At 70.3% G+C, this 56209-nt stretch carries 56 protein-coding genes and 2 tRNA genes (1 of these 58 only partly in view); 38 read left to right on the top strand and 20 right to left on the bottom strand.

The annotated features are described in order from the left end of the window. Positions 1–638: 638 nt before the first annotated feature. Together Q7L65_RS26050 and Q7L65_RS26045 are read left to right on the top strand one after the other, a co-directional pair. Positions 639–3884, top strand: a complete 3246-nt coding sequence (locus Q7L65_RS26050; protein ID WP_304726152.1) for a DUF6531 domain-containing protein — start codon at positions 639–641, stop codon at positions 3882–3884. Positions 3885–4006: 122 nt separating this feature from the next. After that, positions 4007–4510 carry a hypothetical protein gene (locus Q7L65_RS26045; protein WP_304726151.1) on the top strand — a complete coding sequence of 168 codons (504 nt, stop codon included), beginning with the start codon at positions 4007–4009 and terminating at the stop codon, positions 4508–4510. A 284-nt stretch (positions 4511–4794) separates the two neighbouring features. Here Q7L65_RS26045 and Q7L65_RS26040 read toward each other — a convergent pair whose 3' ends face one another. Next, positions 4795–5184, bottom strand: a complete 390-nt coding sequence (locus Q7L65_RS26040) for a hypothetical protein (protein WP_304726150.1) — start codon at positions 5182–5184, stop codon at positions 4795–4797. 351 nt (positions 5185–5535) lie between these two features. On the opposite strand from Q7L65_RS26040, the gene Q7L65_RS26035 reads away from it, so the two are divergent. The 16 genes from Q7L65_RS26035 (at position 5536) to Q7L65_RS25960 (ending at position 23366) form a co-directional block, all read left to right on the top strand. Further along, positions 5536–5856: a metalloregulator ArsR/SmtB family transcription factor gene (locus Q7L65_RS26035; protein WP_304726149.1), complete on the top strand. Its 321-nt coding sequence runs from the start codon at positions 5536–5538 to the stop codon at positions 5854–5856. Positions 5857–6152: 296 nt separating this feature from the next. Further along, positions 6153–6935: a conjugal transfer protein gene (locus Q7L65_RS26030; protein ID WP_304726164.1), complete on the top strand. Its 783-nt coding sequence runs from the start codon at positions 6153–6155 to the stop codon at positions 6933–6935. Next, positions 6932–7273: a hypothetical protein gene (locus Q7L65_RS26025; RefSeq protein WP_304726147.1), complete on the top strand. Its 342-nt coding sequence runs from the start codon at positions 6932–6934 to the stop codon at positions 7271–7273. The genes Q7L65_RS26030 and Q7L65_RS26025 overlap by 4 nt, the downstream gene beginning before the upstream one ends. Further along, on the top strand, positions 7270–7977 hold the full coding sequence (locus Q7L65_RS26020) for a hypothetical protein (protein WP_304726145.1): 708 nt from the start codon (positions 7270–7272) through the stop codon (positions 7975–7977). The genes Q7L65_RS26025 and Q7L65_RS26020 overlap by 4 nt, the downstream gene beginning before the upstream one ends. Continuing rightward, a complete protein-coding gene (locus tag Q7L65_RS26015) occupies positions 7974–10412 on the top strand; it encodes an ATP-binding protein (RefSeq protein ID WP_304726143.1) in 2439 nt (812 codons plus the stop codon). Before Q7L65_RS26020 ends, Q7L65_RS26015 begins: the two co-directional genes overlap by 4 nt. Next, positions 10409–12724, top strand: a complete 2316-nt coding sequence (locus Q7L65_RS26010; RefSeq protein WP_304726141.1) for a type IV secretion system protein — start codon at positions 10409–10411, stop codon at positions 12722–12724. The genes Q7L65_RS26015 and Q7L65_RS26010 overlap by 4 nt, the downstream gene beginning before the upstream one ends. Next, positions 12721–13281, top strand: coding sequence for a hypothetical protein (locus Q7L65_RS26005; protein WP_304726140.1), 561 nt, complete (start codon positions 12721–12723; stop codon positions 13279–13281). Before Q7L65_RS26010 ends, Q7L65_RS26005 begins: the two co-directional genes overlap by 4 nt. Then, on the top strand, positions 13278–14540 hold the full coding sequence (locus tag Q7L65_RS26000; protein ID WP_304726138.1) for a hypothetical protein: 1263 nt from the start codon (positions 13278–13280) through the stop codon (positions 14538–14540). The genes Q7L65_RS26005 and Q7L65_RS26000 overlap by 4 nt, the downstream gene beginning before the upstream one ends. A 240-nt stretch (positions 14541–14780) precedes the next feature. Continuing rightward, a complete protein-coding gene (locus tag Q7L65_RS25995) occupies positions 14781–17378 on the top strand; it encodes a hypothetical protein (protein ID WP_304726136.1) in 2598 nt (865 codons plus the stop codon). Then, on the top strand, positions 17375–18292 hold the full coding sequence (locus Q7L65_RS25990) for a replication-relaxation family protein (protein WP_304726135.1): 918 nt from the start codon (positions 17375–17377) through the stop codon (positions 18290–18292). The genes Q7L65_RS25995 and Q7L65_RS25990 overlap by 4 nt, the downstream gene beginning before the upstream one ends. Positions 18293–18390: 98 nt before the next feature. Then, entirely contained in the window at positions 18391–19341 is a 951-nt protein-coding gene (locus Q7L65_RS25985) for a site-specific DNA-methyltransferase (RefSeq protein WP_304726133.1), read from the top strand. Next, the gene (locus tag Q7L65_RS25980) at positions 19338–19661 is read left to right on the top strand and encodes a hypothetical protein (protein WP_304726131.1); all 324 of its coding nucleotides are present in this window, start codon (positions 19338–19340) and stop codon (positions 19659–19661) included. The genes Q7L65_RS25985 and Q7L65_RS25980 overlap by 4 nt, the downstream gene beginning before the upstream one ends. A 285-nt stretch (positions 19662–19946) precedes the next feature. After that, positions 19947–21254 carry a tyrosine-type recombinase/integrase gene (locus tag Q7L65_RS25975; RefSeq protein WP_304726128.1) on the top strand — a complete coding sequence of 436 codons (1308 nt, stop codon included), beginning with the start codon at positions 19947–19949 and terminating at the stop codon, positions 21252–21254. A gap of 66 nt (positions 21255–21320) precedes the next feature. Continuing rightward, complete coding sequence (locus Q7L65_RS25970) at positions 21321–21701, top strand: helix-turn-helix domain-containing protein (RefSeq protein WP_304726125.1); 381 nt, start codon at positions 21321–21323, stop codon at positions 21699–21701. Between the two features lie 104 nt (positions 21702–21805). Continuing rightward, positions 21806–21961, top strand: coding sequence for a hypothetical protein (locus Q7L65_RS25965; RefSeq protein WP_304726123.1), 156 nt, complete (start codon positions 21806–21808; stop codon positions 21959–21961). Between the two features lie 313 nt (positions 21962–22274). Next, positions 22275–23366: a DUF4365 domain-containing protein gene (locus Q7L65_RS25960; RefSeq protein ID WP_304726122.1), complete on the top strand. Its 1092-nt coding sequence runs from the start codon at positions 22275–22277 to the stop codon at positions 23364–23366. A 166-nt stretch (positions 23367–23532) separates the two neighbouring features. On the opposite strand, the gene Q7L65_RS25955 is transcribed toward Q7L65_RS25960, so the two are convergent. From Q7L65_RS25955 to Q7L65_RS25910, 10 genes are all read right to left on the bottom strand, one after another. Beyond that, positions 23533–25506, bottom strand: coding sequence for a hypothetical protein (locus Q7L65_RS25955; RefSeq protein WP_304726120.1), 1974 nt, complete (start codon positions 25504–25506; stop codon positions 23533–23535). 16 nt (positions 25507–25522) lie between these two features. Next, the gene (locus tag Q7L65_RS25950; RefSeq protein WP_304726117.1) at positions 25523–25666 is read right to left on the bottom strand and encodes a hypothetical protein; all 144 of its coding nucleotides are present in this window, start codon (positions 25664–25666) and stop codon (positions 25523–25525) included. 542 nt (positions 25667–26208) lie between these two features. Next, a complete protein-coding gene (locus Q7L65_RS25945) occupies positions 26209–26469 on the bottom strand; it encodes a hypothetical protein (RefSeq protein ID WP_304726114.1) in 261 nt (86 codons plus the stop codon). Beyond that, on the bottom strand, positions 26466–26894 hold the full coding sequence (locus tag Q7L65_RS25940; RefSeq protein WP_304726110.1) for a hypothetical protein: 429 nt from the start codon (positions 26892–26894) through the stop codon (positions 26466–26468). The genes Q7L65_RS25945 and Q7L65_RS25940 overlap by 4 nt, the downstream gene beginning before the upstream one ends. 46 nt (positions 26895–26940) lie before the next feature. Further along, on the bottom strand, positions 26941–27231 hold the full coding sequence (locus Q7L65_RS25935) for a helix-turn-helix domain-containing protein (protein WP_304726109.1): 291 nt from the start codon (positions 27229–27231) through the stop codon (positions 26941–26943). 5 nt (positions 27232–27236) lie between these two features. Further along, positions 27237–27644: a hypothetical protein gene (locus Q7L65_RS25930; RefSeq protein WP_304726107.1), complete on the bottom strand. Its 408-nt coding sequence runs from the start codon at positions 27642–27644 to the stop codon at positions 27237–27239. Positions 27645–27647: 3 nt separating this feature from the next. Next, positions 27648–28832 (bottom strand): winged helix-turn-helix domain-containing protein, encoded by a 1185-nt coding sequence (locus tag Q7L65_RS25925; RefSeq protein WP_304726105.1) that lies wholly within the window; start codon positions 28830–28832, stop codon positions 27648–27650. 5 nt (positions 28833–28837) lie between these two features. Next, complete coding sequence (locus tag Q7L65_RS25920; protein ID WP_304726103.1) at positions 28838–28990, bottom strand: hypothetical protein; 153 nt, start codon at positions 28988–28990, stop codon at positions 28838–28840. A 12-nt stretch (positions 28991–29002) separates the two neighbouring features. Beyond that, complete coding sequence (locus Q7L65_RS25915; protein ID WP_304726101.1) at positions 29003–29299, bottom strand: hypothetical protein; 297 nt, start codon at positions 29297–29299, stop codon at positions 29003–29005. 361 nt (positions 29300–29660) lie between these two features. Beyond that, positions 29661–29733: transfer RNA gene (locus tag Q7L65_RS25910), tRNA-Ala, on the bottom strand. 187 nt (positions 29734–29920) lie between these two features. On the opposite strand from Q7L65_RS25910, the gene Q7L65_RS25905 reads away from it, so the two are divergent. Beyond that, positions 29921–30679, top strand: coding sequence for a hypothetical protein (locus Q7L65_RS25905; protein WP_304726099.1), 759 nt, complete (start codon positions 29921–29923; stop codon positions 30677–30679). Between the two features lie 139 nt (positions 30680–30818). Here Q7L65_RS25905 and Q7L65_RS25900 read toward each other — a convergent pair whose 3' ends face one another. Then, complete coding sequence (locus Q7L65_RS25900; RefSeq protein WP_304726097.1) at positions 30819–32084, bottom strand: Glu/Leu/Phe/Val dehydrogenase; 1266 nt, start codon at positions 32082–32084, stop codon at positions 30819–30821. A gap of 51 nt (positions 32085–32135) precedes the next feature. Further along, entirely contained in the window at positions 32136–33530 is a 1395-nt protein-coding gene (locus Q7L65_RS25895; protein ID WP_304726096.1) for a glycosyltransferase family A protein, read from the bottom strand. Between the two features lie 87 nt (positions 33531–33617). Here Q7L65_RS25895 and Q7L65_RS25890 point away from each other — a divergent pair, with 87 nt between their 5' ends. Beyond that, a complete protein-coding gene (locus Q7L65_RS25890; protein ID WP_304726094.1) occupies positions 33618–34454 on the top strand; it encodes an isocitrate lyase/phosphoenolpyruvate mutase family protein in 837 nt (278 codons plus the stop codon). Between the two features lie 43 nt (positions 34455–34497). On the opposite strand, the gene Q7L65_RS25885 is transcribed toward Q7L65_RS25890, so the two are convergent. Next, a complete protein-coding gene (locus Q7L65_RS25885) occupies positions 34498–35145 on the bottom strand; it encodes a GntR family transcriptional regulator (RefSeq protein WP_304726092.1) in 648 nt (215 codons plus the stop codon). 80 nt (positions 35146–35225) lie between these two features. Here Q7L65_RS25885 and Q7L65_RS25880 point away from each other — a divergent pair, with 80 nt between their 5' ends. The 4 genes from Q7L65_RS25880 to metW all read left to right on the top strand — a co-directional run bounded on the left by Q7L65_RS25880 (position 35226) and on the right by metW (position 39196). Further along, positions 35226–36017: an ABC transporter permease gene (locus Q7L65_RS25880; RefSeq protein ID WP_304726091.1), complete on the top strand. Its 792-nt coding sequence runs from the start codon at positions 35226–35228 to the stop codon at positions 36015–36017. A gap of 81 nt (positions 36018–36098) precedes the next feature. Then, a complete protein-coding gene (locus tag Q7L65_RS25875; protein WP_304726089.1) occupies positions 36099–37409 on the top strand; it encodes an O-acetylhomoserine aminocarboxypropyltransferase/cysteine synthase family protein in 1311 nt (436 codons plus the stop codon). Positions 37410–37419: 10 nt separating this feature from the next. Next, entirely contained in the window at positions 37420–38613 is a 1194-nt protein-coding gene (locus Q7L65_RS25870) for a homoserine O-acetyltransferase (RefSeq protein WP_304726086.1), read from the top strand. After that, positions 38603–39196 carry a methionine biosynthesis protein MetW gene (metW, locus tag Q7L65_RS25865; RefSeq protein WP_304726085.1) on the top strand — a complete coding sequence of 198 codons (594 nt, stop codon included), beginning with the start codon at positions 38603–38605 and terminating at the stop codon, positions 39194–39196. The genes Q7L65_RS25870 and metW overlap by 11 nt, the downstream gene beginning before the upstream one ends. 63 nt (positions 39197–39259) lie before the next feature. Here metW and Q7L65_RS25860 read toward each other — a convergent pair whose 3' ends face one another. From Q7L65_RS25860 to Q7L65_RS25850, 3 genes are all read right to left on the bottom strand, one after another. Further along, entirely contained in the window at positions 39260–40366 is a 1107-nt protein-coding gene (locus Q7L65_RS25860; protein ID WP_304726083.1) for a quinone-dependent dihydroorotate dehydrogenase, read from the bottom strand. A gap of 57 nt (positions 40367–40423) precedes the next feature. After that, complete coding sequence (locus Q7L65_RS25855) at positions 40424–41311, bottom strand: hypothetical protein (protein ID WP_304726081.1); 888 nt, start codon at positions 41309–41311, stop codon at positions 40424–40426. 131 nt (positions 41312–41442) lie between these two features. Next, positions 41443–41820 (bottom strand): PIN domain-containing protein, encoded by a 378-nt coding sequence (locus Q7L65_RS25850; protein ID WP_304726079.1) that lies wholly within the window; start codon positions 41818–41820, stop codon positions 41443–41445. A gap of 92 nt (positions 41821–41912) precedes the next feature. Here Q7L65_RS25850 and Q7L65_RS25845 point away from each other — a divergent pair, with 92 nt between their 5' ends. Then, positions 41913–42224 carry a hypothetical protein gene (locus Q7L65_RS25845; protein WP_304726078.1) on the top strand — a complete coding sequence of 104 codons (312 nt, stop codon included), beginning with the start codon at positions 41913–41915 and terminating at the stop codon, positions 42222–42224. Between the two features lie 18 nt (positions 42225–42242). Here the strand turns inward: Q7L65_RS25845 and Q7L65_RS25840 are convergent, their stop codons facing one another. Beyond that, positions 42243–42386, bottom strand: coding sequence for a hypothetical protein (locus Q7L65_RS25840; RefSeq protein WP_304726076.1), 144 nt, complete (start codon positions 42384–42386; stop codon positions 42243–42245). Positions 42387–42578: 192 nt separating this feature from the next. On the opposite strand from Q7L65_RS25840, the gene Q7L65_RS25835 reads away from it, so the two are divergent. From Q7L65_RS25835 to Q7L65_RS25825, 3 genes are all read left to right on the top strand, one after another. Beyond that, the gene (locus Q7L65_RS25835) at positions 42579–43064 is read left to right on the top strand and encodes a DUF6174 domain-containing protein (protein ID WP_304726075.1); all 486 of its coding nucleotides are present in this window, start codon (positions 42579–42581) and stop codon (positions 43062–43064) included. 511 nt (positions 43065–43575) lie between these two features. Further along, a complete protein-coding gene (locus tag Q7L65_RS25830) occupies positions 43576–43824 on the top strand; it encodes a hypothetical protein (RefSeq protein WP_304726073.1) in 249 nt (82 codons plus the stop codon). After that, entirely contained in the window at positions 43821–44240 is a 420-nt protein-coding gene (locus Q7L65_RS25825; protein ID WP_304726071.1) for a putative toxin-antitoxin system toxin component, PIN family, read from the top strand. The genes Q7L65_RS25830 and Q7L65_RS25825 overlap by 4 nt, the downstream gene beginning before the upstream one ends. 594 nt (positions 44241–44834) lie before the next feature. Here the strand turns inward: Q7L65_RS25825 and Q7L65_RS25820 are convergent. Both Q7L65_RS25820 and Q7L65_RS25815 read right to left on the bottom strand, forming a co-directional pair. Then, positions 44835–44906, bottom strand: a tRNA-Ala gene (locus tag Q7L65_RS25820). A gap of 48 nt (positions 44907–44954) precedes the next feature. Continuing rightward, positions 44955–45896, bottom strand: coding sequence for an AEC family transporter (locus Q7L65_RS25815; RefSeq protein WP_304726070.1), 942 nt, complete (start codon positions 45894–45896; stop codon positions 44955–44957). 68 nt (positions 45897–45964) lie between these two features. On the opposite strand from Q7L65_RS25815, the gene Q7L65_RS25810 reads away from it, so the two are divergent. From Q7L65_RS25810 to Q7L65_RS25765, 10 genes are all read left to right on the top strand, one after another. Continuing rightward, a complete protein-coding gene (locus Q7L65_RS25810; protein WP_304726068.1) occupies positions 45965–47503 on the top strand; it encodes an ATP-binding protein in 1539 nt (512 codons plus the stop codon). Next, positions 47500–48177: a response regulator transcription factor gene (locus Q7L65_RS25805; RefSeq protein ID WP_304726065.1), complete on the top strand. Its 678-nt coding sequence runs from the start codon at positions 47500–47502 to the stop codon at positions 48175–48177. Before Q7L65_RS25810 ends, Q7L65_RS25805 begins: the two co-directional genes overlap by 4 nt. Positions 48178–48249: 72 nt before the next feature. Continuing rightward, entirely contained in the window at positions 48250–49143 is an 894-nt protein-coding gene (locus tag Q7L65_RS25800) for a MauE/DoxX family redox-associated membrane protein (protein WP_304726063.1), read from the top strand. After that, positions 49136–49717: a hypothetical protein gene (locus tag Q7L65_RS25795; protein WP_304726061.1), complete on the top strand. Its 582-nt coding sequence runs from the start codon at positions 49136–49138 to the stop codon at positions 49715–49717. The genes Q7L65_RS25800 and Q7L65_RS25795 overlap by 8 nt, the downstream gene beginning before the upstream one ends. After that, the gene (locus Q7L65_RS25790; RefSeq protein WP_304726059.1) at positions 49711–51345 is read left to right on the top strand and encodes a hypothetical protein; all 1635 of its coding nucleotides are present in this window, start codon (positions 49711–49713) and stop codon (positions 51343–51345) included. The genes Q7L65_RS25795 and Q7L65_RS25790 overlap by 7 nt, the downstream gene beginning before the upstream one ends. Before the next feature lie 221 nt (positions 51346–51566). Beyond that, positions 51567–51656, top strand: a complete 90-nt coding sequence (locus tag Q7L65_RS25785) for a potassium-transporting ATPase subunit F (RefSeq protein WP_304726057.1) — start codon at positions 51567–51569, stop codon at positions 51654–51656. Between the two features lie 3 nt (positions 51657–51659). Next, a complete protein-coding gene (gene kdpA, locus Q7L65_RS25780) occupies positions 51660–53390 on the top strand; it encodes a potassium-transporting ATPase subunit KdpA (RefSeq protein WP_304726056.1) in 1731 nt (576 codons plus the stop codon). Next, positions 53390–53974, top strand: a complete 585-nt coding sequence (kdpC, locus tag Q7L65_RS25775) for a potassium-transporting ATPase subunit KdpC (RefSeq protein ID WP_304726050.1) — start codon at positions 53390–53392, stop codon at positions 53972–53974. Before kdpA ends, kdpC begins: the two co-directional genes overlap by 1 nt. After that, on the top strand, positions 53971–56097 hold the full coding sequence (kdpB, locus tag Q7L65_RS25770) for a potassium-transporting ATPase subunit KdpB (protein WP_304726048.1): 2127 nt from the start codon (positions 53971–53973) through the stop codon (positions 56095–56097). Before kdpC ends, kdpB begins: the two co-directional genes overlap by 4 nt. Next, positions 56097–56209, top strand: partial view of a histidine kinase gene (locus tag Q7L65_RS25765; RefSeq protein WP_304726046.1) — the start only. Its footprint extends 1006 nt past the window's final position; the window shows 113 of its 1119 coding nt (coding positions 1–113); its start codon is at positions 56097–56099; the stop codon falls past the right edge of the window. The genes kdpB and Q7L65_RS25765 overlap by 1 nt, the downstream gene beginning before the upstream one ends.

Below are 56209 nucleotides of genomic sequence, written 5' to 3'. Positions count from 1 at the left end.
GCCAGACGCCTGAACAGAGGCAGCAACAGACGCGCGAGAGGCAGACGCGGAAGAGCGGGAGCGAGCTCCGACGATGAGACCGACGCCCGCCCCAGCCAGACCGGGCGTGCGGTCCGCCGGTTAGTCGCCAGCGCCCGACGCTGCCTGAGTGAGGCGCTCGCGCCTGCCATGACGAGACCGTGGCCCGTCCAGCAAAGGGATCGATCCAGGCACGCCGGATGATACGCGCGCGGTGGCCGCTAGCGGCCCGCGATCTGAAGCGGCACGACGCCAGCGCCCGACGTGTTGGCGCCCGCTGTCAGGTGCCTCAGTTGGTGATGGCGCGTCTGGCGGTTCGGGATGCGAGAGAGCAGGATGTCGAAGTGGGGCGGAGGATCGCGGCGAACTGTACGGGGGCGGTCTCCGACGCGGAGGGGGTCTCAGGGCATCGCGTCCATCTATATATGGGATTCGAATCCGCGTAGGTCGGTCGCCTGACATACGGACTCGAGAAACGTGGGTGCGCTGACCGTGTTGAAAACTAGTTATCAACGCTGATTTAGCCTGGCGCGACGACGCTCGTCAATAAGGGGCTGGAATTGAGTTTTATTGTGGGGATGAATGGCGACCCATTGGGTCGCGGGTTGCGCAGTGTTCAGATGTCACAGAGGGTTGCCCTTCAACGTGTGCTGTGCGGTCTGCTCACGGTGGTCGTGCTGCTTGCGCATCCGATTGCCGCCGCCCACGCCGAAAGCGTCGAGACGACGACGTACAACGCCTGTCGGCTCAGAAACGGCTTTTATAGTGGTTCTTCTTCGTGCGGAACGTCCGTCTTCTCTATCGGACCGTCCCGAAACCAATCGGGGCAGATCGCAAGTGTGGAGCGAGCGGTGATGCTGCCGAACATCGGCGGCATCCCGCGAGGAGCGCAGGCGATCGACGGAACGTTCTCTTTCGGCGTGCTCGACAACATGGACGCCGTCGTGCAAGTGGGTCTCTTCTCGCTGACGCGCACCCTGGGCAGCAGACCGAGTTGGGCTACCTCGGACGGCACGACGCCTTGGACGACTCCGGGAGGCGACTACGAGACCGCTCCCGAGGTGACCCGCTCCATCTACGTCACAGGCGGCGTGGGGACGACGGCGACCATCAACTACCCGATCGGCCGCCTCGCAGCAGGGTGGCTCGACGGCGGTCGCCAGAATCAGGGGCTGCTTCTCAAGGTCACAGACGAAGCGTATAGAGGGGTCGCGATATCGCCGAGAACGGTGAGCATCCGGTACCGCATGCGCACGGGCCTAGACGAGGCGGCCTACTCATACGAGCGCCGAAGCCTGTCGGACGGGTCCGAGCTGAGCGTCAATCTTGGTAACGGCAACGTCGTGTTGACCAACGACGACTTCGGAGACGGCGGCACGGGGGACGCGCTGGCCGTGACGCGCGCCTACAACAGCCTCGACGACGCGAGTGCGCCGGGCACGTTCGGAAGAGGATGGCGCGGCGACTTTGGAACGGTCACGCTCGAGCACAACGCGGCCGAGAGTTCCGTCATCCTGAACGGGCCGACAGGTGTTGACTCTGTCTTCCGGCGGCCGTACGGGAGCTTCGGAGCATGGCGCTCTGACGACGCGACCCTCACCGAGCAGGTGTCGGCGAGAACGATGACGCTCTCGTTTGACGACTCGGACGAGCAGTGGCTCTTCGAGCACGTCACCGACACCAGACTGCGGCTTGTCAGACGCTGGTATCCCTCAGATGACGGCGTCTCGGCGACGTACGACTCGGCCGGGCGATTGAGCGCGCTCAACGACTCGGCGGACGACGCAGCGACGTTCAGCTGGGATGGCAGCGGCCAGATGCGAACCGTCACCGATCAATTCGGCGACCAGCGCCACTACGACTACGACGCGAACGGCCATCTGTTCAGATACACCGATGCCGCTGGTGCACTCACCACGTACAGATACGACGCCAACGGGCGCCTTGCCAGCATCACGCTGCCCGACAGAAGTGGCATGACGCTCAGCTACTACTCCAACGGAGCCCTTCAGACCCTCGCCCCGCTCGCTGCCGACGGCACACCAGGTACTGCCACGACGTACACCTGGGATCCAGGTTCGACCACGATCGCGACACCGGGTCAGAAGACGGCGGTCCATCAGTTCGACCGCGCGCTGTTCGGCCACGGCGCGCAGATCGGGGCCGTCCCGCCGTCGCTCATGCTCGCCGGCGACCTCCTCGATGCCGGCACCACGTCGTTGCCGCAGAGAGCGCTGCCCGACGGCCCGTCGACGCTGAGCTACTCCGCGACCTCCCCCGACGGGATCGAGCGGGTGCGGGTCACGCTCGACGGCGAGGAGGACGACGGCGTGGTGGCGAACTGCGCGAGCGGCTGCCCGACTTCCTTCTCGGACACGTACACGCTCGACACGAACGATGTCGGACCGGGTGTGCACGTCGTTCGCGTGATTGCGACGACCACGGCCGGCAACCGCCGGGAGCAGGCTTTCCGGGTCCTCGTACCCGAGAACGGCTGGACGTCGGACGGTGAGATCCCGGAGGACCTCACCGAGACAGATCCCGATCCAACCCACGTCATGTCGACGGCCCCGTGCGAAGCGGTCTACGGCGTCGAGGCTCCGATCTACTGCGACACCGAAGGCGGTGACGACGCGCTGTCGGAGCCGGTGACGCCGCTCGCATTGAGCGCCCTCGCCGCAGCGCCGCACACAGTGCGCTTCGGGATCGCGCAGGACTTCAGCTCACCGGACTGGCTGGACACGAGATACGCCATCGATCTGAGAACGAAGTACTACCGCCGCATCTTGCCATACAACCTGATGGAGACCGTCGATGGCAGACACTTCACCGGTGACAGGAGACAGCTGAAGTTTCCCGGCGAGTACGACGACTTCAGCGCGCTCTACGAGGCAGTCGTACGCGGGACCAGAGACCGCGATCCGGCGGAGCTCATGGTCTCCTTCGAGCTCGCAACCTGTCCCGCCTGCACCGGACCGGACCGTCCGTCGGTGCGGATTCCATCGTTGGCCCGTTACAAGCAGTACATCGGAGACTTCTTGGAGCGGTTCTCTGCCGTGCACGTCATATCGTCGTGGAACGAGCCCAACGCCAAGCGACAGCCGCTCCATACGCCCCTCGTAACCAGAGGCGGCAGAGGCGCGACCCCTGATGACGCCGTACTGCTGACCAAACACGGCGGCGCCGCTCGCGCGGCGTACTACACCTTGGCCGCTACCCAGGTCTGCGCAAACTGGATCAGAGCTCGCGCGGCTGCGGGCAGAAGAACGCAGTGCACCGTTCTGGCGGCAGAGCTGGCGCAGAGCAGACCGCCCGTCTCGACGGGCGCTCCGAGCCACCGGTATCTGCTGGCCTACAGAAGAGCGCTCCTCACGCTCTTCAGTCGAAGAGAGAACGAAGGCCTCAGATTCCCCGGCATTTGGGCGTTTCACCCGTACACCGACGTGCAGAACGACACGCGCGACTCCCGGAAGGCCACTGGTACAGATCTCTTCGGCCGTGCACTCGTCCAGGGCCGCCAGATTTGGCTGACGGAGGTCGGCAGCCGCGTTGACAGAGGCGACACCAGAGCCGGCAACTTCCGCAACACGTTGCCCAGCCAGGCCGCCGAGGTGCAGTATCTCTTCGGGAGACTCGTGCAGCGCCGCAGAAACATCACACGTATGTACTATTACTCGCTCTGCGCGCCGCCGATCGATCCGACGACGAGAGACGATCCGCCGCAGACCGAGAAGTTCGACAGCGGCCTCGTCGGGGGAAGACCGGACGAGGGGGGCGTGCATGGCACGTGCCAAGATTTCGACCGTCCCGGCTACGTCGCGAAGCGGGACGCCTATGACACCGCGATGAGATACATGAACCCATGATGAGTCGCCGTAACCTGTTTCTCTCCGTGGCTGCTTGCGTAGCCGCCGCAGCGCCTTGCTCGGCGTTCGTTTCGTCCGCGCCGGCGAGGACGAAGGTCGTCAGATGTGCAGGCAACGATCATGTGCTGCTCGCCGACGCGTACGTGAAGGTGGTCAAGGGGCCGGCCGTCGACAACGACGGTGCTGGCTACTACGCATGCGCGCGCGGAAATCAGCGCGGGGTCTACCTGTTCAGCCAGGACTTCACGCCGTTCGCTTCGCAGCTTTCCGGGCGGTTCGTCGCCGACGAGACCGTCACGTGCGACACGCGGATGCCCGACAACCCGTACTGCGTCGGGTATGTGATCGTCTACGACAGCCGGACGAGAAGAATCCGGCGAACCACATTGAGAAAGTCCCCGGTCGGTTACGTCCGCCGTGCAGAGGGATTCGCGGTAAACGCACGAGGCTGGGCGTCGTGGCTGCGATCGACGCCCGACGGGTACAACATGTGGGTGTGGGCACCCGGCGCTCAGCCCCAAGTCGTCGCCTCGAGCCAAACGATCGAACCGTTCTCCCTGGCGTTGACCTCACACACCGCCTACTGGACCGACGGCGGACAGCCAAGATCGTACGCGTTGAGATGACGGGACGCTCGTTCTGAGCGCTCCGCCATGCCGGAACCTCCCGCAGACCGGATCCCGCTGAGGTTGGCGTCCGCACCGCCAGCGGCGGGGCCGGCGCGGAACGGATAGTGTTGTTGGTGTCTACAACCCGCTACGTCGTCACGGTCTGAACACGCGCCTAAAGGACTCGCCGCGGCGGCCGCGGGCGCCGGCGCTTGCGTGACGCTCGCGTGGGCGCCTGCGACTGGCCCATTCATGCTGCTGGGGTGGGGGCCGGGCCGCGAGCGGATGTTGGCGGTCGGGGCCTACCTTGCCTGTGCGTTTCCGTGAACGAGGCGCAGCGTTGGGCGCAGGGTGACTTGTGAGCGGAGGTCGGCGACTCGCCGTGAGCGGAGAAGGGCGAGTTGTGGCCAGGTGCCGAGTACTCGCTCCATGCGTGCGCGGGTTGGCAGGATGGCGAGGATCTCGATCGGGCCGCTGATACCCGCGGCGAAGTCTTCCAGTTCGAGTGCGAGTGGTCGCGAGAGGCGCTCAAGAGTGAGTTCCCCTGTTGCGCTGTACCAGCAGACGCGATAGCGGACGTTGTCGTTGTCGAGCCAGTCGTGTCCGCATTCAAGGGCGTCGCCATCGCGCCGCGGGTCGGCGAGGAGGAAGTCGGCGTAGGTCTCGTAGCGTTGCGGATCGTGTTGCGGCATCTCAGGGGGGCGAACTTTCGTCGCAGGAGGATCAGAGCATCAGACGGTCGCGATGTTTGCGAGGTTTGGTGAGCTATGAAAGGGAGATCGCAACTATGTGCCTGCGAAGTTGTAGACGATTGCCGTGGCTGGGTAGAAGCTTGGGCGGATGTTGGCACGTTGCTTTCATGCTTGGGGAGCTTTTGATAGGCGGGAGCGGCGTTGTCGTCGGTGCCAGGGGGCAGCACGGCAAGGAGGTTGGCTGAGGTGATGCCAGGACGCAGCGAGGACGGTGCGCCATCGGCGAGGTCTCGTGCGGGTGGCGGACAGAGGCGGGCGGCACGTCCGGTCTCTGAAGAGGCATTAGGGGTCGTGACTGCCCGTTTGCGGGTGATCGCCGATCCCACGCGGGTGCGGTTGATGTGGGCGCTCGACGAACTGGGCGGCGCGACCGTACAGCAGCTCGCGGACCGGTTGATGACGACGCATCAGAACACGTCGAAGCATCTCGCGACGCTCTACCAGACGGGATTGGTCGCGCGCACGAGAGAAGGGACGAGGATGCGTTACATACTCGCCGACTGGACCGCGTTGTGGCTGGTGGAGCAGATCGCCGCCTCGGCGCTGGCCCAAGTCGAGGATCAACACCGCGCGCTCGTCGGAGAGGAGCAGTCCGAGCACCGGACCGCCTAACGTCGGAATATCTGGAGTCGGCCGCGCCCGTCCGCGATGCGGACGGGCGCAGCGCGTTAAGCAGCTCGCACTACAACTATGCAAGCGAGTGCTTGCATAGTTGTAGACACAGCTTGCGAGGTCGCTTACAACTGGTGGCGTACTCGATCGGCAGTCACTCAATTAGCTGCTGATCGCCCACTTCTTTCTTTCGGAGGGTGTTGTAAGTGAATGCTTCGATTCTTCGAGGCGTTCCGCGTGGCCGTGGCCTTGCGCGGAACGCCGGCCGCGCGACGCTGTGGGCCGGGTTGGCCCTGGTGCTCGCTCGCGGCATCGGCGACATCCTCGCCGACCCCCAGCCGGCCGCGCCCCAGACAGCGATCCGAGCGAGCCAGCCGCAGTTCCCCGACGGTGAGGCACGGGCGTTCGCTGCGGCGTTCGCGCGCAGCTACGTCGCCGTCGCGCCGAGAGAACGCGAGCGGCAGGTGGCGCGGCTGTCGCGGTTTGCAGCACGGAGCTTGAGCGACCAGGCGGCGCCTGTGGTGTCGCCGCGCAGCCCAGGGGCTGAGGTCGTTGATGCGACGGTGGCGCGGGAGGTCTCCCTGGGCGAGTCCCGCGCGCTGATCACCGTCGCTGTCTTGCTGCGCGACGGGCGCTCGCGGTACCTGACGGTGCCGGTCGCTCGTGATGACGCGGGCGGGTTGGTCGTCTATGACCTGCCCGCGTTCAGCGCACCACCCGTCCTCGGCGCCGCAGCGGCGCCGGAGGCGATCCCGCTCGCCGGCCCCGACGGCGTGGCCGTCGGGGACCTGGTTGAGCGCTTCCTGCGCGCCTATCTCCAGAGCACGGAAGCGCCCGGTCTGGCGTACTTCCTCGCTCCGGGCGTGCACGTCGCGTCGATCGGTGCGGGGCTGTCGCTGGAGTCGGTCGAGGAGGTCGGTCGGCTCGGCGGCGGTCCCGCCCGCGGGATGCAGCTTGCCGTCACGGCGCGCGTGCGTGACCTGCCGTCCAGGGCGACGTACCGGCAGAGATTCCGCATCACCGTCCAGCGGCGTGATCGCTGGTACGTGACCGGCGTGGCGGGCGGGCCGCGCTCATGAGCGCCCCGCGCAACTCCTCGACCTGTTCGCCGCTGCGGCTGCGGCCGTGGCCGGCTGCCTTGGCGCTCGCTGTCGGGCTGCTGCTGTGTTTGGCGCCGGAGGCGGTGGCGCAGAGCGGCAACGACGTCGGGCGCAACATCGGCGATCTGCTGCAGGGCACCGCTACGCAGATCTACGGCGGGATCGTCGCGATCGTCGGTCTGGTCTTCCTCATCAACCGGCGCTACACGGAGTTGGGGATCTTTCTGCTGGCGGCCGTCGTGGTGGCGTGGCTGGTGTTCAGCCCCGATCAGATCGCCGCTGCCGCTCGTGCGATCGGTCGGCAGGTGCTCGGATGAGCCCCGCTGATCGCGCTCCGGTGCGCTCCTACCAGCGCATCTTCAAGCCCGACCGGCGCGTCTTCGCCGTCGAGGGCCACCGCATCCCCGTGCCCGGCGGCGTGCCGCTGCGATGGCTCGGGTACGCGGCACTCGCGCTGCTGGCGGTCCTGCTGCTGGCGGCCCGCTCGCCGCTGCTGAGCGTCCTGCTCGGACTCGGTGTCGCAGCGACGGCCCTCGCGCTGGGCAGCCGCTCGACGGCGGCGGTCGCGGCTGTGGCGACGTTCGGCGCGACCCAGGTGATCGGGTACATGCTGGCGACGCTGGATTGGCCGCTGCGGCTGCTGGTGCTGCCGGCGGTGGTGGCGACATTTGCGACGCAGGCGACGCCGGACGGCCGTGCCGCGCACCGCTTCGCGCGCTCGTGGATCGCGGCGCAGCTGCGACCCGAGCGCCGCACGCTCAGCCGCCCACTGCTCGACACGACCCCCGGCGAGCTTGCCGGCGTCGTGGCCGTCGCGCCCGACGCGCACGGCCCGGAGCTGCGGCGCGGCCGGGTGCTCGGTCCGGCGCTGGTGCGGTTTGCTCGCCCGGTCGCGTTGCGCGAGCGCCGCGGCGGCCGACGCGGCGTGCGGCGCGTGCGCGGCCAGCTCGGCGGCCGTCGATCGCGTGCGGTCGTGCGGGTCGAGCTGGGTGCCGGCGAGCGGCTGGAGGTGCGGCCGTGACCGGGGTGCGGTTCCCGCTGCGCTACGTTCGCCAGAACCTGCTGTTCGGCCGGGGCGGCGAGCCGGCCGCGGTGTTCCGGCTCGGGCTCGTCTCCTACCCGTTCCTGCCGGCTGCGGAGAAGTGGCGCCAGCTCAGGTTGCTGGAGCGGTGGGCGACCGTCGTCGGTGCCGACTTCTCGCTCTACCGCGTCTCGCGCGCCTACCCGGCCGAGCGGTACGTGGAGGAGACGACGGCGCTGCTGGACGCGCGCGGCCAGGACGCCGACGCGTTCGCCGCCTACCTGCACGGTCACGAGCGCCGCCTCTCTCAGCTCGCTGCGCACGCGCCGGAGCTGTACGCCGTCGTCTCGCTCGGCGAGCCTGCCGTGGAGGGCTTCGCGCGCGGGGTCGTGCGGTCGGTGGACCGTGCGCGTCTGCGGGTGGAGGATCTCGCCGGGGTGGCCGCGGCGCAGCCGATCAGCGGCGTCGAGCTGGACGGGCTCGCCGTGGCTGAGCAGCGCGTGTTTGAGCAGTTGCGTGGCGTGCTGGCGTGCGAGCGCGCGACGACCCGCGAGCTTGAGTGGCTGCTGCGCCGCGTCGAGCTGCGCGGCATCGGCGAACCCGTCCTGGACCCGCATTGGCGGCCGGACGCGCTCGTGGTCACTGGCACCGACGGCGGGGTTGCGTATGAGCCGTTGCAGCATGATCTGTGGCGCTGCTGCAACGCGCCGCTGCTGGAGCCGCGCACAGGCCCGGCCCGCCTGGTCGCGGAGAGCGAGCAGGGCGACTCCCACCAGGCGTTCCTGTGCGTCGGGGAGCTGGCAGACGAGCCCGAGTTCCCCGGCCCGGCCGCGGAGCTGTTGTTCGCTCCGTTGGAGGCGGTCCCGTTCAGCGTCGATGCGGTGCTGCATGCGCGGTGGGTCGGCAACCGCGACGCGTTGGCGCAGGTGCGGCGGCGGATCACCGACGTCGAGAACGTCTACCGCGAGCAGACCGAAGGCGACACGCGCGGCCCCGGCCTGCTGGTCGAGGAGGACCGCTACCTCGCGCGCGAGTACGAGGCCGTCCTGCAGTCCTCGGCGCACCCGCCGATGCTCTACGCCTCGCTCGGGTTCGCGATCGGCGCCCCCGACGGCGAGGAGCTGGAGCGGCGCGTCACCGCGCTGCAGGATCAGTTCGGCGACCTGCGGCTCTACCGACCTCGCGGCATCCAGTCGTGGCTGTTCGCCGAGCACCTCCTGCGCGTCGGCGCCGGTGTCCCGGACTACACGAACCAGTTGACCGTCGAGCAGTTCGCGGCGCTGATGGCGACCGGCACGACCGAGATCGGCTCCGCCTCGGGGATCTATCTCGGCATCACCGGCGGCGCCGGCGGCCGGCCCGTCAAGCACGACCCGACCGCCGCCTCCAGACAGTCGCGGCCGTCCGCCGTCCTGCTCGCCGGCACGCTCGGCTCCGGGAAGACGGTCGCGGCGCAGACGATCGCCTACGCGGCCGAGCGGCGCGGCTCCTCAGTGGTCGACTTCGATCCCAAGCCCGACCACGGCTTCGACCGCATCCGCCAGCTCGACGGCCGCGTCGAAGTGCTGGAGCTCTCGGGAGCTGAGCAGCACCGCGGCGCGCTGGATCCGCTGGCGATCGGCCTCGACGACCTCCGCGAAGAACTCGCCTCGTCCTATTACTTGGACCTGTTGCGCGATCCGCCGCCGTCGTGGGAGAACCAGATCCAGCGCGCGGTCCGCGAGCTGGTACGCCGCGGCGAGCGCAGCTCACTGGCCGTGATCGGCCAGCTTCGCAGCGTCGACCACCCGGCCGCTCAGGAGGTCGCCGACGCGCTGGAGGTCGCCGCGGACTTCGGGCTGGGGCGTCTGGGGTTCGGCGACGGCAGCCGCACCGACCTCGGCACCGCCGCCGCACCGGTCACGACGATCCGCGCACCGGGCCTGACGCTGCCGGACCCGCGTGCCACGCGCGAGAGCTGGACGCGCGCGGAGCGCGTCTCGGTCGCGACGCTCTCTCTGGTCGCGGCGCTTGCGTTGCGGCTCGTGTCCGGTGATCGCAGCCGGCACAAGGTGATCGTGCTGGATGAGGCGTGGTTCCTGCTGTCCTCGACGCAGGGGCGTGCGCTGATCAACCGGCTCGTGCGGCTCGGGCGCGCGTTCAACGCGACGGTGCTGCTGGCGACGCAGCGCCTCGACGACCTCGGCGACCTCTCGGACCTGATCGGCACCTTCCTGCTGTTCGGCCAGGACTCCGACGCTGAGGCTAAGCAGGGCCTCCAGCTGCTTGGCCTGGACCCCGACGATCGTGGGCTCGTGGCGCGGGTGCGGTCCTATCGCAGAGGGCTGTGCCTGCTGCGCGATCTCGACGGGCGCGTCGGCGAGACGCAGATCGATGTCGTCTTCGAGGAGCTGCTGCACGCCTTCAACACCACCCCCGAGCAGGCGGGCGCATGAGCCGCCGCCGACGCCTCGCCACGATCGCGGCCGGCACGGCGGGCCTGCTGCTGCTCGCCCACCCGGTCGCCGATGCGGTCGACGTGTGGGGCAACATCGGCCCCGCGTCCCAGTTGCCGGCGGGCGCGTTGATGGACGCCTACCCGCTGGGCAACTACGCGCTCGATCACCATTTCAGCGCGGTCGAGGCGGGTGTCTTCTCCGGCGTCGACGTGTCGGGGATCGCGCCGACCGTCGCGTGGCTGCTGGCGAGCGTGTTGTGGCAGTTGACCGCGTTCTTGGCGAGCGCCGTCATCACGCTGTTCACCTTCGCGTTCTCGTTGGACCTCGTCAACGGGTCGGACGCGACCGGCGGCGCGGGCGCGCTGCAACCGGTCTCCGAGGCGGTCCGGTCGATCTACCGCGACGTGTTCGGCGGGCCGTGGCTGACGCTCGCGGTGCTGCTGGCGGGGGTGTGGTCGATGTGGCAGGCGCTCGTGCGCCGCCGCTACACCGAGACCGCCTCCGCACTGGGCCTGTCGCTGCTGTACATCGTCATCGCGCTGGCGTTCGTCACGCAGCCCGAGCGCACGATCGGGACCGCGAGCCACTGGACCAACGAGGTCTCCGTCGCGTTCCTGTCGCTCTCCTCCAACGGCAGCGTCAGCGACGAGCAACAGGCCAAGGAGGACAGCAGCGACCACCTCTTCGAGCTGCTCGTCTACCAGCCCTGGGTCGTGCTGCAGTTCGGCGGCCTGGAGCACTGCGTCCGCGACGACGCCGACGCCGCGGTCCGGCCGCTCTCACCCGACCCCGGCCGCGACGCACAGCTCGCCCGCCGCCTCGCGACCAGCCCCGAGATACAGGCCGACGCCGGCAAGACCTGCGTCAACCACCGTCTCAAGTACGCGCCGCACTTCCTGCGCTTCAGTCCCGAGTCCGATCAGCGCGACGCCGAGTACGACGCGCTGAAGGACGGCGATAGCAGCAAGCTCCCGGACGAGGACCCCGGCAAGGACGACGGCACCTACCGCCTCTCCGACCTTGACAAGCCGGCTGCGGAGGCGATGGGCAAGAGCGGCCAGTACCAACGGCTCGGGCTCGCCGTCGTCATCTTCGCCGGGGAGCTGGGCGCGTTCCTGCTGCTCGGCTCGCTCGCGGTCGCGGTCATCCTCGCGCAGGTCCTCGTCCTGCTGCTGCTCGCTTTCGCACCGGTCGCGCTGGTGATCGGCACGTTCCCCGGCCGCGGCCACCAGTTCTTCCTCGACTGGCTCACACGCCTGGCCACCTTCCTGATCAAGAAGGCGTTCTACGCGCTGATCCTCGCCGTGCTGCTCGCTGTTTCAGCGGCGTTGCAGGACGCGACGGCGAACCTCGGCTGGCTGATGGCATGGGGCCTGCAGGCCGTCTTCTACTGGGCCGTCTTCCTCAATCGCAAGCAGCTCGTCGGCCAGCTCGGCACCGCGGTCACCGGCACCACTGGTCAGCGCGACGAGGCACGGCTGCTGGCCGGTGTCGGCGTGGGCTATGCGATGGCCCGGCTGGCCAGACGCACGATCGGCGCGGCGGCCAGAGCCACGCGCAGAAGACCGGGGACGGGCGGGCACGACGGAGCTCCGCGCAGACCGCGGCCCGTGCCTGAGCTGCCGCCGCCGAGCCCGCACACGCGACCGCTGCCCGAGCCTGACGAGGAGGCATCCTCGAGCGCCGGCAGACCGACACGACCCGCCCGCGACACCGACGGCGCCGATAGCACCGCCACTGGCAGAGCTGCACCCGTCGGTGAGGCCGATCCGGCTTCGGTCGCGCCCGACCGCGCGCGACCGAGACCACCGCCTACAGGCGGTGCCGGCGACGAGACCGCACGGCCCATTGAGAGCACCGAGCGGCCGGCCGCTGAGCGCCGCCCCGGCGGCAAGGGTCCGGCGACGGCTGATCGCCGCGAGGCGCCGCGACCGCAACCGGCCGAGCAGCCCGAAGCCACGAGCGAGCCAGCCGGAACGAGATCGCAGCGGCCGAAGCCGCCGCCGCCCGACCCGACGACCCCGCTGGCTCCGTCGCCCGTCGCGTCGCAGGAGCCGCCGCGCTTCAGCGCCGCCGAGCGGCCGGCGCCAGCCGACAGACCCGCGCCCGAGAGAGCGTCGAAGCCCGCGAGCGACAGCCCGCTGGCATCGAGCCTGCGAACCGACGCGGCACGGCTGCACCGTGACGCGCAGCGCCTGCACCGCGACGCCGAGCAGCTCGGCGACATCGGCGGCCCGCCGAGAGCACCCGCGCCGTCGGGCGGGGTGTCGAAGCCGCGCAGACCCGGCCACAGGAGCGAGACGCCATGACCGGCGAACCGCGTTCTCCCGAGCGTGCGCGCCAGCGGCGCTTCGCGCTGGCCGCGGCGGTGCTGCTGCTGGCCGCCGTCGCGCTCAGCGCGACACGCCCCGCCAACGACCCCACGCCGGCACCGTCCACCACGCCGACGACCACGACGACCTCCACCACCTCGACATCGCCGCCGCCGTTGATCGTGTCGCCGCCGCGCGTGCCGGCGCCGCCGGCCGCGCGAGCGCCGCAGCGGCGCCTGCGTCAAGTGGCGCGGCGCTTCCTCGCCGACTACCTGCCCTACCTGTACGGGCGGGCGTCCGGCCGTCGGATCGACGGCGCCTCGCCGCAGCTCGCGCGACGGCTCGCGCGCACGCGGCTGCGCGTGCCGCCCGCCGCGCGTCGACGCCGCCCGCACGTGCGCGGCGTCCACGTCGGCGCGCGGGTACGTGACGCGCGCGCGTGGCAGGTGAGCGCCCGGATCGCTGACGGCGACGTCGTCGCGTATCCGATCGAGCTGCTCGTCGGCGTGCGCGACGGCCGGCTCGTGGTGACCGCGATCGGGAGCGGGTCGTGAGCCGGCGGGCGCCGTCGGCGTTCGAGCGGCGCGGCATGCGGCTCGCGCTGCTGGTCGCGCTCGCGTCGCTGCTGGTAATCGTCGCGTCGGTCGTCGCGATCATGCTCGCGATCGGCGGCAGCGACCTCGACTGCCTCGGCGCCGACAGCGGCTCCTCCGCAGGAGGCGCGGCCCCGTCGAGAACGGCGCGGCGCGACATCCCGCCGGATCGGCTGCGGCTCTATCAGGCCGCCGGGCGCCGCTACCGGATCGACTGGGCCTTCCTCGCGAGCATCGGTGCGCAGGAGTGCGACCACGGGATGTGCCGTGGTGACAACGGCTACGGCTGCGCGGGGCCGATGCAGATCGCGATGCGGCGTGGCAGCCCGTGCAGCCCGTCGACCTCGGAGCTGACCGAGTGGGAGCGGTGGGGCGTCGACGCTGACGGCGACGGCGACAAGGACGTCAACGACCCCGCCGACGCGATCTTCGGCGCCGCGCGCGTCCTGCGGTTCTCCAAGGACGCGCCGGCCACCGGCGGCAGCTATGCCGAGTACCGCGAGGCGGCCTGCCGCTACTACGGCGCCTGCGCCGACGGGGTCGCCAACTACGCCGATCAGGTGATGGCCCGCGCCGTCGCCTACGGCTTCCACGGCGACGGTTCCCCTGCCGGGGCGAGACCGGATCGCAGCGACGTGCAGCCCGAGTTGGTGAGCGGCGGATGCTCGCAAGGTGGAGAAACACCGCCTGTAGGCGGTGTCGATCTCGGCCCGGTCGTGCGCGCCAGAGCACCGCGGCGGCTTGCGCCGCTGCCGGCGTCGGTGATCGCGCCAGGGTTCGGTCCCTCGATCTCGTGCGATGCGCGGATCGTCGGCAACGTCGTGGCGTTGATGCGCCGCTACAAGCAGCGCGTCACCGCCTGCCAGGAGTCCGGGCACGCCGCCTCGGGGGAGCATCCGATCGGCGCCGGCCTGGACATCGTCCCCGCCGACGGCGACTGGACCAACACGATGCGGCTCGCCAGAGCTGCCGGCTGGAAGGAGAGCTGCGCCGCCTCCGGCGTCGCGCCCGCGTGTGCGAGAGCACCGTTTCGCGGCGTCTTCTACAACGGCTATCCGTCGCACGGCGATCCGGCGCACTGCTCGTATCCGTGCCCGCCGCACCTGCACTTGTCGTGGAACACGTCGGCGTCGCCGGGCGGCCCGGAGAACGCGCCGCGCACGAGCTACTTCCCGCCCTCGTGGATCGACGTCTTCGGCCCGGAACGCGACAATGGCTGACCGTCGGCATCGCCACGAGCAGGCCGGTCGTCGTTCGCGCGTCGGTACGCGCCCTGGTTCGCTCCCCGGTTCGCGGTTCGGTTCGCACTGGTGGTTCGCTGCCCGGTTCGCGCTTGGGTCGCAGACGGCCATTTCCGGTTCGTGCTGCCGCTCGGCGCGAGTGGCCGGGATCGCCGACCGGGTCGGGGGTCTCGGCGGGTGGGTGCTCGGCGACATCTCTTCTCAGAGGGGTGATCTCCGGTGAGCGCTGCGCTGGTGCTCCTGCCGCTGGCCGCGCTGCTCACGCCGGTGCAGCTCCTCGAGCTGATCCCGCCCCTGGCGCTCGCTGGCGCCGGGCTCGCCGGCGGCCTGGTCGTCGCTGCGCGGGCTGGTGCGGTGCGGCGCACGCTGCGTACCCGTGTCCGGGTCGGGCTGCTGCCGGCGGACACGTTCGATCCCAGCGCGCAGTCGGTGGAGAGCTTCGCTGCGCAGCTCGCGCGCACCCGGCGGGTGCTGCGCGACTGGCTCGACGCGCCGGCCAGCGCGGTGCGGCTGCTGCTGGACCATGACGCGGATGCTGTGATGCGCTATCGCGCGGAGCTGCCCGCTCGGGACCTGCCGGTCCTGCACGCGGCCGTCAGCCACTACCCCGACGTACAGCTGCGCGAGCAGCTCGACGACGTCACCGCTGGGGACCGGCCGGCTGTCGTGGACGGCAGGCTGCATGTCGCTCGGGCTGAGCTGGTGCTGGCCCGTCCCTCGTCGCTGTCGCTGGCGGACGTGAGCCTGGACCCCGACCCGCTGCAGTCCGTCGCGGCCGTGATGGCGTCCGTTCGGGCTGACCTGGGCGATCGGGTGACGGTGGCGATCGACCTGCGCCCGGTCGCGCCTGGCCGCCGTCGGCGGCTGCGACGGCGGCTGATCCGCCAAGCCCGCCATGCCGGCAGCCAGCCGACCGTCGCTGACATCCTGCGCGGCCCTGACGCGGCCCGTAGGCGGCGTCAGCCCGAACCGGCGGACCTGGTCGCCCGGCGCGCTGAGGTCAGAGCGCTGGCCGGCAAGCTCGGCACCCCGCAGCCGCTGCTGGCCATCCAACTGCTGCTGCGCTGCGAGTCGAAGATGGACGGCCGCCAGCAGCGGCACCTGCACGCGCTGCTGTCGTGCTTCGACGCGCTCGCTGGAGAGAACCATCTGCGCGTCGTCGGCGTGCGGATTCCCGGCGTCGCGTTCCTGGGCTCCGACCTGCCGCTCGTGCGCGGCCGGTTCGACCGGCGGATGCGCACCGGGCGGTTCGCCCCCGCGCGCCGCCAGCTCGTCACCGTTGCCGAGGTCGCGGGCCTGTTGAAGCCGCCGACGGTCAACTGCCGCGCCCCCAACGTCGAGCGCTCCGGCGGGACGGTCGCGCCGCCGCCGCCGGGACTGCCGACCTTCACGACCGATCGCCGCGACCTGATCCCGCTCGGCGCCGTGCCGACCCCGCAGGGCGGCGAGCGGCTGGTCGGCGTCCGCGTCGCGGAGACGATCTTCAGCTACCTGTCCGGCCGCAGCCGCTACGGCAAGACCGAGACAGGGCTGGTGCAGTTCGTGCACCTGGCGCGCAGCGGCCACGGCGGCCTGTTCCTGGACCCGCACGCCGACGCGATCAACGCCGCCAAAGCGTTCCTGACCGACGCCGGGATCGCCGCGCGCGTGATCGAGGTCGACCTGTCCGACCTCGCCGGCCGCCACGGCCAGCCGGGCTGGAACCTGTTCGGCGTCCACGGCCGCCCATCCTGGGAAGCCAGCGAGCGCGTGGAGGCGGTCGCGGACGCGTTCGCCGCCGCGTTGGGTTGGGATGAGCGCAACACCCGCGCGCTGAACCTGATCACGCAGGCCGCACAAGCGCTGACCGAGCTGGCGCTCGTGCTGCCGCCCGACCTGGCGCCGACCCTGTTTCAGGTCTCGACGTTGCTGTCTGACGACGCATGGCGCCAGACGATCCTGCCGCACGTCTCACGGCCGACGCGCGCGTTCTTCGAGGATCGTTTCCCACGGTTGACGCCGGAGGCCATCACGCCGGTCACCAACCTCGTCGACCGGCTGCGCGTCGCGCGACCGGTCGCGGCGTTGCTGGGCCAGCCCGTCTCGACGCTGGACCTGCGCGCCGCGATGGACGACGGCAAGATCGTGCTCGCCTGCCCAGGCTCGGGCGGCACCCGCGACCGGCTCGTCGCCGCGTTCCTGGTCTACGAAGTGCTGCACAGCATCAAGGCCCGGTCGCAAATGCCGGCAGCGACACGGCGGCCGTGGTGGTTGTTCCTGGACGAGTTGCAGTCCTACGACTCGCCGAACCTGCCCGCGCTGCTGGAGCAGTCGGCGAAGTACGGCGGGCGCGCGTTCCTGTTCAACCAGAACCCCGAACGGCTGTCCAGCGCGACGTTGAACGCGGTCACGACCAACCGCTCACACCTCGGCACGATGGCCGTCAACGCGAAGGCCGCCGGCCTGCTGACACGCGAATGGGGCGGCACGCCCGAGCCCGCGACGCTCACGAAGCTGCCGCAGTACAGCTACCTGGCGCAGGTGACGCTCGGCGCCCGGGTGCGCGCACCGTTCCTGGTGCGCGGCGTCACGGCGCGCGAGCTGCACGCCGACGCCTACCACCCCGACCGCGTCCCCGAGCTGAACGCGACGATCGATCGCGTGACGGGCCGCGCCCCGGTCGGCACCGTCCTCGCTGCGCTGGACGACCACGACGCCCGTATCGCCGACCACCTGCGCCACCGCCGCTACGGCCATCCCGACGGCGCGGCCGACGGCGGCGGGGCGGCGCCTGGCGCGCTGCCGGCGCTGCCCGCGTTCGAGGAGCCGGACCGGTGACGGCCGCCGGCTGGACACGACGGCTGCCGTGGGTCGCGGTCGAAGTGCTGGAGTCGATCTACCAGCACCGGCTGCTGAGCACGGTGCAGGTGCACGCGATCCATACGCCGGACGCGTCGCGGCGCTGGACGCAGCGGCTGCTGGGCGAGCTGGCCGGCTCCGGGCTGCTCGACGTTGCGCGGGGACCGCGCACCGTCGGCGTGTGGTTTGTGACCGAAGCCGGCGCCGCCGCCGTCGAGCAGGTCACCAGCCGCACCGAGCCGCGTCGCAAGCTGATCACCCCGGCGCAGGCCGCCGGCCAGTTGCAGGCGCACACGCTGGCCGTCAACGAGGTCGGCATCGCCTACCTGCACGCCGCCCGCCAGCGCGGCGACGAGTTCGGGCCGCTGTCCTGGCGCCACGAGATCGCGCACACGATCGGCACCGCGCCCGGCCGGCGCGGCAGCACCGAGCAGGTCATCGCCGACGCCCTCATCAGCTACCTCGCCGCCGACGCCGACGCTGTCACCCAGCACCAGCGATTCCTCGAATTGGACCGCGGCACGATGCCCGTCGAGGCGCTGCTGGGCAAGCTGCGCGGCTACCAACGCCTGCGCGACTACACCCCGCCGCCAGGCGGCAGACACGGCGGCGCGCCTGAGCCGGCATGGCGCACCTGGTACCCGTCCGGGCTGCCCGCCGTCCAGCTCGTCTTCGCCGGCAAGCCCCGCCCGCAGCTTGAGCGGCGCGCGCAACTGCTGCTCGCGCTGCGCGCTGCCGACCCGGCCCTGCGCGGCGACCGCACGCTGCGCGTGCAACTCACGCTCCTGGAAGACCTGAGCCGCCACGGGCCGTTCGCGCCGATCTGGCTGCGCGCCGAAGACCCGACCGCCCGCGTCGACTGGCTCGGCAAGCCGAAGGGGGCCAGACGGTAGACCACCTCGACAGCCCTGACCCGGACCGTTGGCGGCTGCTGGCAGGCGACGCGCTGCAACGGCTGCGCGAGCTGCCCGATGACAGCGTCGACGCCCTCGTGAGCGACCCGCCGTACGGGATCGACTTCAAGGGCATCCGCTGGGACGGCGCCACGATCCGCGAGACCGCCGCCCGCCGCACCGGCCGCCGGCTCACGTCCGGGCAGGCGTTCGCCGCATGGACGCAAGCCTGGGCCAGCGAAGCGCGCCGCGTGCTCAAACCCGGCGCTCACGCTGTCGTCTTCGGCGCGCCACGCACCTTCCACCGCCTCGCGTGCGGGCTGGAAGACGCCGGCCTCGACGTCCGCGACGTGCTGTGCTGGATGTACGGCACCGGCGTGCCGAAGTCCCGCCGCCTGCCCGGCGGACGCTCAACCACGCTCAAGCCAGCGTGGGAACCGATCCTGCTCACCCGCCGCCCGACCGCCGGCACGGTCGACGCCAACCTCGACCGCTACCGGACCGGCGAGCTGAACATCGACGCCGCCCGCATCGACGGCCGCTACCCACCCAACGTCGCGCTCGGCCACAGCGCCAACTGCACGGCCGACACGTGCACGCCGGACTGCGCCGCCGCGCTAATCGACCGCGCCGCTGCCGCGACGCTCTCCCCGGCATCGACCGCCCAGCGCACGAGCCGCATCTTCTGGTCCACCAAAGCCACCCGCGCCGAGCGCGACGCCGGCCTGGACCACCTCCCAGCGCGCGCCTTCGACCTGTTCCCCGATGCGCCGCGCCGGCCGCGTACGCGCGCGGCGCGCAACCCGCACCCGACTGTCAAGCCGCTGGCGCTGATGCGCTGGCTCGTGCGCCTGACCGTCCCCGACGGCGGGCTCGTCCTCGACCCGTTCACCGGGTCCGGCAGCACCGGCTGCGCAGCCGTACTGGAAGGCCGCCGGTTCATCGGCATCGAGATCGACCCCGCCTACGCACGCGTCGCCACCGCTCGCCTGCGGCACTGGGACAGACAGGCGGCCGACCCCGGCCCTTTCGACCGGTGCCGCCGATGACCCCCGACCGCCCGCAGGAGATCACCGTCGTGCGGCTGGCCGACGAAACCATCGAGCAGCTCGCCGACCGCGTCGCCGACCTGCTGGCCGACCGACCCACACCACCCTCCGCGTCCCCATCGTCGTCCAACCCTGCCGGGCTGCTGTCCGCCGCGCAGGTGTCAACGTGGTGGGGCGTCGAGCGCGGCTGGGTCTACCAACACGCCGACCAACTCGGCGCCATCCGCCTCGGCGCCGGCCGCCGCCCACGCCTGCGCTTCGACCCCGACCGCGTACGACGCGCGATGGGCGACCCCGACGACACCCGACGAAAGCGATGACCCCAGCTCCACATTCGCACCACATAAACCTCGTCTTCGCGGCTCATGTTCGATTACCGCGGATTCAAGAAATTAGCTTGGCTTGCGTGGTGAGCAGAGCTATCGTCGTTGAACACCACAAAGACCGGCCGGGAACGCTGCAACGTCCCCGGCCGGAGCGCCGAAGGTCAGGGACTTCGGCACTGAGAAGTCTAAGGCCATCGTCGTTATCACGTCAATGGCATACACGACAGCTCAGCGTCAGCCGGCTTTCGTCGCCTCGAATTCAAAGGAGGTGACATACCGATGGTGAGAGAGCGCACGGTCGCCAGAAACGTGATCGAGCGGTTCTTCGACGAGTCCGTGTTCGTCCTGCGCTTCACCGCGTACCACGAGCGGCAGTACGTGACGCTCGGCACCCGCCAAGAGGGATGGGACGACAAGAGAGCGATCGAAGAGCGCGACAACATCATGGCCGATGTGCGCCGCGGGATATGGGTTCCGCCCGACCGCAACAAGGGTAAGCAGGACAAGCGCCGTCAGGAGATCGCCGCAGGTCCCGTCACCGTGCCGACGTTCAGCGCATTCGCGCGTCGTCGCCTCGCCGGCCGCGACGGCGAGGTCGGCAAGCGCACGATCGAACATGACGAGTGGGCGCTCACGCTGCACTTGGAGCCGTTCTTCGCGCACACCCCGCTGGACAAGATCGACACCGAGATGGTCGACGACTACCGCCGGCACAAGGTCGCGCAGTCCAGACAACGCGCTGAGGCGATCAAGCGCGGCAAGCCGCTGCGAAACCATCGCGGTGATGTCCTGCGACCCCTCGCCGCAACCACGATCAACACGACCATTGACGAGCTGCAAGCGATCCTCGCGCTCGCCGGCGAGTACAGACACATCAGCGAAAACCCCGCCGAGGGCAGAAGACGCCGTCTCACCGAACCACCGAGACGACCGGTCCACCTCGACACGGCTGACGCGATCCGGGCGATGCTGGACGCGGCCGAGTTTCTCGACCGCACCCCGCGCTACCGAGCCACAGACCGCCACGCGATCGTCGCGACGCTGATATTCGGAGGCGAGCGCGCCACCGAGTTGTGCGAGCTGAGGTGGCGTGACATCGACCTCGTCCTCAGACGGACCGAGACCGGCTCAAAGACACAGGCCGGCATGCGCGAGATCGACCACCTGCCGATCCTGCAACAGGCCCTCGCCAGACACAAGGCAGCCAGCAGACACACCCAACCCGACGACCTCGTCTTCGCGACCAACACCGGCGGGATGCGCGACAAGGACAACCTCCGCAACCGCATCCTCGCACTCGTGATCGAACTTGCGGACGCGCTGCTGATTGAACGCGGTCAGCGACCGCTGCCGAAGGGCGTCACGCCCCACAAGCTGCGCCACACGTTCGCGTCGATCCTCGTCGCGTGCGGGGTGGATCCGGCGACGGTGATGTACCTGCTCGGCCATACCGACCCGAAATTCACGCTGCGCGTCTACACGCACATGATGAATCGAAGCCCGCAGGAGCGCGCTCGCCTCAGAGCACTCGTCTACTGCGAGCCGCTTGACGACCAAGACGCGCCGCCTGACGCACTGGCGGCGTAGCGACCAACCCAATGGCTGGGGCCGCCGTCCCCGCGTCCCCGCAACCTCAGGACAGGAGACATCACCATGCCGATCATCGACGACACCCTCACGACGCTCAAGGCCCGCCGTGAGGAGATCAACACCGACGTGCAGGACGCGCGTGCCGAGGTCGAGGCGAAGATTGCGGACAAGGTCGCTGATCTGAACGAGCTGAACGCCGTCATCAGAGCAATCGAGCGTCAGCAGGGCGCCACCGCCACGACCGGCGGCACCCACGCGCCGCGCGGTCAGAACCGCGACAAGATCCTGTCCATGATCGCCGACGGGCCGAGAACGTCGAGAGCGATCTCCGACGCGACGGGAATCGGACGCGGATCGGCAGACCGCACGCTCAAGCAGCTGGAGGCCGCTGGCGAAGTCAGCAAGACCTCCGACGGATGGGTCGTCGTCCCGGCGGCCAAGTGAGCGGACCGATCCACCGGGCGGGGCCACACGACCTCGCCCGCGGACCGGCCGTGCGCCTACTGGGTGGACCGAAATAGGGCAGCTCAAATCGGAGGGCGGAAACGATGGGCTCAATTCTCGGAATCCTCATCCTCGCATTCATCGGCGCATGGCTTCTGGGCGGAGTGCTCCTGCGCGTCTTCGGCCTGCTGCTGCTCGTGCTCGCCGTCTTCGGGCTGGCCTTCACCGGCGACGTAGTCATGGGCCTCGTGGTCCTCTAGAGGTCCGATTGAGGAGACACCGCGAGCCCCTGCGCCTGCTCTTCGGTGCGGTGCTCTGGCTCGCCGGCCACTGGCACTACGCCTACCGTTGGCATGAGTACGCCTCGCCGCTCGCCCAGCGCGTCTTCCAGCAGATGCTGCCCACCCGGATGGACCCGACGCGAGGCTGGGGGGTTCCCCTCCACGTGATCGAGCCCGCCCCGCCGCGCCCCGAGCGTAGGTCCATCCGCAAACGCTCGCGCCCCGCCCGTCGCGATTGACCTCTCGGACCTCGCACTTGCACACGGGGATGCGCGAGCGTCATGCTTTGCGCATGCCTACGGTGGGAGCTGAAGATCGCTTCGAGCAGCGCTACACGCTCCACCTGAAGGATCTTCTCTCCGAACACGGGCAGTTCGTTCGCTACGAGAACGACCGGGCTGCGCTCGACTTAGGGCTCCATCTCTACGACCCGAACGCAGGCGCTGGCGTCCTCAGCCAGAATCGCGTCTGGTTTCAGCTCAAGGGCATCACCAACTCGCGCCTTGGCGTGGAGCAACTCGGTGCGGCTGTAAAGGTTTCGGTCACCGGTTTGCGAACGGATCACATCCGGTACTGGTTCGCGCATGCCGAGCCGGTGTACTTGGTGGTATTCGTCGAGGCGATGGACCGGTTCCTCGCTGCCGATATCCGCGACTTGGTCGAGCCGCGCGGCGGCCTTCGGTGGCTGAACGAACTCGACAGCAAGAAACAGAGAACCGTCACGCTTCACGTACCGGTCGCGGCGACGCTTGAGGCTGCCCTCGCTCAGATGCCGCGACACCGGAGCATGCGCCTGGATGGCCCTCCATTTCGAGGTCGGCCACTCGGTCACCGGCTGGATCCGATGCGGTGCGAACTCAATCCGCTCCCACCGGCCGACTTCGATGAGATGGCCACGCGACTCCTCGACGCACACGACTTCGTGCCGGCCAGCGAGATTGACGCTGCGCTCTTCGGCGACGTGGGCTCCGTGCGGGCGGTGGTTGGTCGCCTTCATCGCACCTACGAGTGGACATGTCCTCTTTTCACTCAGTTCGGCATCGACGAGGACAGCAACTTCCGGACTGAGTCGCAGCCATTCTTCGCGCACGGCGACGTTCTCGTCGTCGTGCATTCCGAAGTCATAGCTACCCCGCGGTCGTCGGACTTGCTCAAGGCGCTGGTTACCGAGCTTCAGTGTCAGGGCGTAGAGAAGGCGTTGGTCATGTTCAACGCCTCCGAAGGGGCGCAGCCCGCGCTCTTCGGCGGGTGGCGCGTTGCCCTTCCGTCGATGGTCCACGTGCCGCAGGGCCTTGGCAGCCTCGCCTTCAATCTCCTCACTGCCACGAGCATCTACTTCGAGTTCCTCGATCGCGTCTCGTGGGGCATGCTCAACTACCGCTGAATACCTGGCACCCTTGCCGCAGCGCGGCGTCACAGCGGCTCGTAGCCGGCCAAGGGGCCGGCTGCGGCAACCGACGAGGCGCGGCGCGCCATGTTGGGTTGTTCATCGCGGATCGCTCGCTCGAAGACTGGGAACCGTGTTCGCTCCGCGGGAGCACAAAGTCGCGTCAGGAGATCTCCTCGACCGGCGGGTAGGTTTGCTGATGGATGCTGCGATAGACGATGAGTTGGTCCTCTATGTGACGCAGCTTCATGCGAAGTGCCTCGACCTCAGCGGGCGCTATGCCTTCCTCTTCGATGAGCGGCCTGCTGTTGGTGCTCTCGACCCCTGCGAGTTGCTTCATCGCGACGCTACACGCGTCCACCGCTTTGACGAAAGTGCGCCTCGCGCGCTCGAGCGCCGCTGTTGGCGTCTCGTCTTCCGTGACCGGTTCCGGCGATGCGTCTTCCGTTTCGGGCGGAAAGACCCGTCGCAACCAGTCGGTGCTCATGCGAGCATGCTGACCACCGCTCGCATCTCTAAGAATCGTGCCGGTGTCGTCGACCATGCGCGGTATCTCGCTGGCGCGTCCGTCCACGGCGGCGCGGTGGAGGATGCGCAGGCCGTGCTCGGAGCGCATGAGAACGCTCAGAATCGTTGAAGGTCGGCGGGTATCACGGACACCGCGCTGGCTGCCTCGGTCATCGCGGCCGAGCACGCCGTAGCCGATGAGCCAGTAGGCCCCGCGCACTGCAAGCTCGCGCGCGGCTCGTCCGGGCTTTCCATGATGGAGTTCCTCAACGGCAGCTTCAAGCAGTTCTTCGAGAGGTTCTGTCGTGACGTCCCACGGCTCGGTCAGCTCCGTGAGAACGTAGGTCCTCTGGAGCGCTGCTCGGACGCCTGAGACAGACGAGCCTCCGAGCGTCGACACGCGCATCGATCGAAGGATCAGCTCGCAAAACACGCCCATCCGAAGTTCCTGTCGGGCACGGCTCTTGCGTGAGACTCGGCGGATCGCTCGACCAGTGATGTCGTAGACGCCCTGGGTCGGGCGAGTCGCCAAATGCACGAGGTGCGCGGCCCGAGTGTCCAGGTGCCCACTGAATCCCCGGCTGACGAGATCGCGAACTGGAATGAGGCCAGCGAGGTATTCGTGTTGGGCCTCCGTCAGCTTTCGGGCGTCTCGCAGTTCGTCGAGAACGGCGGCGCCGTAGGTGTCGTACGTTCCGGCGTCGTCCCATGGCTTTGGCGGATCGACGTGTGTCAGGCCTATGTACGACCGGACCGCTGAGGCAAAATCGACGTCGGAGTGCTCGTCAGCCTCGAAGGCAACCACGACGAAGGCCGGAATGTTGAGGACACGAGCCTGAGCAACCTCGTCCTCAGAGACCTCTGCTTCGCTACGTCCGTAGATCTGACGAACGCGAGCCGTCGCATCGTTCAATGCGCGACGGTCATGTGGGAACCGGTAGAGGATGTCTCGACCCGTAACGCCGAGGAGTCGCTGCGCCGCGGTCACGCGGCTGCTGCCATCGACGGCCATCAGGACCGTGACTTCGTCCTTAGCGCCTGCGCTTATCGTCGCAGGCGCGAGGATGACCGGAGAGATGACGCCCTCTCTCGCAATGCGTGGGGCGAGGTCGTTGAGGTCCTTCAGATACTCGATCAGGCGGTCGTAGGCCCAGATCGCGTGCTGATGGTCCTCGACTCTCAAGAACAGCTCGTCATTGAGTGGGCTGCTGACGATCTCAGTAAGAGGGCGGTACTTGGTCGCCTCAGAAGTTCCCGGTGCCGTCTCGACCGGATAGCGAAGACGGCTTGCCTGGCGAGGATTGACCGGCCACGCCGCTACCGCGAGCGCGTTGACCTCGGCATTGAATGCCAGCAGACGACCGCCTGGAACGCGAAGCGTGATGATTCCAGGCGAGGATCCCGAAGGGGTTGAGCCGAGTCGTCGCCGGATCGCAGCGGGATCGCTAACGGCGCGCGCGATGGCCGCTGCGGCCGCCTCGCTCACGCTCAGCTCACGAAGCCGGTCGGCGAGGCGGGTCAGGGCGGCCGGGGTGGGCGGAGCGTTGAGCTCGACCAGCGGCGTGCCCGGTTCAGTTTCGTCCGTGGAGGTGGAGGTGGGGTCGGCAGATGGGGAAAAGTCAGTCGTCATGTCGCATCTCGGGAGGTCAGAGCTTCTCGATGAGAGTGATGATGGCTTCGAGCTGACGGAGGCCGGGAACCGATCCGTTCGCGATGTCGATCGTCGCCCGGATCGTCAGAGCGCCGCCGACGATGCACCCCATGAGCCGCCAGAAAACGCGGTAGAGCACCCAGCTCCGAAAATCGAGGCTTTGCGCGCGGATCAGTCTGCGAGTCGCCTCCTCGCGGACAGAAAAAGTAGACGCCGGCTCGCGTCTTCGCTGTAAGCGGCACATTCGAGCAGCCGATCAGTCGCACCACCCTCGCTCGCGCTCGGTTCGACAGGGAAGGTGCAGTGTGCTGTCTGGGTCATCGCTCATGCCAATGCCTCCGTCGCTCCGATCGATTTCGGACCTTGTCTCAAGGCCCTCTGTCGACACCGGGAGCGAACCGGATGTACACGCGCCCCGCTCTGCTCTGCCGTCCTAAGGACCGGCTTGAACAAGCGGCCAAGCTGCTGACGTCAGCACTCCTTCAGCGCGGCCTAGATCGATTCTAGGTCTGGCTTACAGGTAGGAGCCCGAAGAGTCCAAACCTGTGGGCGTATGACGACATCAGCATGAACGATGTCGAGGCGAAGTGTAGGGCGCGGGCGGACGCTCCGCAACTTGTCGACCGGCGACGAACGCCGGCACGTACTCGCCGGGGATGGTGGCGGTGATGAACGGGCTCATCAGTCGCCTCCTGTGCCTGCGGCGAGCAGTTCGAGGCGGCGCAGGCGACGGTGGATCGTCGCGAAGGCGTGGGCGTAGCGTTCGCGCACGAGCGACTCGAAGTATTCGCGTGCAAGCCGTTCCGCCGCTTCGTCGGCGGCGAGCCGCATCAGCGTCGCCTCGCGGATGTACTGCGCTTTGGAGATGCCGTCGCGCTCAGCGCGTGCCTTCAGCCAGGTCCAGCCTCCGCCGCCGAACCGGACCGTCGTGGCGCGCATCATGGTCTCGCACCCCCGGCGGCGGTCGCCTCGATCTCGATGTGGTGCAGCAGTGGGAGAAGGTCGCGAATGTCGTCGGTCGCGGTGCGGAGCTGGTCGATGTCGGCTTTGGCGTGTGGGTATGCGGTGCTGCTGTCGCTGAGGTGTTCGGCGGCGTCTCGGATCGCTTGGTGAACGGCGAGGGCAAGTACCTCGCGCTCGCCGGAGATCTCGATGGCGCGGGGCATAGCGGAGAAGTCGAGCTGCTCCAACAGTTCGTCGATGTCGAGGAGGTCGGAGCGGGACTCGCGCACGGCCTCCAGGCGCTCGTCTTCGGGCTCGCTGACGGCTGCGCGGTGCAGGGCGTCGGCCTTGACGCTGAAGAGCGTCAGGAGCGCGTCGAAGATCGCCGGGAGGTGACTGGGCGATATCGCAAGCATCGCGCGCATCAGCTCTCACCCCTTCGCCGTGTCGTCGCTTCATCGAACGCGGTCGTCATGACACGTCCTCGATCGCGTTCCAGAAGTCGGCGAGTCGGGTCTCGAAGAGGGCGATCAGTTCGGAGAGGGGGACGTTGAGGCCGGTGGCGACCTTTCGCAGGATGCGGAAGGTCGGGTTGATCTCGCCGCGCTCGATCGCGCCGACGTAGTTGCGATGCAGCCCGCTGTAGAGGCCGAGTTGCTCCTGCGACATTCCGCGGCGCGCGCGGGTCTCGCGTACGGCCGCGCCGAACACGATGTGCTCCTGCCCCTGCACTCGCGACTTGCTTCTCTTTCGCTTGGCCATCGCCGTCACGCTCCTCTCGGTGCGGCGGCGAGTTGGGCAAGCAGGTTGCAGCACAGTGCGATGACCTCGTCGCAGTGCTCCATCTCGCCGTTGGGGTCGTGGCGGGGGTGGGTGCTGGAGCGTGCGAGCTTGAGCAGTCGTCTGCTCGCGTGGCGGATGATTCGCCGCAGCACACGGATGATCTGGGCGGCGGGCATGTTGAGGGGGAACTGCGCGTTGGTGGTGCCGGGCCTCCAGCCGTGGAGATCGTCCATCAGTGCGAAGACCGCTTCGTAGTCGTGTCGCAACTGCTCGGCGTCTGTGTAGCGACGCTGCGTGAACGCGATTTCGATCTCGGGCATGTCGGCTTGGAGATCTCGCTCCAGCTCCACGCAGAGCGCGGTCCGCTGGTCGTAGGTGAGCGTGAGCGCCATCGGTCACACCTTCCCTCGTCCGTCGGCACCGAGACACCTGTTCGGTGCGTCGGAGGGCGGCGTCGCGCTCAACGGCTCACCGCCGACGCCGACAGGTCGTGCGTCGCTGGGCGTATCGGCGAGCAGCTTGTAGCCGATGGCGCGTTCGTTGACGATCCAGGTGCCGCCGTCTCCGCCGAGCTTCTGACGCAGACGGATGGCGTGGGTATCGAGGGTGCGGGTCGACGTCGCGTCTCGGTAGCCCCAGACGGTGTTCAGCAGTTCGGAGCGGTGGAACACGCGGTGCGGGTCAGACGCCAGGATGCGCAGCAGGTTGAACTCGGTCGGGGTCAACTCGACCGGCCGGTCGTCGAGCGTCACGGCGCGTTTGCGTGCGTCGATCATGAGCGGGCCGACGTGCAGCAGTGACGGGACTGTCCCTTGCGCCTCGGCCCAGCGCAGGCGCTCCTGCGCGCGGTCGCGTGCCAGCGGTGGCAGCGAGAGCGAGTACGTATCGCGCGGGTCGATCGCAGCCCAGCCGATCTGGTCCAGCAGCAGCCAGTCCGTCTCCAGCCGCGTACGGGTCTCGCGCGCGTGAGCGAAGTCGCCGGAACGGATCGCAGCGGACAGGCTCTCAGTGAGCGGGCCGAGGTCGATGAACGTTTGCATCCGCAGGCGATCACGCTGCTCGCGGTTGATCTGCCAGGGCGCCGCCAGGAACGCTGGTCTCCGGGCGTCCTCGGTGTCGAGAACAATGACGTCGAAGCCGGGCGTGTCGAGGACGCCGACACTGCTGAGGCCGATCCCGAGCACGTTGAGGAACCCCGGGAGCCGTGCCGCCGCGTCGGTGACGATCGCCAGCACGTGCGAGCATGCCTCGGCGTCCTCGGTGAATCCGTCGATAGCGGCGAGTGGCCCGATCGGTGCGTCGTCCGACCACGCTCTGAGGCGTGCCAGCGCGCGTCCGCCGAGATACCCGAGCGCGAGCGCCAGCTGCGCGTCGGGCATGGTGAGGACGAACCGATCCCCTTCGTCCTCGGCGTCCCATCCGATGTCGTCCAGGAGGCGGCTGACGGCCTCGAGCCGCGGTCGCAGCGCCTGAGCGAGCTCGTAGTCGTCTGACTCGAACGCGGTCGCGATCTCGCCGAAGCTCAGCACGGCCTCGGCGTGCAGCGCGTCACGTCTGAGGCGATCGATGGCGATCTCCATTACGATCACACCCACGGGGGAGTTGTCGAGATCGTCCGCAGGAGCATGTCGAGCGTCTCGCGCACCGACGGTGTGGTCCGCCGCGCCTCGGCTGCTTCTCCGCCGTGCGCGTCGTCGATGAGCCGATCGCTCTCGGCTGGCTTCGTCGCATGTGTCATCGCCAACGCCTCCTATGCCTCTGGCGTGAACGCGAGCAGTGCGGCCGCCGTGACCGACGTGCCTGCGAGGAGCAGGAGCACGTCACGGTCCGGCGCCTCGAACGTCTTGGCGAGCGGATCGGTGCCCTCCCCCCAACCGAGTCGGTCCAACGCGTCCATCAGCGAGTCGTACTTCGGGCGAAGCTCGCGGGCGAGTTCCCAGCTGTCGTTCTGAATCGCGAGCGCGCTGTCCTCGCAGATGCCGGACAGTGCGATGAGCACGTTGCGGCGCAGGTCGTGGCGCTCGGCGCGGGTGATCTGATGCGGCATGTGTGCGTCGCCTCCTTGAAAGGCTTCGACGGCACGTCAGGCGCGAGACCAGCGGGCAGGCGAACGTGCGCGCGCCTCACCGAGGTGCGCGACAATCGATCTGCTACCGGAGGGTCCTTGAACCTTCGGTGCCACGGCCCCGGGGTGATTGCAGTCATCGCCGGGGCCACCTATTTGCAGGGGCGGGCACCATAACTCGCGTCCACGGTGCTAGCCACCACGAATCGGGCCGAATCCAGCCGCATCGGCAGCGATCTGACAAATTTCTGCCACTAGTGGCAGAAAGTGGCGTCGATTCGGGCCGTTTTCCGGCGATCCCTGAAACGACGAAACCCCCGCGCTAGCAGGGGTTTCGTTGGTATGGAGCTAGCCGGGCTCGAACCGGCGACCTCCTGGGTGCGATCCAGGCGCTCTCCCAGCTGAGCTATAGCCCCATGAAATGCGCGCCTTGCTGGGGTGCAGGCTCGCGGGTCTGCGTAGTGTAGCCGGAAGGCGGGAGGGGTGGCGTGTGGGGGTTGGGTGGCGGACCTGGGCGGTCGGGGTCTGCGGAGAAGCGCCTGCAGAGTAGGCGTGCGCCTGCACCGGCCACCTCCGACCGCTCGGTGGGTAGGATGGGCTCTCATGGGTCTGCTGGACGACGCGATCCGCGAGCATCTGGAGCTGAAGCGCCGGCGCGGTGCCGACCCGGCTGAGGTCGCCCGCGCCGAGCAGGACGCGCTTGGCCCGGTGCGGCGCGAGCCGGAAGCCGATTCGGTGCAAGAAACCGTGCAGGAAGAGCCGCACGTGTCCGCGCGCGACGAAGGCGGCGCGTACCCGGAGCACGACGTCGCGCCGACCGGGGAGCATGCGGTTGGGCATGGTTCCGCCGCGCATGAGTTCGCGCCCGAGGAGGAGACACGGATCCTGCCTCCGGACGAGCGCCAGGCCCCGGCGACGGGCGCTGGCTCCGCGGCCGACGAGCCGCGCCCCGAGGACGAGCCGCGCTACGCCGACGAGCCCACCGCTCACGAGCCGCACGCTCACGAGCAGTCGGCGGTCCCCGCCCCCTACGCCGACGAGCCGCCGCCGCACGTCGATCCGCCGCCGCGCACCGAGCCTTCCACGCATGTGCAGCCACCGTCGGAATCGTCGACGCCGCCGCACGGGGACCCGGTGCATGACGAGCCGGTCGATCCGCGGCACAGCGACATCGTCCACCAGCCGACGACCGAGTGGCGGATCGAGGACGAGGACGAGCCGTTCGCGCCCGAGCCGGCGGCTGAGGAGCCGAAGGACGAAGACGTCCTCGAGGAGACGCCGGACTTCCTCCAGGAGACGCCCGAGCACGACCGTCTCTGGTTCGAGCAGAGACCGCCGCGCGACTTCGACTTCGACGACTGAACGCCGCCGCGCAGCAGGACTAAAGTCCCGCAACCGGTCTGCCGATACACCGGTTGCCTGGTGGGCTTGGACTCCCACCGCGGAGGGCAAGGACGCGAGGAGGGGGCGCTCCGGCCGGGGCGCCCCCTGCCTCACGACACTAGAAGTTCCCCCGCAGCCGCGCCGCTTCCACGACCCGCTCGATCCCGAGCGAGAACGCCGCCACTCGCAGTGACGTGCCCGGTTTGCGCGCCGCGCGCTCCGACACCTCGCGGTACGCGCGCCGCATGATCGTGCCGAGCCTCTCGTTGACCTCGCGCTCGTCCCAGCGGAAGTGCTGCAGGTTCTGCACCCACTCGAAGTACGACACCACGACGCCGCCGGCGTTCGCCATCACGTCGGGGACGATGAACACGCCGCGCTCCTGCAACGCCAGGTCGGCCTGCGGGGTCGTCGGGCCGTTCGCGCCCTCCAGCAGCAGTCTGCAATCCAACAGATGAACGTTGCTCGCGTGGATCATCCCGCCGAGCGCCGCCGGCACGAACACGTCGCACGGCGTCGCCAGGAACTCCTCGCCGCCGATCGCCTCGACGCCGTCGGCCTCGTACTCCGCCAGGCGGCCGCCGCCGCGCACGTACGCGGCCAGCGCTCCGGTGTCGAGTCCGCGCTCGGCGCGGATCGAGCCGGTCGCGTCGGACACCGCGATCACCCTCGCGCCCAGCTGCTGCATCAGCCGCCCGACCCACGAGCCGACGTTGCCGAACCCCTGGATCGCGACCGTCGCCTCCGACGGCACCAGGTTGACCGTCGGCGCCGCCTCGCGAAACAGGTAGACGAGGCCGCGCGCGGTCGCGGCCTCACGGCCGTACGAACCCTCCAGCGCGATCGGCTTGCCGGTCACGATCGCCGGCGTATAGCCGTGGCCCTTGCCGTACTCGTCCATCATCCACGCCATCACCTGCGCGTTGGTGTTCACGTCCGGCGCCGGGATGTCGCGGGTCGGGCCGAGCACCTTGTCGATCCGCTGCATGTACGCGCGCGTCAGCTTCTCCAGCTCGGCCGCGTCGAGCAGCCTCGGATCGCAGTCGATGCCGCCCTTGGCCCCGCCGAACGGGATCCCGGCGATCGCCGTCTTCCACGTCATCAGCCCCGCCAGCGCGCGGAACTCGTCGAGGTCGACCTCCGGGTGAAAGCGCACGCCGCCCTTGAACGGCCCGCGCGCGCCGTTGTGCTGCACGCGGTAGCCCGAGAACGTGCGGATGCGGCCGTCGCGCAGCCGCATCGGGATCGCCACCTGCACCTCGCGGTACGGCCGCAGCAGCACGTCGCGGAGATCGTCTTGCAACGCCAGCTCGTCGGCGGCGAGGTGGAAGTAGTGGCGGACGAGCTCGAAGCTCGAGAGCTCCGCCTGCGCGGTGGTCTGCATCGTGTCCGGCACGCTATCCGTTGCCGGGGACCGCCATGCGGTTCGTGTCGCCTATGCCGCCGACGCCCGCGCCGCGTACGTCCGCAGTGCGCTCACGCTCCCGGCGTCATACGCCGGCGCGGCGGGAACGGCTCGCGCAACCGTCGTCAGCAGCGCGTCGACGCTGGACGGCAGCCGCTCGCGCACGGCCGCGTCGATCGGGCCCAGCACCGCTATCAGGTGCGCGCTGTTGGGTCGATCGAGGCCGAGCTGCTTGATCAGCGCGCCCAGCTCCCGCTCCGCGTCGGACGGCGTCAGCGCGCTCGCGTCGATCGCCAGCGTCGCGTCGGCATGCCCGTCGAAGTGGCGCGCGTACGCCTCCAGCAGCGCGGGCGCGCGCGTCAGCTCGTCGGCGAACGCGAGCGTGACGAAGTGCCGTGCGCCGAGCAGCGGATCCGACGGCGAGCGCCGCGGCCGCGCCGTCAGCGCGTCGTTCAGCAGCGTGCGCGCCGGCTCGCACCACGGGTCGGTCGCGGCGGCGCGCGCGGCCAGCGCCATCCCCGCCCGCGCGTCGCCGCGCGCCATCGCGGCGCGTGCGTCGCCGAAGATCCGGCGCGCGTCGGCGCGCTCCGCGTCGGTCACGCCGACCAACTCGGAGAACGGGTCGTCGGTGGCGGCCAGCAGCCGTCGCGCGGTCTCGCCGAACGCCTGCCATATCTCACCCAGCTCGCTCAGGAACGAGGACTCGGACGTCGTGTGGCGCAGGAACCAGCGCTGGAACGCGAGCGTCTCGCGCAGCCGCGTCGCGCGGTCCGACGGCGGGCGCGCAAGCGACTCCAATATGCCCGGCACCTCGGGCAGCCACTCGACGTCGGCGACCGTCGCGGCGCGCACGGTCAGCCACCAGCCGGCCCGGGGTATCTGGGGCGGGATCGGCGTCAGCTGGTCGCGCAGCGCCGAGCGAACCATGATCGACGACGCCGCGATGCACTCCTCCCGCAGCAGCTGCCCGACGGGTCGCCCGCGCGGGGGATCCATCTCCAGCTCGGCCGGCCACAGCGACGGCGTGCTCGTCGGCTCGCCGCCGCGCGGCAGCAGCTCGGAGTAGACGAGGCCGACCTCGGGGCGCCGCCGCATCAGCGCCGCCTGCGCGGTCAGCCGCCCGCGCGGCCAGCGGTCGCCCGCGACGAGCAGGGCGAACAGCTCTCCGCGCGCCTCGCGCAGCGCGCGGTCCAGCGCGGCGGTCGGCCCGGCGTGCGGCTGGCGCAGCACGCGGATGCGGCCGAGGAAATGCTCGCTGTAGGCCTCGAGCAGCTCGGGCGTCGCGTCGCGCGAGCCGTCGTCGACGACGATCAGCTCGGTGAAGTCGGCGGGATAGTCCTGCGCGAACACGTCGTCGAGCGTCACGCCGATGCGATTGGCGTCGTCATGGGCGGTGACGAGAACGCTGACGTGCGGGGGGCGCATGCTCGCGATGATCGTCGCGGCCGGTGCGGACTTGAGCAGTTCCCGGGGAACGGGCCCGTTCGCGGACGCGCCGCTACGCTCTTGCAGATGGAGCGTCCATCGCAGGCAGCGCTGGCCGAGCGCTTCCACGCGCTGCATCACGAGGCTGGCGTGCTGGCGCTGCTGAACGCGTGGGACGCCGGCAGCGCGCGCGTCTTCCAGCAGGCCGGCTGCACCGCGATCGGCACCACCAGCGCCGGCATCGCCTACGCGCTCGGCCGCGCCGACGGCGAGCGGCTCACGCGCGAGCAGCTGGCCGAGGCGACGGGCCGGATCGCCGCCGCGGTCGAGCTTCCGCTGACCGCCGACGTCGAGACCGGCTACGGCGCGACGGCGGCCGAGGTCGCGGACACCGTCGCGCTCGTGATCGCTGCCGGCGCGGTCGGGATCAACCTCGAGGACGCTGCGGCGCAGGGCGGCGCCGCGCTGCGCCCGACCGCCGAGCAGGCGCAGCGGCTGCAGGCCGCCCGCGGCGCGGGCGACGACGCCGGCGTGCGGCTCTTCGTCAACGCGCGCACCGACGTCTTCTGGCTCGGGATCGGCGAGCGCGCCGAGCGGCTGGAGCTGACGATCGAGCGGGCGCGCGAGTACGTCGCGGCCGGCGCCGACGGGATCTTCGTGCCGGGCTTGGCCGATCCGGACGAGCTGGCGCGGCTCGTGCGCGCGGTCGGCGTCCCGGTCAACGTGCTCGCGACCCCCGACACCCCGTCGCTCGACGAGCTGCAGCAGCTCGGCGTGCGCCGCCTCAGCATCGGCTCCGGCGCGGCGCGCGCGGCGCTGGACCTCGCCGGCCGGATCGCGCTCGAGGTGCTGGAGACCGGCACCTCCGAGCTGATGGTCGCCGGCACGCTCACCTATCGCGAGGCGAACGAGCTGTTTCGCTGACGTGCCACGCGGCGCCCGCGCGGCAAGCGGGGTGGTCGCCGCTTCAGCTGCTCGGCAGCCAGCGCAGCTTCGCGCCGTGCGCGCGGGTGACGCTGGTGCGCTCGGCAGCACGCGGAGCCTCTGGTTCCTCCAGACGGGCGCTGCGCTCGCGCAGTTCCTCGATCAGCGCATCGCGTTCTTGACGCAGCTCCTGCGCTGACAGCAGTCGCCCGGCGCCGCTCGGATCGGGAGTCGCAGCTGCCAACGGTGCCGGCGGCAGGGCCGCAAGTCTGCGCTCCAATTCGGAGATCTCGCTGCGCAGGGCTTCGCGGGCGCGTGTGTCGTTCGCGTCGGTGTCGTGCACGTACAGCGCTGCCGCCACGGCCCGCGGATCGATCCCGCGGCGGCGAGCCTCGTCGGTGACGGCGGCGGCCATCTCTGCGACGCCAGGCGTCAGACCGCCCGCCTCCGCCACGAACGTCCCTCTGCCGTGCGCTATCAGCAGCAGGCCCTCGTCCTCCAGCCGCGCGTAGACCGCGCGCACGGTGTTGACGTTGACGCCGATCTGCGCGGCCAGCTCTCTCGCGCCGGGCAGCCGCTCGCCCGGCGCGAGCTGGCCGCCGGCCACGCGGGCGCGCAGGGCCCAGGCGAGCTGGGTTCCGAGCGGGACCTCGGCGTCGCGGTCGAGCGAGATCGGGGGGAAGGGGCTCACGACCCCTCTGAGGGTACCCAGTTGACTGCTGTGACAGCAGACCAGTAGTGTCGCGCCTCGGCAGAGAGTGCCATCTGACTATGACTCCTCTCACATCCCGCATCCGCGACCCGTTCGAGGAGGTCGGCGACCTCGTCATCCTCACCGGCAAGACGATCGTCTCGGCGATACGGCCGCCGTACCCCTACGGCGACGAGTTCACCTCGCAGTTCATGTTCGCGCTGAAGCAGTGCTTCTTCCCGCTCGTGATCACGATGGGGTGCGTCGCCTACGCGGTGCCGGGCCTGCAGGCGGCGAACTTCCTCACGCTCTTCGGCGCGCTGGACCGCATGGGCGGCCTCTTCATGCTCGCCGTCGTGCGCGAGTTCGCGCCGTTCATCTGCGCGATCGTCGTCGCGGGCGCCGCCGGCACCGCGATCACGGCCGACCTCGGCGCGCGCAAGATCCGCGAGGAGCTCGACGCGCTGCAGGTGCTCGGCGTCGACCCGGTCAAGAACCTCGTCGTCCCGCGCTTCCTCGCGCTGATCGTGATCACCGCGCTGTTCGACGTCTTCGCGATCATCTTCGGCGTCACCGGCGGGATCGTCGCGACCTGGGTCAACGGCGCGCGGATGGAGCCGTTCTTCGCGACCTTCTGGACCAGTTCCTCGACGACCGACCTGTGGGGCTCGCTGCTGAAGTGCACGATCTTCGGCGGCGCCACCGCGATCATCTGCTGCTACAAGGGCATGAGGACCTCGGGCGGCGCGGCCGGCGTCGGTCGCGCGGTGAACCAGGCGATCGTCATAGTCTTCCTGTCGATAGGCGTCGTCAACTACGTCTTCACGCAGACGCTGCTTGCGACCCATCCGGAGATCAACCTGATCCGCTGACACTCGCCCAGCCCGTTGCCGTCACGTGGCAGACTCCCAACTCCCCCGGTCCGACTCCCACCGACTGCAGCGAGGAGAACCATGAGCGAGCAGCAGCCTTACGTACGACCCGAGACGGTGGCGCTTCACACGGGTCAGGTGCCGGATCCGACGACGAACGCGCGCGCGGTGCCGATCTACCAGACGGTCGCGTACGCCTTCGACGACGCGCAGCACGCGCAGGACCTGTTCGCGCTCGCCGTGCCGGGCAACATCTACTCCCGCATCATGAACCCGACGTGGTCGGTGCTGGAGGAGCGCGTGGCGGCGCTGGAGGGCGGTGTCGCGGCGCTCGCGCTCGCCTCCGGCCAGGCGGCCGTGACCTACTCGGTCCTCAACATCGCGCGTGCCGGCGACAACATCGTCGCGCTCTCGACGCTCTACGGCGGCACGTACAACCTCTTCGCGCACACGCTGCCGCAGTACGGCATCGAGGTCCGCTTCGTCGATCCCGACGACACCTCCGCGCTCGCGGCGCTCGTCGACGACAAGACGCGGCTCGTGTTCGGCGAGACGATCGGCAACCCGCGCCTCAACGTCGTCGACATCAGAGCGTGGGCCGACGCGGCGCACTCGCACGGCCTGCCGCTGGTGATCGACAACACCGTCCCGACGCCGATCCTGACGCGTGTCTTCGACCACGGCGCCGACGTCGCCGTGCACTCGGCGACGAAGTTCATCGGCGGCCACGGCACGACGATCGGCGGCCTGATCGTCGACTCGGGCAGATTCGACTGGGTCGCCAACGCGGCGCGCTTCCCGGGCCTGACGCAGCCGGACCCCTCCTACCACGGCGTCGTCTGGGCCGACGCGCTCGGGCCGGCCGCCTACATCGGCCGCGTCCGCACCGTGCTGCTGCGCAACACCGGCGCTGCGCTGTCGCCGTTCAACGCGTTCCTGCTGCTGCAGGGCGTCGAGACCCTGCCGCTGCGGATCGAGCGCCACTCGGAGAACGCGCTCGCCGTCGCCAAGCACCTGCAGAGCGCCGCGGGCGTCTCGTGGGTCAACTACCCGGGGCTGGAGAGCAGCGACTACTACGCGGTCGGCCAGCGGATCCTGAAGGGCGGCGCGGGCGCGATCGTCACGTTCGGGATCGAGGGCGGCCGCGACGCCGGGCGCCAGTTCATCGACGCGCTCGGCCTGTTCTCGCATCTCGCCAACATCGGCGACGCGAAGTCGCTCGCGATCCACCCCGCGACGACGACGCACTCGCAGCTGGACGACGGCGAGCTGGACTCGGCCGGCGTGCCGCAGGACCTCGTCCGTCTGTCGGTCGGGATCGAGCACATCGACGACATCGTCGCCGACATCGACCAGGCGCTCGCGAAGGCGCGCGCGGGCGTCGCAGCGTAGGCAGCTGTCCGTGTCCGACGGGATCGGACGCGTCGAGACGCAGCGGGCGGTCGTGTTCGACGACGACCGTCCGCTCGTGCTCGAATCCGGCGCGCGGCTGACGCACGTCGAGGTCGCGTACGAGACGTATGGGACGCTGGCCGCCGACGGCGGCAACGTCGTCTTCATCTGCCACGCGCTGTCGGGCGACGCGCATGCGGCCGGCTTCCACGGCGACGATCGCCGGCCGGGCTGGTGGGACAACATCGTCGGGCCGGGCCGGCCGCTGGACACCGACCGCTTCTTCGTCGTCTGCGCGAACGTGCTCGGCGGCTGCAAGGGGACGACCGGGCCCGGGTCGGTCGATCCCGCGAGCGGCAGACCGTACGGCCTGCGCTTCCCGCTGCTGGCGGTGCGCGACCTCGTCGAGACGCACCGCGCGCTGCTGCGGCAGCTCGGCGTGACGCGGCTGCTGGCGGCGATCGGCGGCTCGCTCGGCGGGATGCAGGCGCTGCAGTGGTCGCTCGACCATCCGGGCGAGGTCGGCGGCGCGCTGGTCGTCGCGTCGTCGGGACGGCTGTCGGCGCAGAACATCGCCTTCTCGGCGGTCGCGCGCGAGGCGATCACGCGCGACCCGGACTTCGCCGGCGGCGATTACTACCCGGATCCCGATGCGCCGGCGGACACCCCGCCGCCGCAGCGGCCGAACCGCGGGCTGGCGCTGGCGCGGATGATCGGCCACATCACGTATCTGTCGGAGGAGTCGATGCGGGAGAAGTTCGGCCGCCGCATCCAGGACGCGGTCGAGCCGCGCTACGGCTTCGACGTCGACTTCGAGGTGGAGTCGTACCTGGCCTACCAGGGGCAGTCGTTCGTCGAGCGCTTCGACGCGAACACCTACCTCTACATGACGCGCGTGATGGACTACTTCGACCCGTTCGCCGACCGCGCCTACGTCGGGCGGCAGGTTGCCGCGGGCCGGGCCGCCGGCGGCGGCGGGACGAGCTACCTCGTGCTGTCGTTCGACTCCGACTGGCGCTTCTCGACCGAGCACGCGCGCGAGATCGCCGACGAGCTGCGCAGCGCCGGCGCCCCGGTCACCTTCCGCGAGCTGAGCGCCCCGCACGGCCATGACTCGTTCCTCTTCCCGGTGCCGGAATATCACCGGACCGTGGCGGGGTTCCTCGATCGGCTGGCGGCGGGTCGGAGCGTCCATGCGGCCTGACCTCGACGTCGTCGCGCGGCTGGTCGGTCGCGACGTGCGCGTGCTCGACCTCGGCTGCGGCGACGGCGTGCTGCTGGAGCAGCTGATCGAGCGTCAGCAGTGCGTCGGCGTCGGCGTCGAGCGCGACGACGAGCGCTTCCATGCCTGCATCGCACGCGGCGTCCCGGTCACGCACGGCGACCTCGAGCTGGAGCTGCCGCGCCTGGAGACCGGCGCCTACGACGTCGCCGTGCTGTCGCTGACGCTGCAGGCGACCAGACGGCCGGTCGAGGTCCTGCGCGAGATGCGCCGCGTCGCGCCCCGCCGGGTCGTCTCGCTGCCGAACTTCGCCCACTGGCGGATCCGCCTCGACCTCGCGCGCAGCGGCCGCATGCCGATCAGCCCCGCGTTGCCGTACGAGTGGCACGACACGCCGAACATCCACCTCTGCACCCTGCGCGACTTCGAGGCGACGGTCGCCGAGATCGGCATGCGCGTCGCCCGCCGTGTCCTGCTCGACGCGACCGGTCGTCCTGCGCCGCGCGCGACGCGGCTGTCGCCGAACGCGCTGGCGGTGCGGGCGGTCTACGTGCTGGAGGGGTAGCCGCGATCGGCTGCCCGCTGCGTGGCCGACGTCGCGGGGGCGCGGAGCGGTGTGCGGTGCGGCCTACGGCGTGCGCGACGTCGGCGCCACCGCGCGCCCGACCGCGTCCTGCACCGACGCGAGCCCGGCGCCGCGCACCCGCTCGCTCAGCCCGCGGTTGATCGCGCGCGGCCACAGCGGGCCGCCGTAGATGAAGCCGGTGTAGGCCTGCACGAGCGTCGCGCCGGCCTCGATCCGCGCCCACGCGTCGTCGGCCGTCTCGACGCCGCCGGCGGAGATCAGCGTCAGCTTGTCGCCGGTGCGGGCGCGCAGGCGTCGCAGCACCTCCAGCGAGCGATCCTTCAGCGGGGCGCCGGAAAGGCCGCCGAAGCCGATCTGCTCGATCTCGTGCGCCGGAGTCGCGAGGCCCTCGCGGCCGATCGTCGTGTTCGTCGCGATCAGGCCGTCGAGCTCGCGCGCGAGCGCGAGGTCGGCGATCGCGTCGATGTCGGCGTCGGCGAGGTCGGGCGCGATCTTCACGAGCAGCGGGATCGCGATCGCGTGCTGGCGCAGCTCGTGCTGGACCTCGTCGATCAGCGCGCCGAGGCGCTCGGCCGACTGCAGGTCGCGCAGGCCGGGCGTGTTCGGCGAGCTGACGTTCAGCACGAGGAAGTCCGCCAGCGGGGCGAGCTTGCGCACCGAGGCGCGGTAGTCGGCGCCGATCTGATCGTCTGCGACCGCTCTCGTCTTGCCGACGTTGACGGCGACGACGTCGCCCGGCCGGCGCGCGGCGAGGTGCGGCACGACCGCGTCGACGCCGGAGTTCGGGAAGCCCATCCGGTTGACCATCGCGCGGTCGCGCGGGAGGCGGAAGATGCGCGGGCGCGGGTTGCCTGGCTGCCGCTGCGCGGTGACCGTGCCGACCTCGACGAAGCCGAAGCCGAGCGCGGCGAGCCCGTCGAACGTCGAGCCGTCCTTGTCGAAGCCGGCGGCGACCCCGAGCGGGCTGGGGAACTCGCGGCCCAGCGCGCGGACGCGCAGGGCGGGGTCGGTCGGCCGCAGCGCCCGTCGCAGCGCGGCGCGCAGGAACGGGATCGCGACGATCAGACGCAGCACGCGCGCACCGAGGTGATGCGCCCGCTCGGCGTCGAGCCGCTGCAGGACGAGCTGGAAGAGGAGGCGGTAGATCACGCCGCAGCCAGGCTACCTGGAGCCCGGCCGCGGCGATCTCTCACCTGATGACTGCTGCTAGCGGATCGAGCCCTTGGTCGGGTCGACGCCGAACGTCGTGCTGGAGCCGGCGCCGCGCGCGAACGTGGCGGAGTTCGCGTTGACGATCCACGGCCGCGGGACCGAGGCGGCGTTGAGGAACGTCACGAACTGTCTCTGCGCCGCGGCGCAGGACATCGTCGAGCCGACCGGCAGGACGATGTCGTACGTGCCCTTCGGCAGGTAGAGGCTGCCGATGTGGTCGTTGTGCAGCACGCTGAACGTGGTGCACGTGACGGCCGTGCGACCGCCGCCGCCGGTGCTGCCGCCGGTGTTGGAGACGCTGAAGCCGAAGCCGCCCATGTTGTCCTGGAAGACGGCGTTGCTCGCCGAGCCGGTCAGCGTCCACGGCGCGTTGACGCCGCTGGGGCTGTCGAGGAAGGAGGCGAACTGCGTCGCGGCGCTGCTGCAGCTGAGGCCGCGGATCAGCTTCATCGTGTACGCGCCCTGCGGGAATGCGACGTTGCCGATGCGGTCGTTGTGCAGCACGCTGAAGGTGCCGGGGCAGGTCGCGGTGCCACCGCCGCCGGACGGCGGGTTCGGCGCCTTGCCGGCGAGCTTGACGGAGAAGCTGCTCGTGCCGTTGCTGAAGCTCTTCGCTGCGGCGTTGCCGCGCCACGGGAACGGCAGGTCGCCGTCGTAGTCCTCGAGGAAGTCGGCGAACAGCGTCGACGCCTGCGGGCACGTGAGCTTGTTGACCGAGACGTAGTACGCGCCGGCCGGCAGCGACATCGCGCCGATTCTGTCGTTGTGAAGCACCTGGAACGTGGCCGGACACTTCGTTGCGGCCGACGCGCTCGCGGCCGGCAGCGCAAAGACGGCAGCAAGACCGGCCAGCAGCCCGACGCGGATCAATCCCTTCAACACGGCAACTCCTCCAACACAGGTTCAGTTAGGCGGTCCGAAACGGTCCGCATCCACCCATGCGAATCGACCGTTTCGCCCGCGGCTTGAGAGGACTGGTTCGCCGACGGGGTCGAAGTTCCTGTGGTTGGCGCTCACGCGGTACGCACATCCACCAGGTCTTCGATCATCTGGAAGTCCTTGGTGTTGTGTGTGATGAGCGGAACCCGTTGGACGTTCGCCGTCGCTGCGATCGCGAGATCGACCGCTCGGCGTCGCGGTTGGGCCCCACGGGATGCGACGGCTGCCGAGAGCCGTCCCCACTCGCGCGCGATCGCGGCGTCGACCGGGATGGGATCAAACGTCGCCTCGACGATGCCGAGTCGCTGCGCTCGCAGCGCTCGCTCGTCGTCGTCACGTGCGGCCAGCACGCCGAAGTGCAACTCTGCCAGTGAGGCGGCGCTGATCCCACCGTCGAGGTCGCGCGGTCCCTCTGCTGCGATCAGCACCGAGGTGTCGAGCAGTGCGCGCATTCAGGCGAGTAGCACTAGTGCTACCAGATGTGTGTTGGATGGACGCGATGCCAACCTCCGATCGACGTGGCACGTGCGCCTAGACTCGTCTGATGGCACTGCACCGCAGCAGCGATGGATCGGATCCGCTTCGCGCCGAGCGCGTCGCGCACGTGGCCGGCGACGAGGAACGCCGCGTCGCCCGCTCGTCCCGGCTCGGCGAGGGCACGCTCGCCTGCCCGCAGTGCGATGCCCCGGTCGCGCTCCCGGAAGGCCGTTCGGTCTCCCCGGCCGACAAGCTCGCCTGCCCCTACTGCGATCACGGCGGAGCGGTCCGGGAGTTCCTCTCGATGGCCGCCCCTTCCCGTCCGGCGCGGGTCGTCGTGCGCGTCGTGATTCCCGCGCGGGCCGCTCGCGCGGTCTGACCCGAGCGAGTTCGCGGCCTACGTCGCTCGCACGACGAGCGGCGAGTGTGCTGGGTACAGCCCCACGATCGCGTCGCGCAGCGCCTCGAAGTCGCGCGTGTTGTCGGTCATGACGGCGCGGCCGTGGATCCACGCGCAGGCCGCGATCTGGATATCGAGCACCCAGCCAGCTCGCTGATCCGGCTTCGTGCCGCTGCGTCGAGCGCCGGTGGAAGGGAGCGGGTGCGGCTCGACGACGTTGTGCCGTCAGCGCACCATAGGACATCAAACGAAGCACGATCACCTCGCGCCGTGTGTTGGGCTGCACGTCCCAGTCGTAGTGTGGGAAAGCCCATCCACGGAAAGGCAGAGGCCATGCACGCTCGGCGTATTCGGTCGACTGTCGCCGCGGTCGGGGCAGTACTGGCGGTCGCGTTCGTCATCGCGGCTGCGGCCGTCGCCGCGCCCGACCCGACCGACCGCCCGGACCCGCGCATCACCGACGGCACCGCCCAGCGCAGGCTGGACGCCGCGCGGGAGCGGTGGGAGAAGCTCGGGGCGCGGTCCTACCGGATGCGGGTGCGGGTCTCGTGCTTCTGCCCGGAGGGGATCACGAGACCGCGGACGATCATCGTCCGCCGCGGCAGACCTGTCGCGCCGGTGCCCGAGCACCTGCGGCCGTATGCGACCGTCCCGCGGCTGTTCACCACAGTCCAGGACGCGATCGATGCCAGGGTCGCTCGGCTCACCGCGCAGTACACCAGCGTCGGCGTCCCGAAGACGATCTTCGTCGACCGCAGCTTCATGATCGCCGACGAGGAGCGCGGGGTCGGCGTGGATCGGTTCAGAACCTTGAGATGACGATGGGCGTAGGGGGCGCACTTTGGAACCCGGACACCAGCGCGGTCCTGCGGGAGTTGCTGAGGGTCGTGCAGGAGGCGGTGGCTCTGCCCGCGCGTGACGAATCGCCGGACGTGCAGCGCCAGCGCAGACCTGGCTGGGCGATGCCGCTCGTGCGCGACGTGCTCGCTGAGGCTGCCGCGCCGATGACGGCGATGGAGATCGCGCGAGAGATCAGGCGCAGGTTCGGGGAGCCAGTCAGACGGCCAACGGCGCTCTACATCTTGACCCGAAGCCGGCAGGCTCGGACTGGCATGTTCGAGCGCGTCGAACCAGCGCGGTACAGACTCGTCCGGCGATGACCCAGCCGACTACCGACGCTGCAAACCTTCCCGCAACGCGTCAACTCCCTCCTTTAGAACGGCGCCCAAGCGATTGGAGGCTGGGTGATCGAACCCCGACACGCCATGGACCCGGCCGGTACTTGCGCGGTACCCGCGACGCCGGCTGACGCGCGCGGTACCGTGTCGGCATGGCATCCCGCGACAAAGTGAATCTCGCGCTCGACGCGGAGATGGTCGAGCGTGCGCGCCAGCAGTTGGGCGAGCCGGCCGACGGCCTCGACGACGCGGCGGTCGTCGAGCGTGCACTGAACGCCTACCTCTTGCGTCGGCTGATCGATTCGACGCAGGCCGGCTCCGACCTGACTGCGGAGGAGGCCGAGCGGGTCGCCTACGAGGAGCTGCGTGCCTCGCGCCGTGAGCGGCGCGACGCTGCGTGATCCGAGTCGTCGTCGATCCGGGCGTCTTCATCTCCGCCCTGATCGGCGCCGCCGGATCGCCGCCCGATCGCGTCGTTCAAGCGTGGATCGATGATCGCATTGAGGTCGTCGTCAGTTCCCAGTTGCTCGCCGAGCTGCGCCGGGTCGCGCTGCGCCCGAAGTTCCGTCGCTGGTTCGACGAGGTCAGAGCCCGCGAGTTGATAGCTCGGATCGAGCGGCAGGCGACCGTTCGTCCTGACCCGGCGCCGACGCCGGGCGTCACCCGGGACCCTGCCGACGACTACCTCGTCGCGTTGGCACGGGCTGAGCAGGTCGACGCGATCGTCAGCGGTGACCGCGATCTCGCCGAGGCTGGGATCGAGAGCCCGCCGGTTCAGCGACCTGCAGAGTTCGTGGCGCGGCTCTCGCGCTCGTAGACCCGGCGAGGCGAGGCGAGGCGACGGAATCCGATCCGCTAAGTAGCGCGTCACGCCATGGCATCAGACGCGCAGGGTGGAAAGACTGGACCTCGTCTTTCCGATCTATCTGGACGTTCCGATGATGGTGAGCTTCCTTGCCGCCCTCCAGGTATGTGCAGACGGTTGCGGACGGGGATGACTTGGAGAATCTCCAGACAGGCAACTGGTGCAAGTGACGGGTGCCTTTGTGGGCAGCCCGTTGCAGCACGTTCTCGCCTTCTTTGCGCTTGCGGAGCCCTATATGGACTTGGAACAGCGTGTGCAGGACAAGATTGCAGAGCGCTACCCAAGATCGAAGAGAACAGGCAGATCCGGCCGGCGGGCGGCGACGCCGCAAAGGAGCTGACGGGACTCGATGCCATGCCCGGCCTTGCGTTGGAATCCGGGCAACGGGCTGTGATCGAATCGCCTGCGGCGCAGATCCTTCCGCTCGCCGTCTTCGTGTAGCCGACGCTGGTATCTGCCTCGTACCCGCGCCGACGCTGCACTCGGTGTGTGCAACTAACCGCACCTGACGCAGAAGCCCCGCGGCCGCGGGGCTCTCGAGTCGGATGGAGGCGGGGGGAATCGAACCCCCAACTCCGCCTTGCAAAGGCGGCGTGTTCCCGTTAGCACTACGCCCCCGGGGATGCTCTGAATCCTAGCCAGTACGGGTGGCTGCGGGGCGTGCGGTCAGAGCAGGCCGATGGCGAGGGCGATTGCGACCGCGAGCGTGGCGACCACGGCGATCGCGGTGCTCCAGGCGATGCCGTCGGCGGCGAGGCGGAGGTTGAGGCCCGTCTGGTGGGCGACGAGGACCGTGTTGACGCCCGCGGGCATCGCCGCGAGCAGCGGGTAGGTCACGGGCAGTCTGACGATGAACAGCGAGACCGTCAGCACGATCAGGGGCATGATCGCCATCCGTAGCGTGACGGCGACCGCCACGGCGCGCGTGAGCGGTGGCGGGAAGCGGAAGGCGCCCTCGTCGGCCTCGTCCGAAAGCGTCATGCCGACGACGATGAAGCCGAGCGGCAGCAGCGCGTAGACCGCCAGCTTCGACGGCGTCACCAAAGCCTCGGGCGCAAGCGACTCGGGCACGACGGCGGCGAGCGCGACGGCGTAGAGGACCGGGTTCTTCAGCAGCGTCGTGGCGACGTGACGGCCCATCTGCTTGCCCACGCCGTGCGTCCCGAACAGCGCGCCGATCGTGTAGCTGCCGAAGACGAACGCGGGCATCGAGACGAGCACGTCGTACGCGACCGCCTGCGTGAAGTCCGCCTGCGAGAACAGCGCGGCGCACAGCGGCAGGCCGAAGAAGCCCGTGTTCGCCTGGATCGTGCAGACCATCGCGGCGCCGGTCGAGGGGCGATCCAGCCTCAGCGGCCCGCGCCCGACGCGCCACATCACGATGCCCATCACCGACAGCAGCGCGAGCGCGAGCGCGACCCCTATGCCGACGTTCGCGGTCAGATGCAGGCGCGCGATCGACACGTACGAGACGAACGGCAGCAGCACGTACAGCATCACCTTCGCGATCCGGATGCGCACGCGCCGCCCCTTCACCCCGCCGAGGCGGCGCTCCAGCCACACGCCGATCATCAGCGCGAGCACGACCGTCACGACGACCGGGATCACGCGGTCGATGCTGTCACGAACCGTTCCGAGGCGACCGGCTCGCGCCCCGGGGGTACGCTGACGACACCGTGTTCCGCCCGAGCTCTTGGCTGCTGCTGCGCGACACGCGCCCGCCGCTCGCCGCCGGCGTCGCCGCGGGCGCGACCGCGGTCGCCGCCACGACGGCGCTGATCTTCCCTCTGCGCGAGATCGTCCCCGCCGTCTCGACCGGCGTCGTCTACCTGCTCGCGGTGCTGCTCGTCGCGACCTGGTTCGGGCTCTGGGTCGGGCTCGGGACCGCCGTTGCGAGCGCGCTCGCGTTCAACTGGTTCCACATCCCGCCGACGGGCCGCTTCACGATCAGCGACCCGCAGAACTGGGTCGCGCTGATCGTCTTCCTCGTCGCCGCCGCGATCGCCGCCACGCTCGCGGAGGTCGCCCGCGCCCGCACGCAGGAGGCGATCCTGCGCCGTCGCGAGGCCGACCTCGCCGCGGAGCTGGCGACGCTCCTGCTCGGCGGCAGCGACGTGCGCGCCGCGCTGCCGCCCGCGGCGCAGCGGCTCGCGCACGCGCTCGACCTCGCGCCGGGCGTGACGATCGAGCTGGGGGAGAAGCCGCCGGTGCTCGCTCCCGCGGCAGGTCCGAGCACCGACACCTTCGGTACCGCAGCGGTTGCGAAAGCGCCGCTGCTCGACCTCGACGTCCCGCTGCACCAGCGCGCGCGGCGGATCGGGACGCTGCGGCTGGCCGTGGCGCCGCCGCCCGACGCGCAGCAGCGGCTGCGCGAGCGGGTCGTTCCGGCGCTGGAGGCGATCCTCGGCGTCGCGCTGCAGCGCGAGGCGCTGCAGCGCGACCTCGTCGAGAACCAGGCGCTGCGACGCAGCGACGACATCAAGACCGCGCTGCTGCGGGCCGTCTCGCACGACCTGCGCTCGCCGCTGACCGCGATCGCGACGGCCGGCGAGGCGCTGCAGTCCTCGACGCTGACCGAGGCCGACCGCGAGGAGCTGGCGGCGGCGGTCACGGGCGAGGCGCAGCGGCTCTCGCGCCTGGTCGACAAGCTGCTCGACCTCTCGCGCCTGCAGGGCGGCGCGGCCGACCCGCGGCCCGAGTGGTGCTCGATCGACGAGGTCCTGCGCGTGGCGATCGACGAGACGCCGCACGCGGCCGGCTTCAACATCGCGATCGACCGCGAGCTGCCGCTCGTGCGCGCCGACGCTGCGCAGTTGGAGCGCGCCTTCGCCAACCTGCTGGAGAACGCGGCCCGCCACGGCGGCGAGCATCCGGTCGCGGTGCGCGCCCGCGTCGTCGGCCACCGCATGCTGATCCGGATCGTCGACCGCGGTCCCGGGATTCCCGGCGCCGAGCTGGAGCGGATCTTCGAGCCGTTCTACCGCGGGGTGGGCGGGACTGGTCCACGCGTCGACGGGCACATCGGCTCCGGCCTGGGCCTCGCGGTCGTACGCGGCTTCGTGGAGGCCAACGGCGGGCGGGTGTGGGCGGAGTCGCTGCCGGGGCAGGGGACGACGTTCGTGGTCGAGCTGCCGCTGGAGACCGAGCCGGCCGGCGGCGAGCCGGGGCCGGCGACGGCTCCGGCCGAGCCGATATCGGCAGGGCGGCCGCGGTGAGCGGGCGGATCCTCGTCGTCGACGACGAGCTGCAGATCCTGCGTGCGCTGCGCGTGATCCTGCGCGACGCGGGCTACGAGCCGATCACGGTCGCGACCGCCGAGGAGGCGCTCGACGCCGCCGCGACGCGACCGCCGGACGCGGCGGTCGTCGACCTCGTGCTGCCCGACGGCGACGGGATCGAGGTGACGCGCCAGCTGCGCGCGTGGAGCGAGATGCCGATCCTCGTGCTGTCGGCGATCGGCGAGGAGGAGCAGAAGGTGCGCGCGCTGGAGGCCGGCGCCGACGACTACGTGACGAAGCCGTTCGGCGCGCGCGAGCTGGTCGCGCGGCTCGGCGCCGCCCTGCGCCGCGCCGGGCGCAACGCCGACGAGCCGACGATCTCCGTCGACGGCCTGGAGCTGGACCTGGCGCGCCGCGTCGTGCGGCGCGACGGCGAGGAGGTTCACCTGACGCCGATCGAATACGACCTGCTGCGCGTGCTCGCACGCAACCGCGGCCGGCTGCTGACGCACCGCGCGCTGCTGACCGAGGTGTGGGGTCCGGCCTACGGCGACGACATCCGCACGCTGCGCACCCACATCGCCAACCTGCGCCACAAGATCGAGCCGGCCGGCGACGGCCCCCGCCACATCCGCACCGATCCGGGCGTCGGGTACCGCTTCGCGGGGTGAGCGGGCGGCGGGGAGCGCTTTCGCGCCGCACCCAGTTGCGGCGGCGGGTCGGCGCTGCTGTGATAGCCCGCAATGTTGACCGCGGTCGCCGAGGCGCTGCTGGCGCTGATCCTGCTCGCGAGTGCGGGCGCCAAGCTCGTGCGGCCGACCGCGGCGCAGGCGGCGCTTGCGACGTACGGGCTGGATGCGCCGCGGACGCGGGTGGTCGTGTGGGGCGCGGCGATCGTCGCCGAGGTGGCGCTCGCGGTCGGCGTGGCGCTCGGCAGCGCGGTCGCGGCGTGGGGCGCCGCGGCGCTGATGGCCTGCTTCGCGATCCTGCTGCTGCGCGCGTTGCGCAGCGGGCGCGGCGGCGAACCGTGCGGCTGCTTCGGGGCGCGCTCGCGTGTGAGCGGAGCCGCCGTCGCACGCGCCGCGCTGCTGGCGCTCGCGTTCGTGACGCTCCCGTTCGTGCCCGCGGTCGACCCGGCCGCGACCGGTTGGCTCGCGATCGGCCTCGGTGTCGCGCTCGCGGGGCTCCTGGCGCTGGGCGCGCTCGTGGTGGCACTCGCCCGTGAGGTCGGCGAGCTGCGGCTGGCGCTGGGCCCGCAGCCGGCGCTCGAGATCCCCGGCGAGGGGCCGCCGCTGGGCGTGCGCGTCGCGTTGATCGAGCGCTTCGCACCAGGTGAGCGGGCGCGCTTCGCGGTCGCGGTCTTCACGTCCGCGGGCTGCTCGATGTGCCAGGCGCTCGCGCCCTCGGTCGCGCTGCTGGCCAACGACCCGCTGCTGACCGTGCTCACGTTCGACGAGTACGAGGAGGCCGCCGCATGGCGCGCGCTGGAGATCCCCGGCAGCCCCTATGCGGTCGTCCTCGGCCTCGACGGCAGCGTCCTCGCGCAGGGCACGTTCAACGCGCTGCGCCAGCTCGAATCGCTCGTCGCGACGGCCGCTGCGCGCGAACGCGAGCTGTTGGAGGCGTTCCATGTCTGAGCGCGGGCGGTCTCGGCTGAGCGACCGTCTTGCCGATGGGACCTCGCGGCGCGGGTTTCTCGCGCGAACCGGTGCCTGGCTGCTCGCGGCGACCGCGGGTGGCGGAGCGACGCTGGCGGCGGGGACCGAGGACGCCGAGGCGTTCCACTTCTGCGGGCACACATACACGACCGCCTCGTGTCCGCACCCGACCGGGCTGCCGCGGGTCGACCTGCGCGGCTTCCCGCTGCGCGCCGGCGACGGCAGACCGATCGACGACCTGGGGCGGCCGGTCGATCGCGGCGGCAACCCGGTTGACGGGCGCGGCCGGCGCCTGCGCGACCCTGACGGTCGTCCGCTCCCGCCAGCCCCGCGCAGTCGCGTCTGCCAGGACAGCATCCCCGACCGATATGGGATACCCACACAGATCGATGGCTCCTGGTATCGCTGTTGCGGCGGCAAGGTGCGGCGCCTGATGGACTGCTGTGCGGCGCATCCCACCCGCATCAACGGCGACGCCGCCCTCACGGGCTACTGCTACGGCGATCGCAAGGTCTTCTGCGTCATGTACTTCCAGACGGAGGTCCCGTGCTGACGGCAGCGCTGCTGGCCGTGACGGCGTTCACGGCCGGCGTCACCGGCGCCTGGTCCCCGTGCGGGTTCTCGATGGTCGAGACGCTCGCCGGCGCGGCCGGCCGGGAGGGGGCCGAGCGCCGCCGGCTGGTCCGCACGAGCTGCACGACCTTCGCGCTCGGAGCGCTGCTCGGCGGCGCGCTCACGTTCGGGCTGCTGAGCGTGCTCGGCGCGGCGCTTGGCGCGGGCGGGAGCGGCACGTCCGCGGCGATCGGCCACGCCGGGAGCGGCACGGGCGGCAGAGGCCAGAGCATCGCGCTCGTCGTCGCAGCGATCGTCGCGCTTGCCGCGGCGCTCGCGGACGCGTTCGGCGTTCGCGTCGCGCCGCAGATCCGCCGGCAGGTGCCGGAGCGCTGGCGGCGGACGCTGCCGCTGCCGCTCGCGGCGGCGCTCTACGGCGTCCTGCTCGGGCTCGGCTTCACGACCTTCGTGCTCGTGTTCGCCGTCTGGGCGCTGGCGGGAATCTCGGTCGCGCTCGGCGACCCGGCGAGCGGCGTCGCGATCGGGCTCGCGTTCGGCGTCGGCCGCGCACTGCCGGTCGTCGCGATGGCTCCGCGCTTCGACACGCTCGGCATCCGCCTGGCCGAGCGGATGGCGAACGAGCCGCGCCTGTTGCGACGCCTGCGCCGCGCCGATGCCGTCCTGCTCGCAGCCGCCGCACTCGCGCTCCTGCTGGGACCCGCGGCCGCATCGGCTGATGCGACGCTCGTCGCCCGCGACGCCACCGATCCGTCGCAGAGCGGTGGTGCCGTCGCGTGGCGACAGGTCGGCGGGAGGAGCGGGATGCTGCAGACGCCCGAGTCGCCGCCGTCGCGACTGCTCACGCCGCAGCTGGCGATCGGCGGGGCGAAGCTGGCATTGGTGCGCGGCGATGCGATCGTCGTCAGGACGCTTCACGCGCCCGTGCGCGAGATCGCGCGCGTCCCCGCCGCGCGCGTCACCGGGCTGGCCGTCTCGCGCCGCTGGGTCGCCTGGCGCACGACGCGCGACGGCGGCGACGAGCTGCGCGCGCGGTCGCTCGCGCGGAGCGCCCACGCGGCGACTGCCACGACCGGCCGCGGTTCGGCGCACCCGGCCGCCGCTGCGAGCGCCCGCCTCGCCCCGCCGACAATCGTCGCCACCCGGCGCGGAGCGACCCTCGGCCGCCCCGCGCTCGCCGGCGACCGCCTCACCTACGCGGTCTCGACCGCGCGCGGGAGCTCGATCGTCGTGCGGGATCTCGTGCGCGGGCGGTCGCGCACGGTGTTGCGTTCGCGTCGCACCGAGCTGTCGCAGCCGAGCCTCAACGGCGACGCGCTTCTCTACGCGCAGGCGCGCGCGTGCGATCAGCGGCTGCTGCTGCGACGGCCCGGCAGCGCCACCCGCACACTGCTGTGGATCGGCTCGACGGCGCGCCGCGACGAGGGGCACGACCATCACCACACCAACCACGGCAGCGAGCCCGGCGCCTGCCCACCCGGCACGCCGCACCGCACGCAGACGGTGCTCTGGAGCACGGCGCTCGCGCGCCACGCCGCCTTCGTCACGCTGTTGCGCCCCGCCGCCGGCGGCTCGCCGGGCCGCGCTCGGATCGTCCGCGTCGCTCGCTGACGCCGCCCACCCGCGGCCGCCGCTCGCTGCACGGCGGCTCGCACCGCCTCAGCCGCAGCCCTCTCAAACCCCTTGACGAAATCTTGATGCGCCCTCGCTGAATCTTGATCGGGGCTGGGCGGCCGCGGTCGCACAGTGGTCTGCATGGACCTCCTCGTCATCGCGCTCGCGGTCGTGTTCTTCGCCGCGATGCTCGCACTCATCGAAGGAATCGAACGGATATGAGCCTCGGCAACGCGATCGGGCTGTTCGTCTCGATCGCCGTCTTCTTCTACCTCTCCTACGCGCTGCTGCGCGGGGAGCGGCTCTGAGACATGACCGTCCAGGGCTGGATCCAGATCCTCGTCTTCATCGCGGCGCTGACCGCGGTGACGCCCCTCGTCGGCGCCTACATGCACCGCATCTACAGCGGCGCGCCGATCTTCCCGCGCGTGCTCGGCCCGATCGAGCGCGGCTTCTACAAGACCATCCGCATCGACCCCGAGCAGGAGCAGGACTGGAAGGGCTACGCGCGTTCAGTTCTGATCTTCAGCCTCGGGTCGTGGTTGTTGCTCTACGCGATCCTGCGCCTGCAGGGATCGCTGCCGTTCAACCCCGCCGGCTTCGGCGGCGCGCCCGCCGACGTCACCTTCAACAACGCCTCGTCGTTCGTCTCCAACACCAACTGGCAGTACTACGCCGGTGAGACGACGATGTCGAACTTCAGCCAGATGGCCGGCCTGGCGGTGCAGAACTTCCTCTCCGCCGCGGTCGGCATCGCGGTCCTGATCGCGGTCATCCGCGGCTTCTCCGCGCGCAGCCTGAAGACGCTCGGCAACTTCTGGAGCGACCTCACCCGCACGCTGCTGTACCTGCTGCTGCCGTTCGCCTTCGTGTTGGCGCTGTTCTTCGTCTCGCAGGGGCTCGTGCAGTCACTGTCACCCGCGCAGGCGTTCACCAGTCTGGAAGGGGTCAGACAGCTGATCACGCTCGGCCCGGTCGCCTCGCAGGAGGCGATCAAGCTGCTGGGCACCAACGGCGGCGGTTTCTTCAACGTCAATTCAGCGATGCCGTTCGAGAACGCCAGCGGCCTCACCAACGTCGTCTCGATGCTGGCGATCCTGGTGATCCCCGCCGGTCTCACCGCGACGTTCGGCCGCATGGTCGGCAACCGCCGCCAGGGTTGGATGGTCTACGGCGCGATGTTCACCTTCTTCGCGATCGCGGTTGCGATCGTGTACGCGGCGGAGTCGCACGGCACGCCCGCGCAGCATCTCGCCGGCATCCACGGCGGCAACTTCGAGGGCAAGGAGACACGCTTCGGGATCGGCTCCAGCTCGCTCTTCGCGGTCGTCACGACGGTCGCCTCGTGCGGCGCGGTCAACGCGGCGATGGAGTCGCTCACCGGCATCGGCGGCGCGCTGCCGATGGCGAACATGATGACCGGCGAGGTGATCTTCGGCGGCGTCGGCTCGGGGCTCACCTCGATGCTGATGTTCATCATCCTCGCGGTCTTCATCGCGGGCCTGATGGTCGGCCGCACGCCTGAGTACCTCGGCAAGAAGATCGGCGCGCGGGAGGTGAAGCTGACGATGGTCGGCACGCTTGCCGTACCGCTGTTCGTGCTCGTCGCGACCGCGTTCGCGATCGCGAGCAAGTACGGCCTGAGATCGATCTACAACGGCGGGCCGCAGGGCTTCTCCGAGACGCTCTACGCCTACACCTCGCAGACGAACAACAACGGCTCCGCGTTCGCCGGCTACACCGGCTTCATCCAGCCCAACGCACCGGGCAACGCGGGCTCCTTCGGCTTCACCTTCGCCGACGTGCTCGGCGGCGGTGCGATGTTGATCGGCCGCTTCCTGCCGCTCGTCGCGGTGCTGGCGATCGGCGGGGCGCTCGCCGGGCGCAAGACCTCGCCCCCGGGCCCCGGCACGATGCGCACCGACACGCCGACGTTCGGTGTGCTGACGGTCGGCACGATCCTGCTCGTCGCGCTCCTCACCTTCGTCCCAGCCCTCCTGCTCGGCCCGGTCGTGCAGGGCCTCACGGATCGGATGTTCTGATGAAGAAGGACCTCACAGCCACCGTCGTCGGCCTGATCGTGCTGACGCTCGTGCTCGGTCTGCTCTATCCGCTCGTGGTCACCGGCGTCAGCCAGGTCGCGTTCAACGACGCCGCCAACGGCAGCCAGGTCAAGCGCGACGGCAGAGTCGTCGGCTCGCGCCTGCTGGGGCAGAGCTTCAACAGACCCCAGTACTTCCACAGTCGCCCGTCGCAGAGCGACTACAACCCCTCCGCGACGTTCTTCTCCAACGCGGGACCCAACGGCGCAGACACCAGGGACACGATCGCGAAGGCCGCGAAGCGGTACCTGAAGACCGAAGGCGGATACGACAGAACGCTGACGCGCGCGCAGATCCCGCCGGACGCGGTCCAGACGTCGGCCTCCGGCGTCGATCCGCAGATCACGCCCGCCAACGCGCGGATCCAGGCGCATCGCGTCGCCGCCGTCCGCGGCCTCGCGATCGACCGCGTCGACCAGCTGATCGACCAGAACACGGACGACCGCAGCCTCGGCCTCTTCGGCGAGCCCGGCGTGAACGTCCTGCAACTCAACCTCGCGCTCGACAAGGAGACCGCCCGATGACCGCCGTTGCCGACCAGACCCCGCCGCCCTCCGCGGGCGTCCCGCGCGGGCACGACGGTTCGGGGCGGCCGACCAGATCGCTGCTGGAACCGGCGATCCTGCGCACCGCCCTGCTCGACTCGCTGCGCAAGCTGAACCCGCGCGCGATGGTGCGCAACCCGGTCATGTTCGTCGTCGAGGTCGGCGCCTTGCTGACGACGATCGTCTGGATCGTGCAGGCGTTCGGCGGTTCGATCGCCGGCGCCGGCAGCGATCCCGCCTGGTACACGTTCACCGTCAGCGGCTGGCTGTGGCTGACGGTCGTCTTCGGCAACTTCGCGGAGGCGATCGCGGAGGGCCGCGGCCGCGCGCAGGCGGCGTCGCTGCGCGCGATGCGCAGCGAGACGCTCGCGAGACTGCGCGACGGCGGCACGAAGGCCGCCGGCGAGCTGCAGCCGGGCGACGTCGTCGTCGTGGTCGCGGGCGAGGTGATCCCGGGCGACGGCACCGTCGTGCGAGGGATCGCCTCCGTCGACGAGTCGGCGATCACGGGCGAGTCCGCGCCGGTGATCCGCGAGGCCGGCGGCGACCGCAGCGCCGTCACCGGCGGCACGCGCGTCCTCTCCGACGAGCTCCTCGTCGAGGTCACGCAGAAGCCCGGCGAGTCGTTCCTCGACCGCATGATCGCCTTGGTCGAGGGTGCGTCGCGCCGCAAGACGCCGAACGAGATCGCGCTCGGGATCCTGCTCGCGGGCCTGACGCTGATCTTCCTCGTCGTCGTGGTGACGCTGCGTCCGTTCGCCGACTACGCCGGCACCGCGACCTCGCTCGCGACGCTGATCTCCCTGCTCGTCGCGTTGATCCCCACCACGATCGGCGCGCTGCTGAGCGCGATCGGCATCGCCGGCATGGACCGGCTCGTGCGCCGCAACGTGCTCGCGCTGAGCGGGCGCGCGGTCGAGGCGTCCGGCGACGTCGACGTGCTGCTGCTGGACAAGACCGGCACGATCACGCTCGGCAACCGGCAGGCGTCGGCGTTCGTGCCGATGCCCGGCGTGTCGGAGCGTGAGCTGGCCGAGGCGGCGCAGCTCTCCTCGCTCGCCGACGAGACGCCCGAGGGTCGCTCGATCGTCGTGCTGGCGAAGGACAGGCTCGGCATCCGCGCTCGCGAGCTGACGCAGAGCGAGGCGCAGTTCGTCCCGTTCACCGCGCAGACGCGCATGTCCGGCGTCGACTACGACGGCGTGCGCCTGCGCAAGGGCGCCGGCGACGCGATCGAGCGCTGGATCGCGGCCGAGGGCGGCACCACGCCGCCGCAGCTGAGAGCGGCGATGGACCAGATCGCGCGCGACGGCGGCACGCCGCTGGCGGTCGCGCGCGACAACCAGGCGCTCGGCGTCGTGCACCTGCAGGACATCGTCAAGGAGGGCATGAGGGAGCGGTTCGACCACCTCCGCGCGATGGGCATCCGAACGGTGATGGTGACCGGCGACAACCCGCTGACGGCGGCGAAGATCGCGCAGGAGGCCGGCGTCGACGACTTCCTCGCCGAGGCGACGCCGGAGGCGAAGCTCGCGCTGATCAAGGAGCAGCAGTCGGGCGGGCGGATGGTCGCGATGACCGGCGACGGCACCAACGACGCGCCTGCGCTCGCGCAGGCCGACGTCGGCGTCGCGATGAACACCGGCACCCAGGCCGCGCGCGAGGCCGGCAACATGGTCGACCTCGACTCCAACCCGACGAAGCTGATCGAGATCGTGGAGGTCGGCAAGCAGCTGCTGATCACGCGCGGCGCGCTGACGACGTTCTCGATCGCCAACGACGTCGCGAAGTACTTCGCGATCCTGCCGGCGATCTTCGCGGCCACCTACGCGACCCACGCCGACGGCACCGGGCCGCTGGACAAGCTCAACATCATGAACCTCGGGACGCCGCGCTCGGCGATCGTCTCCGCGATCGTCTTCAACGCGCTCGTGATCCCGATGCTCGTCCCGCTGGCGCTGCGCGGCGTCAAGTTCCGGCCGGTCGGCGCGACCGCGCTGCTGCGCCGCAACCTGCTCGTCTACGGCCTCGGCGGCCTGATCGCGCCCTTCATCGGGATCAAGCTCGTCGACCTGATCGTCCACAACCTGCTGGGGGCGTGATGCCCGGCCGGCTGAAGGTCTTCCTCGGGATGGCGGCGGGCGTCGGCAAGACGTACCGGATGCTGCAGGAGGGGCAGGCCGAGGCCGAGAACGGTCGCGACGTCGCGATCGG

Source organism: Conexibacter sp. CPCC 206217 (assembly GCF_030646165.1).
In the GTDB taxonomy this organism is placed as follows: Bacteria; Actinomycetota; Thermoleophilia; order Solirubrobacterales; family Solirubrobacteraceae; genus Conexibacter.
This window is presented reverse-complemented; position numbering and strand designations above follow the sequence as displayed.

Excerpts from the sequence above, each read along its gene's own strand:
- Q7L65_RS25945 (WP_304726114.1), bottom strand. The coding sequence starts at position 26,469 with ATGATGCGCGCCACGACGGTCCGGTTCGGCGGCGGAGGCTGGACCTGG.
- Q7L65_RS26010 (WP_304726141.1), top strand. The coding sequence starts at position 10,409 with ATGAGCCGCCGCCGACGCCTCGCCACGATCGCGGCCGGCACGGCGGGC.
- Q7L65_RS25835 (WP_304726075.1), top strand. The coding sequence starts at position 42,579 with ATGCACGCTCGGCGTATTCGGTCGACTGTCGCCGCGGTCGGGGCAGTA.
- kdpB (WP_304726048.1), top strand. The coding sequence starts at position 53,971 with ATGACCGCCGTTGCCGACCAGACCCCGCCGCCCTCCGCGGGCGTCCCG.
- Q7L65_RS26040 (WP_304726150.1), bottom strand. The coding sequence starts at position 5,184 with ATGCCGCAACACGATCCGCAACGCTACGAGACCTACGCCGACTTCCTC.
- Q7L65_RS25875 (WP_304726089.1), top strand. The coding sequence starts at position 36,099 with ATGAGCGAGCAGCAGCCTTACGTACGACCCGAGACGGTGGCGCTTCAC.
- Q7L65_RS25845 (WP_304726078.1), top strand. The coding sequence starts at position 41,913 with ATGGCACTGCACCGCAGCAGCGATGGATCGGATCCGCTTCGCGCCGAG.
- Q7L65_RS25800 (WP_304726063.1), top strand. The coding sequence starts at position 48,250 with ATGTTGACCGCGGTCGCCGAGGCGCTGCTGGCGCTGATCCTGCTCGCG.
- Q7L65_RS25925 (WP_304726105.1), bottom strand. The coding sequence starts at position 28,832 with ATGGAGATCGCCATCGATCGCCTCAGACGTGACGCGCTGCACGCCGAG.
- Q7L65_RS25900 (WP_304726097.1), bottom strand. The coding sequence starts at position 32,084 with ATGCAGACCACCGCGCAGGCGGAGCTCTCGAGCTTCGAGCTCGTCCGC.
- Q7L65_RS25850 (WP_304726079.1), bottom strand. The coding sequence starts at position 41,820 with ATGCGCGCACTGCTCGACACCTCGGTGCTGATCGCAGCAGAGGGACCG.
- Q7L65_RS25970 (WP_304726125.1), top strand. The coding sequence starts at position 21,321 with ATGCCGATCATCGACGACACCCTCACGACGCTCAAGGCCCGCCGTGAG.
- Q7L65_RS25915 (WP_304726101.1), bottom strand. The coding sequence starts at position 29,299 with ATGCCGCATCAGATCACCCGCGCCGAGCGCCACGACCTGCGCCGCAAC.
- Q7L65_RS25935 (WP_304726109.1), bottom strand. The coding sequence starts at position 27,231 with ATGGCCAAGCGAAAGAGAAGCAAGTCGCGAGTGCAGGGGCAGGAGCAC.
- Q7L65_RS25830 (WP_304726073.1), top strand. The coding sequence starts at position 43,576 with ATGGCATCCCGCGACAAAGTGAATCTCGCGCTCGACGCGGAGATGGTC.
- Q7L65_RS26005 (WP_304726140.1), top strand. The coding sequence starts at position 12,721 with ATGACCGGCGAACCGCGTTCTCCCGAGCGTGCGCGCCAGCGGCGCTTC.
- Q7L65_RS25890 (WP_304726094.1), top strand. The coding sequence starts at position 33,618 with ATGGAGCGTCCATCGCAGGCAGCGCTGGCCGAGCGCTTCCACGCGCTG.
- Q7L65_RS26050 (WP_304726152.1), top strand. The coding sequence starts at position 639 with ATGTCACAGAGGGTTGCCCTTCAACGTGTGCTGTGCGGTCTGCTCACG.
- metW (WP_304726085.1), top strand. The coding sequence starts at position 38,603 with ATGCGGCCTGACCTCGACGTCGTCGCGCGGCTGGTCGGTCGCGACGTG.
- Q7L65_RS25795 (WP_304726061.1), top strand. The coding sequence starts at position 49,136 with ATGTCTGAGCGCGGGCGGTCTCGGCTGAGCGACCGTCTTGCCGATGGG.
- Q7L65_RS26025 (WP_304726147.1), top strand. The coding sequence starts at position 6,932 with ATGAGCGCCCCGCGCAACTCCTCGACCTGTTCGCCGCTGCGGCTGCGG.
- Q7L65_RS25980 (WP_304726131.1), top strand. The coding sequence starts at position 19,338 with ATGACCCCCGACCGCCCGCAGGAGATCACCGTCGTGCGGCTGGCCGAC.
- Q7L65_RS26020 (WP_304726145.1), top strand. The coding sequence starts at position 7,270 with ATGAGCCCCGCTGATCGCGCTCCGGTGCGCTCCTACCAGCGCATCTTC.
- Q7L65_RS25920 (WP_304726103.1), bottom strand. The coding sequence starts at position 28,990 with ATGACACATGCGACGAAGCCAGCCGAGAGCGATCGGCTCATCGACGAC.
- kdpA (WP_304726056.1), top strand. The coding sequence starts at position 51,660 with ATGACCGTCCAGGGCTGGATCCAGATCCTCGTCTTCATCGCGGCGCTG.
- Q7L65_RS25965 (WP_304726123.1), top strand. The coding sequence starts at position 21,806 with ATGGGCTCAATTCTCGGAATCCTCATCCTCGCATTCATCGGCGCATGG.
- kdpC (WP_304726050.1), top strand. The coding sequence starts at position 53,390 with ATGAAGAAGGACCTCACAGCCACCGTCGTCGGCCTGATCGTGCTGACG.
- Q7L65_RS25895 (WP_304726096.1), bottom strand. The coding sequence starts at position 33,530 with ATGCGCCCCCCGCACGTCAGCGTTCTCGTCACCGCCCATGACGACGCC.
- Q7L65_RS25975 (WP_304726128.1), top strand. The coding sequence starts at position 19,947 with ATGGTGAGAGAGCGCACGGTCGCCAGAAACGTGATCGAGCGGTTCTTC.
- Q7L65_RS25785 (WP_304726057.1), top strand. The coding sequence starts at position 51,567 with ATGAGCCTCGGCAACGCGATCGGGCTGTTCGTCTCGATCGCCGTCTTC.
- Q7L65_RS25955 (WP_304726120.1), bottom strand. The coding sequence starts at position 25,506 with ATGACGACTGACTTTTCCCCATCTGCCGACCCCACCTCCACCTCCACG.
- Q7L65_RS25960 (WP_304726122.1), top strand. The coding sequence starts at position 22,275 with ATGCCTACGGTGGGAGCTGAAGATCGCTTCGAGCAGCGCTACACGCTC.
- Q7L65_RS25905 (WP_304726099.1), top strand. The coding sequence starts at position 29,921 with ATGGGTCTGCTGGACGACGCGATCCGCGAGCATCTGGAGCTGAAGCGC.
- Q7L65_RS25940 (WP_304726110.1), bottom strand. The coding sequence starts at position 26,894 with ATGCGCGCGATGCTTGCGATATCGCCCAGTCACCTCCCGGCGATCTTC.
- Q7L65_RS25880 (WP_304726091.1), top strand. The coding sequence starts at position 35,226 with ATGACTCCTCTCACATCCCGCATCCGCGACCCGTTCGAGGAGGTCGGC.
- Q7L65_RS25930 (WP_304726107.1), bottom strand. The coding sequence starts at position 27,644 with ATGGCGCTCACGCTCACCTACGACCAGCGGACCGCGCTCTGCGTGGAG.